This is a genomic window from Carboxylicivirga fragile, from assembly GCF_050589805.1.
GTDB lineage: Bacteria > Bacteroidota > Bacteroidia > Bacteroidales > Marinilabiliaceae > Carboxylicivirga > Carboxylicivirga fragile.
Genome location: NZ_JBNGOY010000016.1, coordinates 1 through 57,671, shown reverse-complemented (window position 1 = coordinate 57,671; position 57,671 = coordinate 1). Strand labels below are relative to the sequence as shown.

46 protein-coding genes, 1 tRNA gene and 1 riboswitch (1 of these 48 running past the window's edge) are annotated in these 57,671 nt (G+C 37.0%); of the genes, 24 read left to right on the top strand and 23 right to left on the bottom strand.

Annotated elements, in window-relative coordinates; all coding sequences use genetic code 11:
* From thiH to trxA (ACRD7B_RS08980), 9 genes are all read right to left on the bottom strand, one after another.
* Window positions 1–8: the 5' portion of a 2-iminoacetate synthase ThiH gene (gene thiH / locus ACRD7B_RS09020; RefSeq protein WP_430824197.1), read on the bottom strand. 1,114 nt of this gene lie to the left of the window's left edge; only the first 8 of its 1,122 coding nucleotides appear in the window; the start codon lies at window positions 6–8; its stop codon lies off the left edge, out of view.
* Window positions 9–46: 38 nt separating this feature from the next.
* Window positions 47–814 (bottom strand): thiazole synthase, encoded by a 768-nt coding sequence (locus ACRD7B_RS09015; protein WP_430824196.1) that lies wholly within the window; start codon window positions 812–814, stop codon window positions 47–49.
* 30 nt (window positions 815–844) lie between these two features.
* Complete coding sequence (locus ACRD7B_RS09010; RefSeq protein ID WP_430824194.1) at window positions 845–1,507, bottom strand: thiamine phosphate synthase; 663 nt, start codon at window positions 1,505–1,507, stop codon at window positions 845–847.
* Window positions 1,500–2,264, bottom strand: coding sequence for a hydroxymethylpyrimidine/phosphomethylpyrimidine kinase (locus tag ACRD7B_RS09005; RefSeq protein ID WP_430824193.1), 765 nt, complete (start codon window positions 2,262–2,264; stop codon window positions 1,500–1,502). The genes ACRD7B_RS09010 and ACRD7B_RS09005 overlap by 8 nt, the downstream gene beginning before the upstream one ends.
* A gap of 73 nt (window positions 2,265–2,337) precedes the next feature.
* Window positions 2,338–2,943: a thiamine phosphate synthase gene (locus tag ACRD7B_RS09000; protein WP_430824192.1), complete on the bottom strand. Its 606-nt coding sequence runs from the start codon at window positions 2,941–2,943 to the stop codon at window positions 2,338–2,340.
* Window positions 2,944–2,983: 40 nt separating this feature from the next.
* Window positions 2,984–4,801 carry a phosphomethylpyrimidine synthase ThiC gene (thiC, locus tag ACRD7B_RS08995; protein ID WP_430824191.1) on the bottom strand — a complete coding sequence of 606 codons (1,818 nt, stop codon included), beginning with the start codon at window positions 4,799–4,801 and terminating at the stop codon, window positions 2,984–2,986.
* A 15-nt stretch (window positions 4,802–4,816) separates the two neighbouring features.
* Window positions 4,817–5,020 carry a sulfur carrier protein ThiS gene (gene thiS, locus ACRD7B_RS08990; protein ID WP_430824190.1) on the bottom strand — a complete coding sequence of 68 codons (204 nt, stop codon included), beginning with the start codon at window positions 5,018–5,020 and terminating at the stop codon, window positions 4,817–4,819.
* A 29-nt stretch (window positions 5,021–5,049) separates the two neighbouring features.
* A riboswitch (TPP riboswitch) is annotated at window positions 5,050–5,146 on the bottom strand.
* An 87-nt stretch (window positions 5,147–5,233) separates the two neighbouring features.
* A complete protein-coding gene (trxA, locus tag ACRD7B_RS08985) occupies window positions 5,234–5,713 on the bottom strand; it encodes a thioredoxin (RefSeq protein WP_430824189.1) in 480 nt (159 codons plus the stop codon).
* A 31-nt stretch (window positions 5,714–5,744) separates the two neighbouring features.
* Window positions 5,745–6,104 (bottom strand): thioredoxin, encoded by a 360-nt coding sequence (trxA, locus tag ACRD7B_RS08980; RefSeq protein WP_430824188.1) that lies wholly within the window; start codon window positions 6,102–6,104, stop codon window positions 5,745–5,747.
* 39 nt (window positions 6,105–6,143) lie between these two features.
* Between trxA (ACRD7B_RS08980) and ACRD7B_RS08975 the strand changes: the two genes are divergently transcribed.
* Window positions 6,144–7,658: a CCA tRNA nucleotidyltransferase gene (locus ACRD7B_RS08975; RefSeq protein WP_430824187.1), complete on the top strand. Its 1,515-nt coding sequence runs from the start codon at window positions 6,144–6,146 to the stop codon at window positions 7,656–7,658.
* Between the two features lie 4 nt (window positions 7,659–7,662).
* Window positions 7,663–8,166 carry a TrmH family RNA methyltransferase gene (locus ACRD7B_RS08970; RefSeq protein ID WP_430824186.1) on the top strand — a complete coding sequence of 168 codons (504 nt, stop codon included), beginning with the start codon at window positions 7,663–7,665 and terminating at the stop codon, window positions 8,164–8,166.
* Between the two features lie 143 nt (window positions 8,167–8,309).
* Here the strand turns inward: ACRD7B_RS08970 and ACRD7B_RS08965 are convergent, their stop codons facing one another.
* Together ACRD7B_RS08965 and ACRD7B_RS08960 are read right to left on the bottom strand one after the other, a co-directional pair.
* Window positions 8,310–9,320, bottom strand: a complete 1,011-nt coding sequence (locus ACRD7B_RS08965) for an endonuclease/exonuclease/phosphatase family protein (RefSeq protein WP_430824185.1) — start codon at window positions 9,318–9,320, stop codon at window positions 8,310–8,312.
* Window positions 9,317–10,744 (bottom strand): hypothetical protein, encoded by a 1,428-nt coding sequence (locus ACRD7B_RS08960; RefSeq protein WP_430824184.1) that lies wholly within the window; start codon window positions 10,742–10,744, stop codon window positions 9,317–9,319. Before ACRD7B_RS08960 ends, ACRD7B_RS08965 begins: the two co-directional genes overlap by 4 nt.
* Window positions 10,745–11,077: 333 nt before the next feature.
* On the opposite strand from ACRD7B_RS08960, the gene ACRD7B_RS08955 reads away from it, so the two are divergent.
* Window positions 11,078–12,214, top strand: a complete 1,137-nt coding sequence (locus ACRD7B_RS08955) for an AI-2E family transporter (protein ID WP_430824183.1) — start codon at window positions 11,078–11,080, stop codon at window positions 12,212–12,214.
* A gap of 59 nt (window positions 12,215–12,273) precedes the next feature.
* Here the strand turns inward: ACRD7B_RS08955 and ACRD7B_RS08950 are convergent, their stop codons facing one another.
* Together ACRD7B_RS08950 and mdh are read right to left on the bottom strand one after the other, a co-directional pair.
* Entirely contained in the window at window positions 12,274–12,924 is a 651-nt protein-coding gene (locus tag ACRD7B_RS08950; protein ID WP_430824182.1) for a hypothetical protein, read from the bottom strand.
* Between the two features lie 210 nt (window positions 12,925–13,134).
* A complete protein-coding gene (mdh, locus tag ACRD7B_RS08945; protein ID WP_430824181.1) occupies window positions 13,135–14,064 on the bottom strand; it encodes a malate dehydrogenase in 930 nt (309 codons plus the stop codon).
* Between the two features lie 574 nt (window positions 14,065–14,638).
* Between mdh and ACRD7B_RS08940 the strand changes: the two genes are divergently transcribed.
* From ACRD7B_RS08940 to bglX, 6 genes are all read left to right on the top strand, one after another.
* A complete protein-coding gene (locus tag ACRD7B_RS08940; protein ID WP_430824180.1) occupies window positions 14,639–15,373 on the top strand; it encodes an NUDIX hydrolase in 735 nt (244 codons plus the stop codon).
* 4 nt (window positions 15,374–15,377) lie between these two features.
* Window positions 15,378–16,988 carry an MFS transporter gene (locus ACRD7B_RS08935; RefSeq protein WP_430824179.1) on the top strand — a complete coding sequence of 537 codons (1,611 nt, stop codon included), beginning with the start codon at window positions 15,378–15,380 and terminating at the stop codon, window positions 16,986–16,988.
* A gap of 89 nt (window positions 16,989–17,077) precedes the next feature.
* On the top strand, window positions 17,078–19,507 hold the full coding sequence (locus ACRD7B_RS08930; RefSeq protein ID WP_430824178.1) for a glycoside hydrolase family 94 protein: 2,430 nt from the start codon (window positions 17,078–17,080) through the stop codon (window positions 19,505–19,507).
* Between the two features lie 721 nt (window positions 19,508–20,228).
* The gene (locus ACRD7B_RS08925; protein ID WP_430824177.1) at window positions 20,229–23,294 is read left to right on the top strand and encodes a SusC/RagA family TonB-linked outer membrane protein; all 3,066 of its coding nucleotides are present in this window, start codon (window positions 20,229–20,231) and stop codon (window positions 23,292–23,294) included.
* A gap of 17 nt (window positions 23,295–23,311) precedes the next feature.
* Window positions 23,312–24,859: a RagB/SusD family nutrient uptake outer membrane protein gene (locus tag ACRD7B_RS08920; protein ID WP_430824176.1), complete on the top strand. Its 1,548-nt coding sequence runs from the start codon at window positions 23,312–23,314 to the stop codon at window positions 24,857–24,859.
* An 83-nt stretch (window positions 24,860–24,942) separates the two neighbouring features.
* Window positions 24,943–27,237 carry a beta-glucosidase BglX gene (gene bglX, locus ACRD7B_RS08915; protein ID WP_430824175.1) on the top strand — a complete coding sequence of 765 codons (2,295 nt, stop codon included), beginning with the start codon at window positions 24,943–24,945 and terminating at the stop codon, window positions 27,235–27,237.
* A 180-nt stretch (window positions 27,238–27,417) separates the two neighbouring features.
* Here the strand turns inward: bglX and ACRD7B_RS08910 are convergent, their stop codons facing one another.
* Both ACRD7B_RS08910 and ACRD7B_RS08905 read right to left on the bottom strand, forming a co-directional pair.
* Window positions 27,418–28,236 carry a UbiA prenyltransferase family protein gene (locus ACRD7B_RS08910; RefSeq protein WP_430824174.1) on the bottom strand — a complete coding sequence of 273 codons (819 nt, stop codon included), beginning with the start codon at window positions 28,234–28,236 and terminating at the stop codon, window positions 27,418–27,420.
* A 3-nt stretch (window positions 28,237–28,239) separates the two neighbouring features.
* Window positions 28,240–28,938 (bottom strand): Crp/Fnr family transcriptional regulator, encoded by a 699-nt coding sequence (locus tag ACRD7B_RS08905; protein WP_430824173.1) that lies wholly within the window; start codon window positions 28,936–28,938, stop codon window positions 28,240–28,242.
* A gap of 560 nt (window positions 28,939–29,498) precedes the next feature.
* On the opposite strand from ACRD7B_RS08905, the gene ACRD7B_RS08900 reads away from it, so the two are divergent.
* From ACRD7B_RS08900 to ACRD7B_RS08870, 7 genes are all read left to right on the top strand, one after another.
* Complete coding sequence (locus ACRD7B_RS08900; RefSeq protein WP_430824172.1) at window positions 29,499–30,623, top strand: hypothetical protein; 1,125 nt, start codon at window positions 29,499–29,501, stop codon at window positions 30,621–30,623.
* 97 nt (window positions 30,624–30,720) lie between these two features.
* A complete protein-coding gene (locus ACRD7B_RS08895; protein WP_430824171.1) occupies window positions 30,721–31,110 on the top strand; it encodes a hypothetical protein in 390 nt (129 codons plus the stop codon).
* An 11-nt stretch (window positions 31,111–31,121) separates the two neighbouring features.
* Window positions 31,122–32,003 carry a DUF5777 family beta-barrel protein gene (locus ACRD7B_RS08890; RefSeq protein WP_430824170.1) on the top strand — a complete coding sequence of 294 codons (882 nt, stop codon included), beginning with the start codon at window positions 31,122–31,124 and terminating at the stop codon, window positions 32,001–32,003.
* 39 nt (window positions 32,004–32,042) lie between these two features.
* A complete protein-coding gene (locus ACRD7B_RS08885) occupies window positions 32,043–32,459 on the top strand; it encodes a c-type cytochrome (protein WP_430824169.1) in 417 nt (138 codons plus the stop codon).
* A gap of 91 nt (window positions 32,460–32,550) precedes the next feature.
* The gene (locus ACRD7B_RS08880; RefSeq protein WP_430824168.1) at window positions 32,551–33,486 is read left to right on the top strand and encodes a cytochrome c3 family protein; all 936 of its coding nucleotides are present in this window, start codon (window positions 32,551–32,553) and stop codon (window positions 33,484–33,486) included.
* Between the two features lie 2 nt (window positions 33,487–33,488).
* Window positions 33,489–34,106 (top strand): cytochrome b/b6 domain-containing protein, encoded by a 618-nt coding sequence (locus tag ACRD7B_RS08875; RefSeq protein ID WP_430824167.1) that lies wholly within the window; start codon window positions 33,489–33,491, stop codon window positions 34,104–34,106.
* A gap of 45 nt (window positions 34,107–34,151) precedes the next feature.
* Complete coding sequence (locus ACRD7B_RS08870; RefSeq protein WP_430824166.1) at window positions 34,152–35,321, top strand: hypothetical protein; 1,170 nt, start codon at window positions 34,152–34,154, stop codon at window positions 35,319–35,321.
* Here ACRD7B_RS08870 and ACRD7B_RS08865 read toward each other — a convergent pair whose 3' ends face one another.
* Window positions 35,322–36,506, bottom strand: coding sequence for a DcaP family trimeric outer membrane transporter (locus tag ACRD7B_RS08865; protein ID WP_430824165.1), 1,185 nt, complete (start codon window positions 36,504–36,506; stop codon window positions 35,322–35,324).
* 237 nt (window positions 36,507–36,743) lie between these two features.
* On the opposite strand from ACRD7B_RS08865, the gene panB reads away from it, so the two are divergent.
* Window positions 36,744–37,562, top strand: coding sequence for a 3-methyl-2-oxobutanoate hydroxymethyltransferase (gene panB, locus ACRD7B_RS08860; protein ID WP_430824164.1), 819 nt, complete (start codon window positions 36,744–36,746; stop codon window positions 37,560–37,562).
* Between the two features lie 11 nt (window positions 37,563–37,573).
* The gene (locus ACRD7B_RS08855; RefSeq protein WP_430824163.1) at window positions 37,574–38,269 is read left to right on the top strand and encodes an RluA family pseudouridine synthase; all 696 of its coding nucleotides are present in this window, start codon (window positions 37,574–37,576) and stop codon (window positions 38,267–38,269) included.
* Between the two features lie 34 nt (window positions 38,270–38,303).
* Here ACRD7B_RS08855 and ACRD7B_RS08850 read toward each other — a convergent pair whose 3' ends face one another.
* Window positions 38,304–38,795 carry a cytidine deaminase gene (locus ACRD7B_RS08850; RefSeq protein ID WP_430824162.1) on the bottom strand — a complete coding sequence of 164 codons (492 nt, stop codon included), beginning with the start codon at window positions 38,793–38,795 and terminating at the stop codon, window positions 38,304–38,306.
* Between the two features lie 136 nt (window positions 38,796–38,931).
* Here ACRD7B_RS08850 and ACRD7B_RS08845 point away from each other — a divergent pair, with 136 nt between their 5' ends.
* Window positions 38,932–39,879: a glucosaminidase domain-containing protein gene (locus tag ACRD7B_RS08845; RefSeq protein ID WP_430824161.1), complete on the top strand. Its 948-nt coding sequence runs from the start codon at window positions 38,932–38,934 to the stop codon at window positions 39,877–39,879.
* 71 nt (window positions 39,880–39,950) lie between these two features.
* Here ACRD7B_RS08845 and fmt read toward each other — a convergent pair whose 3' ends face one another.
* From fmt to ACRD7B_RS08830, 3 genes are all read right to left on the bottom strand, one after another.
* A complete protein-coding gene (gene fmt / locus ACRD7B_RS08840; protein WP_430824160.1) occupies window positions 39,951–40,916 on the bottom strand; it encodes a methionyl-tRNA formyltransferase in 966 nt (321 codons plus the stop codon).
* A 21-nt stretch (window positions 40,917–40,937) separates the two neighbouring features.
* A complete protein-coding gene (locus ACRD7B_RS08835) occupies window positions 40,938–41,126 on the bottom strand; it encodes a C1orf53 family protein (RefSeq protein ID WP_430824159.1) in 189 nt (62 codons plus the stop codon).
* A 99-nt stretch (window positions 41,127–41,225) separates the two neighbouring features.
* A complete protein-coding gene (locus ACRD7B_RS08830; RefSeq protein WP_430824158.1) occupies window positions 41,226–42,212 on the bottom strand; it encodes a dihydroorotate dehydrogenase-like protein in 987 nt (328 codons plus the stop codon).
* A 48-nt stretch (window positions 42,213–42,260) separates the two neighbouring features.
* Here ACRD7B_RS08830 and ACRD7B_RS08825 point away from each other — a divergent pair, with 48 nt between their 5' ends.
* Entirely contained in the window at window positions 42,261–43,340 is a 1,080-nt protein-coding gene (locus tag ACRD7B_RS08825) for an anhydro-N-acetylmuramic acid kinase (RefSeq protein ID WP_430824157.1), read from the top strand.
* Between the two features lie 292 nt (window positions 43,341–43,632).
* Here the strand turns inward: ACRD7B_RS08825 and ACRD7B_RS08820 are convergent, their stop codons facing one another.
* The 3 genes from ACRD7B_RS08820 to ACRD7B_RS08810 form a co-directional block, all read right to left on the bottom strand.
* On the bottom strand, window positions 43,633–44,871 hold the full coding sequence (locus ACRD7B_RS08820) for a bifunctional 3,4-dihydroxy-2-butanone-4-phosphate synthase/GTP cyclohydrolase II (protein WP_430824156.1): 1,239 nt from the start codon (window positions 44,869–44,871) through the stop codon (window positions 43,633–43,635).
* Window positions 44,872–44,954: 83 nt separating this feature from the next.
* Complete coding sequence (locus tag ACRD7B_RS08815) at window positions 44,955–46,469, bottom strand: LptF/LptG family permease (protein ID WP_430824155.1); 1,515 nt, start codon at window positions 46,467–46,469, stop codon at window positions 44,955–44,957.
* A 202-nt stretch (window positions 46,470–46,671) separates the two neighbouring features.
* Window positions 46,672–47,061: an START-like domain-containing protein gene (locus ACRD7B_RS08810; RefSeq protein ID WP_430824154.1), complete on the bottom strand. Its 390-nt coding sequence runs from the start codon at window positions 47,059–47,061 to the stop codon at window positions 46,672–46,674.
* A 271-nt stretch (window positions 47,062–47,332) separates the two neighbouring features.
* Here ACRD7B_RS08810 and ACRD7B_RS08805 point away from each other — a divergent pair.
* The 4 genes from ACRD7B_RS08805 to ACRD7B_RS08790 all read left to right on the top strand — a co-directional run bounded on the left by ACRD7B_RS08805 (window position 47,333) and on the right by ACRD7B_RS08790 (window position 57,370).
* Window positions 47,333–47,406 (top strand) — tRNA-Met (locus tag ACRD7B_RS08805).
* A gap of 597 nt (window positions 47,407–48,003) precedes the next feature.
* The gene (locus ACRD7B_RS08800; protein WP_430824152.1) at window positions 48,004–52,008 is read left to right on the top strand and encodes a hybrid sensor histidine kinase/response regulator transcription factor; all 4,005 of its coding nucleotides are present in this window, start codon (window positions 48,004–48,006) and stop codon (window positions 52,006–52,008) included.
* 385 nt (window positions 52,009–52,393) lie between these two features.
* A complete protein-coding gene (locus ACRD7B_RS08795; RefSeq protein WP_430824150.1) occupies window positions 52,394–55,594 on the top strand; it encodes a SusC/RagA family TonB-linked outer membrane protein in 3,201 nt (1,066 codons plus the stop codon).
* A gap of 18 nt (window positions 55,595–55,612) precedes the next feature.
* Entirely contained in the window at window positions 55,613–57,370 is a 1,758-nt protein-coding gene (locus ACRD7B_RS08790; protein WP_430824148.1) for a RagB/SusD family nutrient uptake outer membrane protein, read from the top strand.
* Window positions 57,371–57,671 lie beyond the last annotated feature (301 nt).

Here is a 57,671-nt window from a genome sequence, read left to right as displayed (position 1 = left end):
TTAGTCATGACTGGTTTGCTAGCTTGTAAGGTAATTTGTGCTTGGTTTAATTTAAAAAGGCCGTTAAGGGACTAGATGCTTCAGCACCCCTGCTTTTTTCGGCCAATTTGGCTTCATAGGCCATGCGCCCTGCTTCTACCGCCATTTTAAAGGCCTGTGCCATTTGAACCGGATTAGGAGAAACAGCGATTGCCGTATTAACCAGCACTGCATCAGCTCCCATCTCCATGGCATCAGCCGCATGCGATGGCGCTCCAATGCCAGCATCTACCACAACAGGTACCTTACTTTGTTCGATTATTATTCGAAGCATCTCTTTGGTTTGCAGACCTTGGTTTGAACCAATGGGTGCACCCAAAGGCATTACAGCCGCTGTTCCAACTTCTTCAAGGCGTTTGCAAAGTACAGGATCGGCCTGAACATACGGTAGCACTACAAACCCTAATTTTACAAGCTCTTCTGCGGCCTGAAGTGTTTCGATGGGATCGGGTAATAAATATTTAGGATCGGGATGTATTTCCAGCTTAAGTAAATTTGTGCCCAAAGCTTCGCGTGCTAACTGTGCAGCGAAAATAGCTTCTTTGGCCGTTCTTACACCTGAGGTATTTGGCAGTAACTTTATGCGTGGATGTTTTAAATGTTGCAAAATATCGTCGGCAGCATTGTTAACTTCAACTCTGCGAAGTGCCACGGTAACCAATTCTGATTCGCTTTGGTTAATGGCTTCTTCCATTAAGGCATTCGATGCAAATTTACCAGTGCCGGTAAATAACCTTGAGTTGAATATGTATTCACCTACTTTAAGTTCAGACATGATTTGGGATTATTAATATTGCGGTTAATGTTATTTTTTTATCCAGTTGGCCGAGCTGTATTTACCAGTGCTTGTTAGTAGCTCTATGGTTTGTGCTCCTGGTTGTTCTTTTTTTGTGAGGTACGATGAAATGGCAATGCCATGCACACCAGCATCAAATAAACCTTTAAGGTCTTCCGGTACTAGTCCACCAATGGCAATAACAGGTATGTTAATCTTATTCTCGCGGCATTGGCTTATAATGTTTTGGTAGCCTTCAAGGCCAAGTACAGGGCTTAATTTCTTTTTTGTTTCGGTAAAACGAAAGGGGCCAAGGCCTATGTAGTCAACGCCTTGAGCAACCAGCTGTTTTATGTCTTCAAAGGTATTTGCCGTTCCACCTATTATCATATGGTCACCTAAGATACGCCTTGCTTCAGAGGGTGACATGTCATTCTTTCCTAAATGAACACCATCAGCTCCAATTTTAGCAGCAAGTTGTACATTGTCATTTATGATTAACTTGGCATCATTATCCATACAGAAACTCAAAGCTTGAAGCGCTGTTTGTTCAAATTCTTTGCTATCTGCTTCCTTCATGCGAAGTTGCACCCAGTTACATCCGCCAAGTACTACTTGCTTAATCTGATCCATGGTGCTGTGCTGATCAGATGGCGATGTGATAAAGTGTAATTTGGCTATACTTTTATTCATGGTCATATAGATTGTAAGAGTGATGGCCTAATAAGTTGTGGTTGCTGGCAATGAATGATTTAACGTAGAAATGAGAATTGTAACAAGCTTTCTGTAAATCTTCTCCCTTGGCAAGTTCAGCACTTATGGCTGATGATAAAACACAGCCAGTTCCATGCTTTTGCCAATCGCCCTTCACCTTGTCTGATGTTATTTTATAGCTTGTTTTGTTAGGTGAATACAATTCATCACAAACCCTGGATTCTTGAGTATGACCTCCTTTTAATAAAAGATGGCACTCTAATTCATCAACAATTAGTTGTGGATTTTCCTTGCCGAATAATTGTGTGTATTCCGGAATGTTCGGTGTGATGAGGTCGACTCTGCCGCTTATCAAACTTTTAATAGAAGGAGCTAAGTTAGCATGAAAAGAAAAGCCGGCTGAAGCTTTTAGTATGGGATCCCATATGATAAAAGCTTCAGGCCATGTTTCTTTTAGCCAGTCTAATAATTCTGAGAGGCAATCTTCGGATTGAATCAAGCCAATTTTTATGCAAGCCGGCGTATATTTTACAGCCAATGCCTGTAATTGTTGTTTTATTTTTTCGATCGAAAGCCAATCTAAGCCAATAAATTCACTTTCGTTCTGGTAAGTAACACTAGTAACGACGCCCAGGCCATAAACCTTGTTCTGTTCCAGGGTTTTAATGTCACTCGAAATGCCTGCTCCGCTGCTGGGATCAAAGCCGGCAATACTAAGTACATAAGGTCGTTTCATTCTTTTAATAATGTTTAAGCGACCTCTATGTATTCATTAAGAATCAGTGATTCTTAAAATTAAAGGTTGCTAATTACCATTTTGTGGTGACTTCCTTGAAACGCTCAATTAAAGCATTCACATCACCATCTTTTTCAAATTCAGCCCAAAGGTGTCCGTGCAACACAACACCATCAAAACCTAATTTTTTGGCTACATCAACATTGTTCGATTCAATACCTCCCAATGCCAATACAGGTACTTCATGTTTAGCAGATAGATACTCTTTAAGTACATCTTGGCTAATTGCCGGACCGTATCCCTCTTTAGTGATACTCTCAAATACCGGACTCAAAAGCGCATAATTAAAGGCATCGCTCAAATTGATCAATTCACTCATCGAATGAACCGAAATGCTTTTAGGACTTGTACTTGCACTGTAATCATCAATTAAATGACGATTGTATGATGTGAAATGTACACCCCTAAGTTTCATTTTACCAACCAATGACAAATGGCTATGAATGGTCATTTGTTTATGGTATTTGGCGTCAATTGAATCAATCCACTGTTGCATTTCCTCTTCCGAAAAGGCTGGCTTTCGAACATGAAGAACCTCTAGTCCATTTTCAAACAATGCTGTAATAGCTTCAACTTCGTTTTTGAGGTTCTTTGGATAACAAATTACTACTGGCTTCATAAAGTTTAGTTTTAATCTGCCACAAAAATAGTGTAAAAGATTACAAATACAGCTCTCCGCCCGATTCTTTAAACAAATCTGTTTTTTCTTTTAGCTTTTCTGCCAGATCCCGAACTTCTTGCGTCGATTTCATAGAGCAAAATTTTTCTCCACACATCGAACAGAAATGCGAAGATTTATAGCCTTCATCCGGTAATTCTTTGTCGTGATACTTCATAGCTGTTTCAGGATCAAGTGCTAAGGCGAATTGATCTTTCCAACGAAACTCAAAACGTGCTTTACTCATGGCATAATCTCTAAACTGTGCTCCAGGAAATCCTTTAGCAATATCTGCGGCATGTGCAGCTAGCTTATAAGTGATTACTCCTGTTTTAACATCGTGCTTATCTGGAAGTCCCAAATGTTCCTTTGGTGTAACATAACACAACATGGCTGTTCCTTGCCAGGCAATCATAGCGCCACCAATAGCGGACGTTATGTGATCGTAACCTGGAGAAATATCAGTAGTTAAAGGGCCTAATGTATAGAAAGGTGCTTCATCACATTGTTCCAATTGGCGATCCATGTTCTCTTTGATGGCTTGCATTGGTACATGACCTGGGCCTTCAATAATCACCTGTACATATTTGGCCCGCGCTTTTTTATTTAGTTCGCCCAATATGTCTAATTCTCCAAACTGGGCCCTGTCATTGGCATCGGCTATTGATCCAGGGCGTAATCCATCTCCCAAGGAAACACCAACATCGTAGGCTGCTAATATGTCACAGATTTCGTCGTAATGCGTGTATAAAAAGTTTTCTTTGTGTTTATACAACATCCATTTGGCCATGATGGCACCACCACGTGATACTATACCTGTCACACGTTTAACCGTCGATGGAATATGACGTAAAAGCAATCCTGCATGAATAGTAAAATAGTCAACGCCTTGCTCAGCTTGTTCTATTAGAGTGTCGCGATAGATTTCCCAAGTTAATTTTTCAACGTCACCACCTACTTTTTCTAAAGCTTGGTATAAGGGCACGGTGCCTACTGGAACCGGAGAGTTACGAACGATCCACTCACGTGTTTCATGGATGTTTTCACCAGTTGATAAATCCATAATGGTATCGGCTCCCCAACGTACTGCCCAAACGGCTTTTTCAACTTCCTCTTCGATACTTGATGAGGTTGGCGAGTTACCAATGTTGGCATTTATTTTAACCAGGAAGTTACGACCAATAATCATTGGTTCTGCCTCTGGGTGATTGATGTTGGCTGGTATAATGGCACGTCCGGCAGCAAGCTCTTGACGTACAAATTCGGCTGTAACTTCTTTTTCAGGAATATTGGCACCATAGCATTCGCCACGATGTTGACGATAGTTTTCTTTTACCTGTTGTAGTTGCTGGTTCTCACGTATGGCAACGTACTCCATTTCAGGTGTAATAATGCCCTGGCATGCATAATAATACTGCGTTACGCAATTGCCTTTAATGGCACGTAATGGCGTATGGTTAACATGATCGAAACGTAGCTTGTCGAGCTCTTTGTTATTTAGGCGTTGATTGCCATATTCCGAGCTTAAGTTTGTCAGCTTTTCAACATCGGCACGCTCCTCAATCCATTGTTGACGAATTTTAGGAAGCCCTTTCTCCAAATCAACCACATAAGATGGATCGGTATACGGACCACTGGTATCGTAAACAGTAATTGGAGGATTTGAAATTAATTCATCCTCAGTTGTTCTTGTGTCGCTTAATTCAATACTTCGATGCGCTACTTTAATATTATGAATGGTTCCATTTTCGTATATCTTTTTCGAACTTGGAAACGGACCTGTTGTTATGCCCTGTTGCGAAATCTTTCCTTTTGTCATGGCTTGTTGATTGATTTAACCTCCTTGGCTGGCTTTAATTATTAAAACTTTATCTCCATCAGATATTTGAGCACTATTCCATTTGCTTTTTGGAACAACCATATCATTAATAGCAATGGCAATGCCACCAGTGTCTGCTTGTTTAATCTGATTTAGTACGTCAAAAATTGTACTTGAAGGGGGCATGTTTTGCTCCTGTCCATTTACACTTATCTTCATTCGATCTGAAAATTAAATAGAGGAGCCTTATTGGAGAAGAATTCATTTCCCTGCGACAGCATTACCTGCATCAGGTTCAATGGGTGTAATCTCAGCCTGTTATTTAAGGCACCCCTGTAATTCGGCTTCAAAGGTAATTGAATTTAGATGCGGGCAACAAAAAAGCCGAAGAAATTTTTCTTCGGCTTTTAAATCGTAATTATATGTAAGGTTTTACTTTTCTACTTTAAGAATTTCTTTGATCATTGTTTCCATATCGTTTTTTGGTCGAAATCCCATGGCTGCTTGTGGTTCGCCATCCAGTGGAACAAATACAATGGTTGGCAAACTGCGAATGCCAAATGTGCCAGCTAGTTCTTTTTCCTTATCAGTGTTGATTTTATAAATCTGAATTTTATCGCCGTATTCTTTTTGTAACTGTTTTAGAACCGGAGACAATTGTTTGCATGGGCCACACCAATCAGCATAAAAATCAAGAATGGCTGGTACCTCACCTTTATAATCCCATGTTTGACTTGCTTCGTAATCAAATACTTTTTCTTTAAAAGTCGTTTTATCCAGATAGATTACTTCACTGCCCTGGCTCTCGTCTGAATCAATCGCATTGTCTGTTTTGTTGGTGTTAGCAAAACTCAAAGCAATGCCTGATATAAGAGCAAGTCCAATTATTAAGGGGAATTTTAATTTCTTCATGATATACAATTTGATTAGACTTTATTATAGCTTATTTCTCAACCTTTAATACGTCTTTAAACGCTTTCTCAAAAGTATCTTTTGGTAAGGCGCCTTGTGCCATTTGTGGTTGACCATCTTTGGGAATAAATAGTATCGAAGGAATACTCTGGATACCAAATGCTCCGGCTAATTCACGCTCTACTTCCGTATCAACTTTATAAATGTCAATTTTACCATCGTACTCAGTTGCTAGTTCTTCAAGCACTGGAGCCACAGCTTTACACGGTCCACACCAGTCCGCATAAAAATCGATTATACAAGGTTTGTCACCTTCAAATTTCCACTCTTTACTATCTGTGTAGTTAAAAACTTTAGCTTTAAATGTATCGTTATTTAATTTTTCTAACATGATATAATGTTTTAAATTTAATTATCTAATAATGTCGATATGTCAATATCAATATTTGTGCCAAAACTCAAATCGGTATTTGAAGGCCAAATTGCCATAAAAAATTGTAATTTTGTCAGCATTATGACAATAAATGGCAGTGAAGATATTGAAAAGTATTTGAAACATCCTGTTTTTCATGCTATTCGAGATGTGAGTGATGATATGAGCTTGCAATCATTTGTGATAGGAGGTTTCGTTCGGGATATTTTTTTAAACCGCCCATCGAAGGATATTGATGTGGTTGTAATTGGCAGTGGTATTGAATTGGCAGAGCGTGTTGCTAAAAAACTAGGTGGATTACGTTTATCAGTTTTTAAGAATTTTGGTACTGCCATGTTAAAGTATCGCGATTTAGAGGTTGAGTTTGTTGGAGCGCGTAAAGAGTCGTATCAACGCCACTCGCGAAAGCCAATAGTAGAGGATGGAACGCTTGAAGATGATCAGAATAGACGCGATTTCTCAATTAATGCTTTGGCCTTATCTTTAAATAGAACTACCTACGGTGATTTGCTTGACCCCTTTGATGGGATTAAGGATATGCAAGATGGAGTAATTCGTACACCTCAGGATCCTTTAATTACTTTTTCGGATGACCCGCTAAGGATGATGCGTGCCATTCGCTTTGCAACGCAATTGGAGTTTCAAATTGATGAAGCAACTTTTGAGGGTATTAAAAAGAGTAAGGATAGAATTGATATTATTTCCGCCGAGCGAATTTCGGATGAGTTAAATAAAATTGTGATGGCTGATCAACCATCTATTGGCTTTAAGCTTCTGGAAGAAACGGGTTTGTTAGGAATTATCTTTCCAGAGATGCAAGCTTTAAAAGGTGTTGATAAGGTCAAAGGTCGTGCTCATAAGGATAATTTTTATCACACCTTAGAAGTGTTGGATCGAATTGTACCCAATACCGATGATTTGTGGTTACGCTGGTCGGCTATTCTGCACGACATTGCAAAACCAGTTACAAAGCGTTACGATAAAAATACCGGATGGACATTTCATAATCATAATTTCATAGGAGTGAAGATGGTGCCTAAAATATTTAAGCGCATCAAATTACCTTTGAATGAGAAGATGAAATTTGTTCAGAAGATGGTGGGACTTCATATGCGTCCAATTGTGTTGAGTGAAGATGTTGTGACAGATTCGGCTGTTCGTCGTTTACTGTTCGAAGCAGGTGATGATATTGATAAATTAATGACTCTTTGCGAGGCAGATATAACATCTAAGAATCCTGAAAAGGTGAAGCGATACATGCGTAACTTTAAACAGGTTCGCCGTAAGCTAAAGGAAATTGAAGAGAAGGATCATGTTCGTAATTTTCAACCACCCGTGAGTGGAGAGGAAATAATGGAGACTTTTGGTCTTTCGCCATGCAAGGAAATTGGTGATTTAAAGTCTGTGATTAAAGAAGCTATTCTAGAGGGCGATATAGCCAATGATCACGATGAGGCATATCAGCTAATGCTCAAAACAGGAATTGAAATGGGATTAAAACCTGTAAAGTAAATTTATGGAAACCCATTCTAAATACTTTTTTGAGAAGCAAAAAGATAAAACTATTGATGTAGGCCCTATTTTGATTGCCGATTCGTTTTCGACACCAGAAAACGTAGGTAGTATTATTCGCTTAGCGGCCAATGTTGGTGCAAAAAAAGTAATCGTATTAAATGGTGAACATTTGCGTGATACTAAGGTGAAAAAAACAGCTGGAGCGGCTTTAAATCATGTTGAGGTTATTTTTACTGACAGTAATTCATTCAAGGAGCAATTGCCTAATGACTATCAGATATGTGCTTTAGAAACAGTTGAAGGGGCTCAAAGTATTTATAATTGTTGTATACCTAGTAAGTTAGCTTTGGTTCTTGGCAATGAGAAGTATGGTGTTTCGGATGAGATGCTTGCTGAATGTGTTTCAAGTTATTATGTGCCAATGCCAGGTGCTATCAAATCGATGAATGTTTCGCATGCAGCAACCGTTTGTTTATTTGAATGGTACCGTCAGCAATTAATTTAATAAGCGAAATTTGATGCATCTAAAAACAATTGTTTATATTTGACGCATCAAATTGAAGTAAGTAAAACAAAATATTTAGGATTAAACAGGTCGGTTTACCAACTTGTTTTTAGGGTTAGTTTTTTAAGGGTTATAGGGGGGCATTAGTTCCCCTTCCTTTTTTTTACTTTCAGAATAACTGGTAAATGATCGCTTACTCCTCCGATGTAACGCGGCCCTGCATAAGTTCTACGCGGTTTAAATCCACTATACGACTTATCTTCTTCAAGTAAATAGTTGAATTGAATTATTTCGTGTTCAAATTTTAAAGATTGACTATTCGCTAATCCTTCAGAAATAAGAATGTGGTCAATTAGCGACCATTCTCCTTGGTATTTATGCGATCCGGCAATTGGCTTATTCGAAATTGATTTTACCTGTAAAATAGAGCATAGGTTTTGATGAGTAATTAATGAGTGAAGCGATTCAGCATTCATAGTGGCGTTGAAATCTCCCATTACGATAATTTTAGCTTTTATGTCTGTGTGATAGATGGAATCTACCTTTTCTGCTATGCGCTCAGCAACCACTATTCTTTTCTTCTCCGAGGCTAATTCTCCGCCTCTTTTTGAAGGCCAATGGTTGACAAAAATATGCAAGGTGTCTGATTGCAACATTACCCCTTTGCAATAAAGAATGTCACGTGTATAATATGAAGACTCTGTGTTAGAGCAATTGATCGGATAAGATTCTATTGGTGCAAAATATTTACTTCTGTATAATAAAGCTACGTCAATGCCTCTTTTGTCGGGTGAATCAAAATGTATGTATCGATAGGATTGGTTATTCAAGCCACTGTGGTAGATGAGCTGTTTGAGTGCATAAGTATTTTCTATTTCGCATAAGCCAATTATCTGAGGAGGATTCCAAGCATTTGCGCTTAGAATGACTTTGCTTATACCATTCACTTTTTGATAGAAGCGATAAGGTGTCCAATGTTTATAGTCAGTTGGGGTAAATTCGTCATCGTTGGTTAAACTATCGTTGTCGCAATCGAAAAGGTTTTCGACATTATAGAACAGAATGGAATAATCCTTTTCGTGCTTGTTTTGTGAGCTTAGTAAGAAGGGGATTAATAATAAATTAAAGAGAAAACGAGTTCTATTTATTATCATTTTGATTTTTCAACGCGCTCATAGGCTCCCAAATCAGGGCCATCATCTTCGAGGCGACTAATGTTTAGAATGTCGAAAGGAAAGCTTTCTCCTACCGAGATTTTACCTATGTCTTTGGCTGCGGAAAGCGTATCTAGTTGGTAGTTGTATTCATTGTAATCAATGAAACTAGGATCCTTATCGGTGATTATGTTTTTGTACTTGGTTTCATCAGATGTGTCAAAGTCTTCGACTAATCTTATTAGGCAATGATCAAACAAATACTTCGCATCGGCTTCAGGAATTTCACTATCTTCAAATTTAAGATCAAAACCTAATTCATTACGATTTTTACCATAGATAATACAATTGTAGAAGTTCGCTTTCTTGAGTGGTACTATCTGTTGGTTGTCATTTTCGTCTAAAAAGTAATTATTCAGAAAAATACTTGGGTTTGTTCTGAAAGTCCAATCAAAGTAATTGGCAAACGTACAATGGTTAAATTCGTATGAACCGCCTACTGTTAGAGCCAATGAATTATTGCCACTGTCGCCAAATATACAATTGCTTACATTTAGCGATGCGCTTTGTGCTAATAAACCAAAGGAGCTTATGTGTTCAATGCGTGTATTGTGTATTTCAATAGGATTATCATCCAGACCAACAGAGTCGGCAAGTATTCCCATCATACCATTTTTAATAATGGCATTATTAAAGGTGCTTTTTCCTGATTCTGGTAAAAGATGAATGTAGCCCCATTGTCCTGGTTTATCCTCGTACCATTCTTCCTGGCGATGACCGGTAAAGAGAACGGGTTCCTCCTTTGTGCCATTAACCTCTAACGTACCTAGTACAAGTAAACTAGCATCCTTATAAAAGTAAAGCCTTGCGCCAGGATCAATCGATACGGTCTCAGCCGAATCTACAACAACATAGTCATAGATTAGATAAGGTTTATCTTTTGTTAAGGTTTGAGTTTTTAGCCATTCTTGTCGCATCAGCACTACGTCTTGCCCGTACGCAACTAGTTTAACCGACTGTAAGTGTTTACTTGTTTGAAAAATGATAGAGTCATTTACAACAAATGGCTTGTTACTTCCCATTGGATCAATGGTAATTTCAACAAAAATGAATAAACTATCTCTAGCCCCTATCTGTACGTCAGTTAAGGCGTTCTCCGAATAGCCATTGACATTAATTCGAAACCCTGTACTTTCTCCACCTGCCAGTTCAATAGATTTAATTAATAAATCTTCATCGTATGGATTATAGACTTTAAAGTTTTGAGTAGTGGATCCAATGGAAGTAAAAATTGTATCGAACATTACTGTGTCCATCGAGAAATACAATCCTTCTTCGCCGCCTCTATATGTGAATTCGCGTTCGCAAGACCATAAGCATGTGATGCTTATTGCTATTAGTATGGTCTTTAAAACGTTCTTCATGTTTTGCTTGTATTTAAATTTTGTATTGGCTAATGAGTTATTAGCCAATAGGTAATGCCACGTGGTTTAGATAATGCTCTTGGTCGAAAACAATTTTTGATACCAGACTACAAAGTACCTTTTTTGATCCTATCTGCAAAATAATAAAATATGCAGGAAAAAGCAATACATATTTTCACATTTATTCCATTTTTTTTCACATTTATTAACAATGATGTAACGTATTAAAATGAAAAAAGATTCATTAATATAATAAAACGTGCGTAAGGTTTTTTTATTTTGCATTTAGGTTTAAAGTACATTGTTTATTGTGCTGGCCTCAATTCTTTATTTATGCAATCAAATTTACATCGTCCATATACATTCGACCGAGTTGTACGTATGGTAATTGCAACACTATTGATAGTTGGTGTTTTATATGCAGTAAACCATCTTAAACATGTGCTAGGTCCCTTTGTTATCGCTCTTTTTATTGCTTATCTCTTAGATCCGTTTGTGAATTTTATTCAAACAAAATTAAGAGTTAAGTATAGGGGAGTTTCGGTAATTCTCGCAGTTGCAATTGTAATGTCGCTTATTTCTCTGGTAATAGTTTATCTGGTGCCAGCCTTTATTCAAGAAATGAATAAAATGGGAAGCCTAATAAAACAATACTTGCAATCGGTTAATGTACAAAATGTACTGCCGTTTGAAATGGATAAGAGTTTAAGGGAGATGATCAGAGAAGCTGATTTGGTATCTTATTTAAATTTGGATAATATTTCACAGGCTACTAAAAAGATTATGCCCGGTTTCTGGAATTTGTTTTCGGGTTCCATGCAAATATTGGCTTGGTTTATTGGTCTTTTGGTAATTGTACTTTACACCATCTTTATTCTTCTTGATTTTAAAAAGATGGGAGAGTTTTGGTTTCAGTTAATACCCAAACAATACCAGGAAGTTAGTGTAGGTGTGGTTGATGATTTGGCTGGAGCAATGGATTTGTATTTCAGATCACAAGGTTTGATTGCTTTGATTGTTGGAATATTACTGGCAATCGGCTTTAAAATTATAGGTTTGCCAATGGCGATAATTATGGGACTTTTTATTGGGGCGTTAAATATAATTCCTTACCTGCAAATTGTTGGAATCATTCCTGCCTTGCTACTAGCACTGCTTAAGGCAATGGAAACACAGCAAAGTTTCTGGCATGTCGCTTTAATGGTGATTATTGTGATTGCTATTGTACAGCTTATTCAGGAAACCATATTAACACCGCGAATATTAGGGAAAGCTTATGGGATGAACCCTGCTATTGTTTTACTTTCATTGTCGATATGGGGTAGCTTAATGGGACTTTTAGGTATGTTATTGGCATTGCCACTTACAGCATTAATAATGTCGTATTATAAACGATTTGCTTTGAAACAAGAAGTAGTTGTTGAAAGTGTGGCGGAAGATGATTCTTTAAAGAAGAAAGAGGCGAAATGATGTATATTAAAAAAGGTCGCCTTGAGCGACCTTTTATGAGTATATAGTAATGAGTTAAGTTATTGTTTTGCTAGTGTATGGTCGTTTAATACTTCCCATTCGTTAATGTTAACCATCCAACTTTCCAAAGGAATGTCCTCTTCAACAAAATTTGCGTCGATGATATTCCAAGAATCCAATGATAACATCCAAGGCTCAATGGCAATGTGCTCCTCGGCATAATCAGTGCTAAGCAATTGCTCTAGTTGCATCGTTGGCCAGGCATTTGTGTTAAACATCCAATTTTCAAGTGGGATACTTTCTTCGGTGAAAGTACTATTGGTTTCGATAACCGACCATTCGCTAAGCGAAACCATCCATGTTTGAAGTTCTAAAGCCGGCTCTTCAACAGGTGTGTTAAAGTATTCAATGTTTGTAGCAGTGTATGAATTATCAAGCGGTTTTGTCATCCAGCTTTCTATTGTTATTGGGGCTTCTACATTCTCCACCAAAAGTTCTTTAAGGTCTATGGGTGCTAATTCCGTTACATGCTCCAATACTGGTTGGTAAGTTTGTTTATTCATTAATGCTGAAACATCGGCAGATTTAAGGATCGGGCTACTTTGATTAAATGAAAAGTAAATGCTCAAAGTAAAAATGCTAACAGTAATTCCAAAAAATAGGTAATTAATTGTTGTGTTCTTGTGGCTGTGGTTAATTTGTGTTTTCATCACTATATCCTCCATTTGTTTTATTGCTAGGAGTATATCATACTTTGTGCCATGCTTTGTAAGTGTAAGATATGTAGTTGGTTGAGGTGGGTTGGTGGGTGAAGGCTTATTTTAAAATGACCGATATCAGAACAAAAGCGTGTTCAAAATCGCACACAAAAAAACCCGTCCTTTTAAGACGGGTTTATATTGTATATGGTGAAAGGTTTTTTATTTCAAGTTCTCAAGAACTGCCATAACTTCTTTCACATGTGTTCTACTGCTTTGTAACAAGGCTTTTTCGTCCTCGTTCAAGTCTAATTCGATCACTTTTTCAATACCGTTTTTCCCTAGTATTACTGGTACTCCAAGGTAGCAGTCATCAATTCCGTACTCACCGTCAAGTTTAATACATACCGGGAATACACGTTTTTGATCACGAACAATAGCTTCAACCATCTGAGCAGCTGCAGAACCAGGTGCATACCAAGCTGAGGTACCCATTAGTTTTACTAATTCTCCTCCACCAAACTTAGTACGTTCGATAATAGCATCTAATGTTTCTTCGTCAATTAATTCAGTTACTGGTATACCACCAACAGTTGTATATCTAGGAAGTGGAACCATTGTATCACCATGGCCGCCCATCAATACTGCTTGAATATCTTTCGGAGATACATTTAAAGCTTCGGCTAAAAAGGCGCGGTAACGTGCTGTGTCCAGAATACCTGCCATACCCATAACTTTTGTTCTTGGCAATTTTGAAGATAAGTGAGCCTGGTAAGTCATTACATCCAATGGATTTGAAACAACAATAATAATAGCTTCAGGCGAATGTTCAATAACTTGTTCTGTAACAATTTTAACGATGCCAGCGTTGGTTTGAATTAAATCATCGCGAGTCATTCCCGGTTTGCGCGGAAGACCAGATGTAATTACAACAACATCAGAACCAGCTGTTTTTGTGTAATCATTCGTTACGCCAACAGTTCTTGTGTCATATAGGTTTATTGGGGCTTTTTGCCATATATCAAGTGCTTTTCCTTCAGCAACTCCTTCTTTTATATCAACTAAAACAACCTCATTGGCAATCTCTCGGTATGCCAATACATCTGCACAAGTGGCTCCAACATTTCCGGCTCCTACAACTGTTACTTTCATAATTTGAACGTATTATTTAATGTTAAATACAATTTATGTTTGCTTATGGTTTTGTCGTATATGTACTGTATATGTGGACAAATCATAAGCAGAACTTCTATATTATGTCGTAAATATATAGAAATATTTACATTAACGATTTTTTTCTGTAATGTTTAACATTCTTTTAGAAATCTACCGTTAACACTTCTCTTAACAAGTAAATTGTAGCATTGTTCAATATCAGTTGTTTGCCGAAATATTAATAGCATTTGTGTGCTTTAATTAGTTAAAAAGTATGAATCCCTTGAATTGATTTTATAATTTGAGAGTGTTGTATTTGCATAGTATCCCAAATTAGTAATATCATATTATGTAGATTGGTTATAAATAAGGTTGAGTGAAGTGCTAATAAAAAAAAGCTCTATTTAAGTTGCTATAGGCTCTAAGGTGTAATATAGACACTAAGTAATTTTTATATGCGTAAGCATTTGATTTAATAAATCTTGTCAAATGTAAAAATGTGTTATATATTGCCACTGAATTTTTAAGTGTAAAATGTACACTATGTAATGGATTGTAATGCCAGTGTTAAATGAATAAGGATCTAATAAAGTATTTGTCTGTTGATTGCGTTGTGTTCGGATTTGATTTCGATAAGCTGAATGTGCTTTTGGTTGATCGTGTGTTAGAAAATATGGAGCAGGGGTTAATTTTTTCTGACATGACTTTAACAGGTAATCATGTTTATGAAGATGAGACAATGGATGCAGCTGCTCAGCGCATTTTATTTGATTTAACAGGTTTAAAAGACGTTTATCTTGAGCAGTTCAAGACATTCGCACACCCTGATCGTTTAAATAAAGAAAATGATCGTCAATGGTTAATTAGTGATAAGCGCAATCCAGAACAACGAATTGTCTCGGTTGGTTTTTTTGCATTGCTGGCAACCCCAAAGGTAACACTCGAATGGAAAGGTCGAAATGTGATGTGGGTGCCAGTGGCTGAGGTTGCTGAATTGGCGTTTGATCATAACCTTATTTTACAAGAGGCTTTAAAAGCAATGAGAAGTAAATTGCTTCATGAACCAATTGCGTTTGAGTTGTTACCAGAGAAATTTACGCTTTCTCAATTACAGAAAGTGTATGAAATAATATTGGACACCACTTTTGATAAGCGAAATTTCAGGAAGAAGGTTGCACGAATGAAGTATATGGTGCCACTTGATGAAAAGCAAAAGGATGTTTCCCATAAGCCAGCACGCTTGTATATGTTTAGTCGTGATATTTACGAAAGAACGCGCAAAGAATTATTAAACTTTATAGTGTAAAAGAATGAATGTAGATCTCAAGAATAAAGTCTCGATTTGGGAAAAGATAGGGTATGGACTAGGTGATGGTGCTGCTAATATAGCTTGGCGAGGTGTGTCAACCTTTTTATTGTTCTTTTATACTGATGTGTTTGGTATAACAGCGGCAGCGGCAGGTTTATTGTTATTAGTTGCACGCTTTAGTGATGGAATTAGTGATGTTGCCATGGGAATAATAGGTGATCGCACTAAATCGAAATATGGGAAGTTTAGACCATGGATATTGTGGACAGCATTGCCATTAGCAGGAATTTTATCTTTGTTGTTTACGAGCCCTAATCTTGGAATGACAGGTAAAATTATTTATGCTTATACAACCTACATTCTTTTTACTTTAATTTATACAGCAAACAATATTCCATACGGTGCCTTAATGGCTGTTATGACTGGCGATAATAAAGAGCGCACTAGTTTGGGATCTTTCAGAATGGTTGGTGCTTTTGCAGGTGGGATGATCGTCCAAGGCGCGTTATTGTTTTTGGTTGCATATTTTGGAAATGTTAATCCAACCATTGAGATTGATAAGTTAAATGAATCGCGATACGAAGTGAGTGTTTCATCATCTCAGTTTGTCGAAAATGCAAATATTAAAACGAAGGATGGACTTGCTACTTTTGTGTGGCAAAACCCTAGCGTTGAGCAGAAAAAAGAGCCTGCTCCATATATTAGTTTTTCAATGAATCCTGATCAGGTCTATCGTTTTATTGTAGAAGGAGAATTGGATCTAGAAGTTGAAAAAATACGTTTGATTAATCAGAAAAAAGGATATAGTAATTCAATTTATTTGATGTCTGTTTTCTTAGCTTTATTCATGTTTCTGACTTTTGTTTCTACAAAAGAGAGGGTGTCGCCACCTAAAACTCAAAAGGCAAACCTTAAACGTGACTTATCGGATCTAATTAACAATAAGCCCTGGCTTGTTCTTTTAGTTGTTGGACTATTATGGACCATCTATAATTCCATTAAGCAAGGTATGGTTATGTATTACTTTACGGCCTATCTTAATAATCAATTATTGGCAGCTTCTTTTCTTATTGCTTTGATGATTGCCTCTATTTTAGGTGCAATGGCAACAGCGCCGTTAGGTAAAAGATTCGGTAAGCGTAAGCTTTTTATATATGCCCTTTTATTTTCAGGTGGTGTAAATGCCTTGTTTTTGTTTTGTGGTCCACAGGATATTGGCGCCATTTTTACCATCGGAATTATATCTGAATTTGGTGCAGCTATTTTCCCAACACTATTTTTTGCAATGCTTGGTGATGCTGCTGATTATTCAGAATATAAAAATGGAAGAAGAGCCACCGGACTTATATATTCAGCTGGTTCATTTGTGACGAAATTTGGTGGAGGACTTGCTGCTGCAATAATAGGTGCTGTGATGGCCGCCTACCATTATGATGGTATGGACTCAAGTACAATACAGGGCGCAATACCTGCAATCAAAATGTTAATGAGTTGGATACCTGCATTAGTAGCATTATTAGCTGCAATATTAATGACTATTTATCCACTTACACAATCAAAACTGGATGACATTACAAAAACGTTGCTTGAGCGAAGAGCTTTGGAAGAATAGGGTGATTTGATTGTTGATTTTGACGAGGCTGATTTATGAGCAAAGAGAGATAAAATAAAAAGTATAGTAGTAGAATTAAAAGAGAAGAGATGAAGTTTGGATTTTTTGATGATGTAGCGAAGGAGTATGTGATTACAACGCCGGAAACCCCTTTCCCGTGGATTAATTATTTGGGCAATAAAGATTTTTTTGGGCTTGTGTCAAATACAGGAGGAGGATATAGTTTTTATAAAGATGCTAAGTTTCGACGCTTAACCAGGTATCGTTACAATAATGTGCCAATGGATAATGGTGGTCGTTATTATTATATTAAAGAAGGTGATGCTGTTTGGAATCCAGGTTTCAAGCCTACGCAAACTAAGTTGGATAAATACGAGTGTCATCACGGTTTGGGTTATACCCGGTTTGTGAGTGAAAAGAATGGTTTAAGTTCTGATTTGCTTTGTTTTATACCGCTCGATTATTTAGGAGAGGTTCATTTGCTTAAACTGAAGAATAATACTGATGCTGTCAAAAAGATAAAGCTATTTTCGTTTCTTGAGTGGTGCTTGTGGAATGCTGAAGATGATATGACCAATTTTCAGCGTAACTTCTCAACAGGAGAGGTTGAAGTAGAAGGATCAGCCATCTATCACAAAACAGAGTATAAGGAGCGTCGCGATCACTATGCTTACTTCTCAGTTAATAAAGAAATTCAGGGTTACGATACGGATAGAGAATCGTTTATTGGTATGCACAATGGATTTAATAATCCCAAAGCAGTGCTTGAAGGAAAAGCTACCAATAGCGAGGCGCACGGATGGTCACCTATAGCATCGCATTATTTTGAAATTGAATTGCAGCCAGGTGAAGAAATTGAATATGTTTTCAACCTTGGTTATGTTGAAAATAAAAAGGAGGAGAAATGGGAGTCGAAAAATGTAATCAATAAGACGATTGCAAAAAACATGATTGCTCAGTTTGACACTACTGAAAAAGTACAAAAAGCTTTTGATGAGCTTTCAAGTTATTGGAATGGCTTATTAAATACCATGCAATTAGATAGTGATGAGAAGCCATTAAATCGCATGGTTAATATCTGGAATCAGTATCAGTGCATGGTGACTTTTAATATGTCACGCAGTGCTAGCTTCTTCGAAAGTGGTATAGGGCGTGGCATGGGCTTCCGCGATTCTAATCAGGATTTAATTGGATTTGTGCATCAGGTGCCTGAAAAAGCAAGAGAACGAATTCTGGACATTGCTGCTACACAATTTGAAGATGGAGGTTGTTATCACCAATATCAACCATTAACGAAAAAAGGAAATCATGCCCTAGGTGGAGATTTTAACGATGATCCATTGTGGTTGATTCTATCGGTCACCACATATATTAAAGAAACAGGTGATTTTTCTATTCTTGATGAACAGGTGCCGTTTGATAACGATGAAACTAAAGCGCAATCATTGTTTCATCACTTGAAAGTGTCATTTTATCATGTGGTTAATAATTTAGGCCCACATAACTTGCCGCTTATTGGTCGTGCCGATTGGAACGATTGCTTAAATCTTAATTGTTTCTCAACCGATCCAAATGAATCTTTCCAAACAACAGGAAATAAAAAAGGACGTACCGCTGAATCATTGATGATAGCTGGTTTGTTTGTGGTGTATGGTAAAGAGTTTGTGAAACTTTGTCAGCGAATTGATAAAAGCGAAGAGGGAGCAAACGCACAGGTTCATATTGATGTAATGGTTGAAGCCATTAAGCAACATGGTTGGGATGGAGATTGGTATCTACGAGCATACGATTACTATGGCAATAAAGTAGGTTCGGATGAAAACGAAGAAGGAAAAATCTTTATTGAATCGCAAGGATGGTGTGCCATGGCTGAGGTAGGTCTCGAGGATGGTATGGTAGAAAAGGCATTAAACAGTGTGAAAGAGCGCTTGGATTCACCTTATGGTATTGTGTTAAATAATCCCGCTTTTACCAAATATTACATTGAGTATGGCGAGATATCAACTTACCCGGCAGGTTATAAGGAGAATGCAGGTATTTTCTGCCATAATAATCCTTGGGTGATTATTGGTGAAACTATTTTAGGTAGAGGAAATCAAGCCTGGGAATATTTCCGTAAAATATGTCCTGCTTATCTTGAAGATATTAGTGAGTTGCACAAGGTTGAGCCATATGTATACTGTCAGATGATCGCAGGTAAAGATGCCTTTAAGCCAGGAGAAGGTAAGAATAGTTGGTTAACAGGAACGGCTTCGTGGAATTTCTACACCTTGGTTCAATATATATTAGGTATTCAACCTCAGTACGATGGTTTGTTAATCGATCCTTGTATTCCTTCGGATTGGAAAGGGTATAATTTTAAACGCATTTTTAGAGGTACTACTTACAATATCGAAGTTAAAAATCCGAATGGCAATCAGAAAGGTGTGAAGAAAATTATGGTTGACGGAAAAGTGATTGACGGCCAGTTAATTCCTTTAATGGAGCAAGGAGAATATAAAGTTATAGTTGAGATGTAATAGCTTAATTGTATTAAAGAAATAAGTGAAATAAACCCAGAAAAATATATGTGCCTATGAGATGAAATAATCGAAAGGAAACGAAAGAATCCGGAAAATAAATTGGACTCTATTACCGGATTCTTAGGAATCAACCCCAATAATTAAAGGAATTGAAATAATCAAAGTTTTGCAAAGTTATGAAAAAGTTTATAATAATGAGGCTGCAAATGTCATGCGCCTCTGTAATTATAGCATTGATCTATTTTCTGAATAGATTTTTACCACCATTTCAACTTATCGCATCTACTTTTTTTAAGAAGAGAAATGTCTTTAATATGCTTTAAACTAGCGTATATTAAATGAGATGTGCTCTTTTGTATCCACTTTTTAATTACTACGGGATTAAGTGCTTTGTTAAATAGTGTTTATTTGTTAGTAACATCTTTAACATTGGTATAGAAGATAATCCACACGCCAAAGGATAAATATTCAATCGATCTGAATTGAAATTATTCGTAGCGATAAGCTTCCTTTTATTTGCGAGGATTGTATTCTGAAATTTTAAAAAGAATATTTAGCTGAACCAAAATATTAATTAAAACAAGTTGTGCTTATGACATAATTTATCGAGACGGAAAACGAAAGAATTCGGAAAATAAATTGGACTCTATTGCCGGATTCTTAGGAGTTAATACCCAATAATTAAATGGAATTGAATTAATTAAAGTTTGCAAATTTTATGAAAAAGTCTAGACTTAAGACGCAGCATTTTCTATGTGTGCGCGACAAAAAGACTAACGGCCATTGGCTGTTTAAATCAGCAATTATTTTATTGCTAGCTATTTTTAATATTTCACAAGTAAGTGCCCAATCTAAAATGATATCGGGTACGGTAAACGATGCAAGTGGAATCTCTTTACCAGGTGTAACCATCGCCATTAAAGGCACAACCCAGGGAACCATCACGGATGTAGATGGTCAATTTTCTTTGGAGGTGTCACCTGAGAATACTCTAATTTTTAGTTTTGTTGGTTACAATGAACAGGAAGTTTTGGTTGGTGACCAAACAACTTTTAATATCACTTTAGAAGAGGAAGCCATTGACATGGATGAGGTGGTAGTAGTAGGTTATGGCGTGCAACGAAAAAGCGTTGTAACAGCAGCTATCGGATCGGTTAAAGGCGAAGAGTTAGAAAAAGTATCCAACGGACGTGTTGAAAGTGCATTGCAGGGGCGAACTGCTGGTGTGGCTGTTATGCCAACATCGGGAGCACCTGGTGCAGGTGTTAAGATTCGTATTCGTGGTACAGGATCCAATGGAAGCAGTAACCCACTCTACATTGTTGATGGTATGAAAACGGGCGGTATTGATGACCTTGATCCGAACGATATTGAATCGATGGAAGTACTTAAGGATGCTGCATCTGCTGCTATTTACGGTACTGAAGGTGCCAATGGTGTTGTAATGATAACGACTAAAAGTGGTAAAAAGGGAACAACACAAGTAAGTTATAATTTTCAGTACGGTATTCAGAACCTTTCAACAAATGCTGAAATGATGAATGCAGCAGAGTATTCACAATTTATGTCTGAGGCAGGAGAAACTGTAACTCCTCCGGCTGGCGAGAATTATGATACTGACTGGTTAGATGCTATTAGTACAGCAGCTCCAATGCAGCGTCATAGCTTAAGTTTTTCGGGAGGTTCTGAGAAATCAACTTATCTAATGTCGGGTTCTTTTTTGAGACAAGATGGAGCAATTGGTGGTGAAGATGCACGTTTTGAACGTTATACATTCCGTATAAATACTAAAAGCGAAATGAAGCCATGGTTGGAAGTTGGTAATAATCTTAACTTTTCTCACTCAAGTCGCAATGTGTTACCTGAGGATGATGAGTATCGTTCAATCGTAAATAGTGCTTTGTTGATGGATCCTTATACGCCGATTATTGAGTCGGATATGAGTAGAATTGATGCGATTTATGCTGGTGGTAATACTCCACTTCAAAATGGAAGTGGGCAGTACTATGGACTTAATCGTTTTGTAACTGGTGAAACTGCCAATCCTGTTGCCTTTATGGAAAATACCCACGATAAGCAGATAACAGATAAGTTACTAGCTTCTTTCTATGGAACTTTAAAACCGTTAAAAGGTTTAAGTATCACTTCTCGTATTGGTTTAGAATTGACTTATGTGACTCAGAAAGCTTGGTCACCAAAATATTATTTTTCATCAGAACGTTCGAATAATACTAACATTGTTGAAGATTGGTCAGACAAGTATTATAAGGCACTTTGGGAAAACTTTGCGTCTTATAATAAGAAATTTGGGGATCATGATTTCACGGGATTGATTGGTATGTCTTTTGAAGATTATACGCACCCTAACTATTACCTGAAGTCACAAATGCCAAAGGAAGGATCGCAATATGCTTACCATGATTTTTCGGTTGAAAAGACAACTAACCGTGTTGGTGGAACATTAGAAGAATCTTCACTAGTATCATATTTTGGACGATTGAGTTATAACTATAAAGCCAAATACATGGTGGAGGCTTCTTTAAGAAGGGATGGAGCCAGTGTATTACCAAAGGATAATCGTTGGAATTCATTTGCTGCCATATCTGGTGGATGGGTTATTTCACAGGAAGATTTCTGGGGAGTTGATGCTATAGATTATTTGAAGCTTAGAGCCAGTTGGGGTGAAAATGGTAGTATCGCTAATGTTATTCCATTTGCCGATCGTGAATTTTGGACTTCAGAAGGGATAATGTACCCTAATGAGGATGAAACTTTGGCTCAAGGTTCAAGAGTTGACAGCCCAATTAATCCAGATTTGTTATGGGAAAAATCTGATCAAACAAACGTTGGTGTTGATTTAAGAGCTTTTGCCAGTCGTTTTAGTTTTTCAATGGACTATTATAAGAAAAGTACAGAAGGTTTAATTAAAACACTTACTTTACCAGGTAGTTATGGTAACTATAATAGCCCATCAGCCAACTTAGGTACGGTTGAAAACTCTGGTTTTGAATTTGAAATGGGATGGCGCAATACAACTTCATTTGGTTTAAAGTATTCTGTTAATTTGAATTTGAGTACACTTAAAAATGAAGTAACACAAGTATTAGACGATACACCACAACCGGGAGCAAATGTTCGTGGATATGATATGACTTGGTTTGAACAGGGACAACCGATTTGGTATTTTAAAGGCTATAAGACTAATGGCATTAACCCAGAAACAGGTGAGCCTAATGTGGTTGATGTGAGTGGTGATGGCGAAATTACTGCAGCTGACCAAACCTATATTGGTGATCCACACCCTGATCTATTATATGGTGCTACTATTAATTTAGAGTATAAAAACTTTGATTTCAGTATGTTCATGCAAGGTATGTCAGGAAATGATGTATTTATGGCTTGGTTCCGTACTGATCGTAAAATGACCAATAAACCTAAGTTTTTCTTTGATGATAGATGGACTCCAGGAAATACAGGTGCATCAATGCCAAAACCAAATAATGAAAGTGATTATTTGTATAGAAGTGATTTAGTGGTTCAGGATGCATCGTATATGCGTATCAAACAGCTACAGTTAGGCTACACGATTCCTACAAATCTAGTTTCTTCAATTGGTTTAAGTAGAGTTCGCGCTTTTATTTCTTTGGATGATTATTTTACATTCACTAAGTATAAAGGTATGGATCCCGAAGCTGGTTCAGGTGATGACAATCGCCAAGGTATTGACAAAGGGCTTTATCCTACAACTAAGAAGTTTATGTTCGGTTTGTCCGTTAATTTCTAATTCAAAATCAGAGAACAATGAAAAATTTAAGATATAATATATTTGTGTTGTTTCTAATACTGATTGGTGCTGCATGTTCTGATTCTGTATTAGATAAAGACCCAGTAGGGAAGTTTTCAAGTGATGATTATTTAACAACAGAAGAGGAAGCTGAATCCGCCATTATTGGTGTATATGATTTTCTACAGGTAGGTTATAATAACTACGGTGATTGGTCAAGTATCTTTTTCGCTAAAGTTTTACCTGGTGATGATGTAAATGCTGGAGGAGGTTCTTCTTCAGACCAACCTAAATTACAACAGTTAAATAACTTTACACATGAGTATGATAATCCGGCATTAATGGATGTGTGGCATTCATTTTACCGTATTGTAAATTCATCAAATGGCATTTTAGCTATTATTTCACCTGATTTAGCAAATTATGACCAAGTTTCGGGAGAAGCGAAATTTTTTAGAGCTTATGCGTATTTTGAGTTAGTTACAATGTGGGGTGAAGTCCCTTTTTATACAGCGAATCCAACATCTCTACAAGTGGATTGGCCTAGAACGGATAAAACAACCATTTATAATCAAATTGCAAAAGACTTAACGGAAGCAATTACTCAATTGCCCTTAAAAGAAGATTTAGGTTCAGGCTTTGAATTTAGAATTTCAAAAGGTGCTGCGCGTGCTTTACTTGGCAAGATGCATTTATATAAACAAGAGTATGCCTTGGCACATGCAGCTTTTCAAGATGTTATTGATGATGATTATAGTTTGGTCGAAGATTATGGAACTATTTGGATGAAGGCGGAGAGAGCCGGATCTGAGTCCATTTTTGAAGTTCTGTATTCTAGTCAAAATTCGCACGACTGGGGCGGACCATGGGATGGTACTGCTGAATCTAATTTTGTGGTTCAATTAATGGGGCCTCGCGGCGATGGTTCATTTAATAACCTTGATGTTATCGGATATGTAAATGGTTGGGGATTTAATGTTCCTACTGAAAAGTTTGGTGATTTAATCAGAAATGAAGCCGGAACTGAAAGATATGAGGCTTCAACTATTTCAGATGCTGACTTTAAAGCCCTGGGTGGAGATGTGGATAAATCAGGGAACAATAATTGGGAAGCCTATGAAGATTATATTCGTTTGAAGTATTCAACAATACCGTCGGAAACAGCGGGTCCTGTTAATGAAGTTAACTGGAATACGCCTTTCAAACTTATTCGTTTGGCTGATGTGTTATTAATGGCAGCCGAAGCTTATAACAGAGATGGTAAAGATGCACAAGCTGTACCTTTAATCAGAGAAGTACGCCGTCGTGCTGGTTTTACCGATCATAGTGCTTGGGAGAATCTTACTGGCGATGCTTTGTTTGCTGTTATTAAAAAGGAGCGTTCTTTAGAATTGGCATTTGAGGGACATCGATTCTGGGATCTAGTTCGATGGGGTGATGCTTCTGCTGAGCTTAGTTCAAGAGGCTTTGTATCAGGCAAGAATGAAGTTTATCCTATTCCTAAGAGAGAAATTGATTTGAACCCAGGGATTTCTGTTGAGGATCAAAACCCAGGTTACAATTAAAATATTTAAGTTTTTTTATGAAAGACTGCCATTTTGTGGCAGTCTTTTTGTTTTTTTAATACCATAAACTTTAAATAAACCTTATGAAGTATTTTATTGTATTAACAGTTTTCGCATTAGTTGCCCTTTCGGGCTGCTCTTCTGGAGGAAATCAGAATTCAGAAGAGGATCGTTTTATTGAAGATCTATTGAGTAAAATGACGCTCGATGAAAAAATCGGGCAGTTAAATCAACATACCAGTCGATGGGAAATGACTGGGCCTGCACCAAAGGCAGATAACACTCAGGAATTATTTGAGAATATAAAAGCAGGTAAAGTTGGCTCCATGTTAAATGTGATTGGAGCCGAGGCAACTCGCGAAGCGCAAAAGCTTGCTGTTGAGAATAGCCGTTTGGGCATACCAATGATATTTGGTTACGATGTTATTCATGGTCAAAAAACAATGTTTCCAATTCCTTTAGCGGAAGCAGCTGCATGGGATCCTGAATTGGCTAAGCTTTCGGCATCAATTGCGGCGAAAGAGGCATCTGCTCAAGGATTGCACTGGACATTTGGACCAATGGTTGATGTTGGTCGTGATGCCAGATGGGGAAGAGTGATGGAAGGCGCAGGAGAAGATCCGTACCTGGCATCTATTATTTCTGTGGCTCGTATTAATGGTTTCCAGGGAGATAATTTAGATGACGTTGCAACCATTGCTGCTTGTGCGAAGCATTTTGCAGGTTATGGTTTTTCTGAAGCTGGACGTGATTATAACGCTGTTGATCTAAGTCGTGAATCTCTATATAATTTAGTGTTGCCAACTTTCAAAGCTTCCACTGAAGCTGGTGTTGCAACCTTTATGAATGCTTTCAATACCATCGATGGAGAACCATGTACTGCAAGTGATGCTTTAATGCGCGATCTATTGAAAGGAGAATGGGGATTTGATGGTTTTGTTGTCTCAGATTGGAATAGTATTGGTGAGATGATGGAACATGGTGCTGCGGCAGATTTGAAGGAGTCCGCATTACGTGCCATTCAAGGTGGTTGTGATATGGATATGGAGGCCTTGGCTTATATCACTCATTTGCAAGAATTGGTTGAAGAGGGTAAGGTTGATGAGAAGTTGATTGATGATGCTGTCCGTCGTATTTTAAGAATTAAATATCGTCTTGGTCTATTCGACGATCCTTACAAATATTCGGATGTAGAACGTGAGAAAAATTCTATCTACACGGAAGAGCATCGTGAGGCTTCAAGAAAGGTAGCACGCGAATCCATTGTTTTGCTTAAGAATGATGAGGCTGTTTTACCAATATCGGATAAGGTTAAATCCATTGCTGTAATTGGGCCATTAGCCGACGATAAGGATTCGCCATTGGGAAATTGGCGTGCACAGGCTGTTGCAAACACTGCTGTTTCTTTGCTTGAAGGAGTTGAGGCAAGTGTCGCCCCTTCGGTGAAGGTTAATTATGCCAAGGGCTGCGATTTGTCTATTGGTAAACGCACCTTTCCTGATTTCATGACCTTTAATGAAACAGACCGCTCTGGATTTAAAGCAGCAGTTAAGGCAGCAAAAAAATCAGATCTTGTTTTATTGGCAATAGGTGAAGATTGTTTTCAATCTGGAGAAGGGCGTAGTCAGACCGATATTGGTTTGCGTGGCCTTCAGAAAGAATTATTTGATGCAGTTTATGCCGTGAATAAGAATATTGTAGTGGTGCTAATGAATGGTCGTCCTTTGGCAATTCCTGATGTTGCTGTAAAGGCTCAAGCTATTGTAGAAGCTTGGCATGGAGGAACTGAGGCTGGACACGCTATTGCTGATGTTTTGTTTGGTCGCTATAATCCATCGGGTAAGTTGCCAATGACTTTTCCACGTAATGTTGGTCAGGTGCCAATTTATTACAATTATAAAAGTACTGGTCGGCCAACAGCAGAGCAGCCCGGACAGGCTTTGTGGTCGTGTTATACCGATTCGCCAAATACGCCCTTGTATCCATTTGGTTATGGTTTGAGTTATACCAATTTTCATTATTCTGATTTTAAATTGGATAAAAGTAGCATGTCGGTGAATGACGAGTTGATGTGCTCAGTAACAATTTCTAATAATGGAAGTGTAGATGGTAAAGAAGTCGTTCAGTTATATATTCAGGACCTTGCAGCTAAATATGCTCGTCCTGTAAAAGAACTTAAGGGTTTTGAAAAGATTGAACTGGCAGTTGGTGAAAGTAAAGAGCTACACTTTAGCTTGACCCAGAAAGAACTTGGTTACTATATGCCTAATGGGCAATACGTAGTTGAGCCTGGTAAATTCAAGGTTTTTGTAGGAGGTAACTCTGTTGAAACGCAAGAACTGGAATTTGAAATTAATCCGCATTATTCATCACATTAGTTAAGCACATAAGATTTAATGCGGATTAACCCCGACTTAGTTGCACCCAATTTTGAGTATCAAAATTGTTGGTAAAACTTTGTCGCAATACACTATATTATCATTTTGGTAAATAATTAGGGTTAAATAAAGGTATTTGCTGAGAGATTAGAATTAAGCTGGCTTCTAAGTCAGCTTTTTTTATTGTAGAAACTCGAGTAGCAAGAGAGAAAATCCCCAAAGTATTGGTAAACCATCAAAGATGATAGCGTAGTTATGATATGGTATATATTTGAGTCGAATAATAGCCAAAATGTACAGACATAAAATAGCAAATGAAATAAGTTGATGTAAGTTGTTGTTTAGGTTTAGAATAAGCAAAATAAAGGCTAGGACAATAAAAGCTAGCGAAATGAATTTGGTAGTGCTAAATCCCAATTTTTGTGGCCATGTTTTAATGGATGCTAAATCTTTAGAATAATCCCTGAGATCGAATATTAGTATCCATGCGAGGAGGAATGGAATGGCAAAGTAAATTGTATTTGCCTCAACTTGTGAAAATTGAGATTCAATTTGTGGTAAAATAGTGGTTACAACCAGCCAAGTAATTAAAATGCTTGGTGTTTTTAAGTAAGGAATCCACCTTAGCCCATGTTTCGTTTTATTTGGAAAAACATAAAGAAGGGACAATAGCCCTGCTATAAATAATAGTGTTTTTTGAATAATGTTTAGCCCAATGAAAAGATACAAACATACAAATAATGAAAGGCTTGAACTAATGATAAGTCCTGTTTTATATCTCTTTAGCCATTGCAAATGATCTTGATTCATTCTCTTAGAATGGATAAGTGAACTTGCAAGGTAAATGTAGTTGTAAATTGTATAAGTCCCCAGGAAAATTAGCGCAATAAGGTTAGCTCTAAGTTTATATTCAAACAAATAGGCTTGAATCCAAGCTACTGAGACTGCAGACAGAGAAATCCAAATGTTTGAAAATATTAACTTTCTTAAGAGCTTCATTAGTTAGCCTACTTTGCTAATGTTTTGCAAAGTATTTAGAGCTTGTATTTTAAACTGATTGCCTTCAACAACAACAATGCCACTGTCTTTGAAGTCCTTTAAAATTCGTATCAGGCTTTCCTTTGAGACGCTGGAAAGATCAGCCATATCCTGACGAGAGAGTGTTGTGTAGAAAGTATTTGATTCATACACTTCTTTAGATAAGTAAAGCAAGGTGTCAGCAACCCGCCCAGTCATCTTTTTGTGCGATAAATTAATTAATTGATGATACAGCGTTTGCATTAATTGGTGATTGTGCTTCAATACACTTTCAGCAAAATTATCATTGTCGTGAAATACTTTCCTAAAGGCTTCAATACTAATTAGGCATGTGTTCACATCCGTTATTGCAGAGGCTGAAAAATGATTCTTATTATCATCAAAAATACCGGGGCTAATTATAAAATCGCCTGGCTTTAGTACCTTAACAATAACACTCTTTCCTCCAAGCCCTTCAACGTGCATTTTTACATAGCCTGATTTTATACAAACCAAATTACTACAGCGCGCACCTTGTTTGATTATTGTTTCTCCTTTACGGTACTCAACTTTACAATGCGAATCTTTAAAAGTGTTGAGTTGTAACTCACTGAGCGTATCAAAGCCGTTAAACTTCATATTGCAATCATGGCAACCATTTAGATGGTTTGATGTGTGAGTCATGTGGTAATAAATTACTTGTTTGCTACAATGAATATAGCTTGATTTATTGGTTGTAACAAATGATTCGAAATATTTGTAGGTTAATGTTTTATTAGGGATGTAAACTTAGTTTGGTATCGTGTTGAGTTTCATTATTTAATACCGTAGCTGTAAAATGCAATTTTATTCAAATAATTTAATAGTTATGATAACTTTTTATCATGTTGGGCTTAATGGGTGTACTAGGTAGATGGTCTTTTTTGTTCCTTGATGATTATTCTTATTAGTCAATCAGTTAGTCTGTTTGTTTTGTTTAGCTAATGTTAATGTTGGTTAAACTGTGGTGTAATAGGTTAGTAATTAGTGCATAAGGGAGTATTGTTAGTTGTAATGATTATAAATAAGGAATTAAATCTACATTAAATCAGCAGTATTAAGTTCTACGTTAACAGTAGGTTAGTGAGTTTGTGTTGATTTTTGTCAATGGGGGTTCGTATTATTTACACCGTGCTACTTATTAAAAAAATGTTTAAAATTGTTAACGCTGAAATTAAATAGAGGTTAACAATAATTCAAATAGTATGAAAGAGCTGAAACAATTTTTTTATCTGGTACTTGTGGTATTAGCCACAGCAACCATGAGCTGTACTAAAGAAGGTCCACAAGGTGAGGCTGGAAAAGATGGAAAAGATGGTATTGATGGCACCAATGGCACCGATGGGGCTAATGGTAACTCTACATGTATGGAGTGTCATAACGATGAAAGTGATTTGTTTTTGAAACAAACTCAGTTTGAGCATTCAACGCACTTTGTTGATGGCCCAAGTCATGTTGGTTATGCTAATTATGCAGGAGGTTCATGTTCAATGTGTCATTCAAATGAAGGTTTTTTAACTGCCGTTGCTAATGATAATAATTCAGGAGGTTCACATCCGGAAGCTACTCCGATGAGTTGTGGTACCTGTCACCAAATACATAAAACCTATACAACAGATGATTATAAAATGCATTATACCAAAGCGGTTGATATGTATTTAAATGAGAATGATGTGTTTACAGGCTTAGAGGTAGATGCTACAAGTCAATATAGTGATCCAAATGGCATGAGTAATACATGTATTAAATGTCACCAGCCACGCCACAGAGGTGATACACAACCAGATCCAACAGTTGATGGAACCTTAGAAATTTCTGCTGGTGCAGCTGCTCATTGGGGACCACATTATGGAGCGCAAGGCGCTATTTTTGGTGGTGTTGGTGGATATGTAGGAACAACAGATCCAACTGCTCCATCTGGAACCAAAGGGCATCATAGCTGTAAAAGTTGTCACATGTCGTTTATTGCTTCAACAGGAAATTATGGCGAATACTTGGGAGGCCACGCAATGGGGCTTCGTAAAGGCGATGATACGGTTGAATTTGGAGCTTGTAATACTTGTCATACCGACCGTGGAGCTACAATTGATTTAGAAGGTATTATGGCTTCTACCAAAGCGCTTCATGCCTTATTAGGACAAGACCTAATGGATGCTGGTATTATGGATGCTGAAGGACATCTTATTGGCGGTACATGGACTAATAAAGAGCTTGCAGCCTACTGGAATTATGCGTTGGTTAAGAATGATCACAGTTATGGCATTCATAATAAGGAGTACAGTGAGTCATTGATTACTGCAGGAAGAGCATATTTAGGTACAAATAACTAAAACATATCTTCAACTGCTTTCTTTATCCTAAGAAAGCAGTTGTTGTATACTTACATCTATTACCTGTTATTTAGCGTAATAGAAAACGTATCGGCTTATGAAAAAAATAAAACATCTGATAATATCCTCATTACTGCTGCTGTTAATTGGCTTTGTAGGTTGTGAGTACAAAACAATAGTTCCAGATAAAGGAGACCCAGTTGATCCAGAAGTGCCAATTAGTTTTTCTGCTGAGGTAGAGCCTATTTGGACAAGTCAGGGTTGTGTTAGCTGTCATCCTAGTGCAGGAGGACTTGATTTAACAGTGGGCAATGCTCATGCTAGTTTAATGAGTCATCCAAGGGCAATAAATAAAGATAATTCTTCTGAAAGTACAATTCTTACTTTTAAAACGGTTCAACCTGGTCCTCATGGAAGTGTTGATTATGTTGGTAACCAAAGTGAAATAATAAAGGTGTGGATTGACCAAGGCGCATTAGATAACTAAAACCTATAAACATGAAAAAATATTTATATACATTGGTTTTAGCTCTACTATCGAGCGCTATGTTATTTGCTCAAGAGGAAACCGAAACCGTAGAAAAAGTTGTTGACAAGCCAGTTCGTTCACCATGGGAATCGGGAACAATAGTTAACCATCATACTAGTGTAACACAACAAAAGAATACTTTAGAAATGGTGATTAATCACCGTTTTGGAGTTGTTGAGAATGGCATTAGTGATGTGTTTGGTATTATGGCTCCTGGTGCTAATATTCGTATTGGCTTTAATTATTCAATTTTAGATAATTTGAATGTTGGTTTTGGTACCAATAGTCAAAAGAAATATCAAGATTTTCAAGCTAAGTATACACCTTTTAGGCAAACACGTCAGAATACGATGCCCGTGAGTGTTACCTTGTATGGAAATGCTGCTATTGACGCTAGAGAAGAAACTGTTTTTGGCACGGATTATGCTTTTAGTGATCGTATGTCGTACTTTAGTGAGTTAATAGTAGATCGTAAATTTACAGATTGGATTACCTTAAAGGCCAGTGTTAACTTCACACATTATAATGCTGTGGATAGTTTAATGGACAATGACAAAATAGGTGTTGGATTTGGAGGACGCGTTAAGTTTAGTCCACAATCATCTTTAACATTTGAGTTAGGTATACCTTTGCAAATTTCAAGCATATCTCAATATTCCACTTTTACGAAACCGCCAAAGGCTCATATGGCCATTGGATATGAGGTTTCAACAAGTACGCATGCTTTCCAAATCTTTTTAACCAATGGTTTGGGTATTCTTAATCAAGAATTATACATGCACAATCAGGCCGAAATGGATTTAAGAAGTTTCCGTTTTGGATTTAATATTACACGTTTGTGGAATTTTTAGTATATTGAATTTTTTCAATACGAATTTAAAGAAAGGGATATGAAGAAAATTAAAGTTAGAATTTTATCAGGTAGTTTACTTGTTTTGTTTGGCTTGCTTTTAATGTCGTTTGTACAGGAAAAAAAGCCTTGGGATGTACCGGCTAAATATCAAAGTATGAAGAATCCTCAGTCAGTTGATGATGCTTCAATGGTGAAGTTAGGTAAAATGATGTATTCAAAGCATTGTAAATCATGTCACGGTAATTTTGGTGAAGGCAATGGACCAAAGGCCAGAAGTATTGATGCTGATTTAGGTGATTTTACTTCAGCTGAGTTTAAAGCTCAAAAGGATGGGGTTATCTATTACCAATCATTTGTTGGGCGTGATGAGATGCCTAATTTCGAAAAGAAAATTACGGATGAGGAAGAGCGTTGGGCAATTGTGACCTATATGCATACTTTAAAGAAAAAATAGGCTAATAAAGCTAAAAAAATACTGCCTGCTTAAAGAAGAGGATTCTTTCTGTGGGCAGTTTTTATATCGTCAATATTATATACATGCTATCATGAAAAAATTAAAGCGATCGTTGTTTCTAAGTGTTTTCTGCTTAGCTATTTTGCCTTATTCGCTTTTGGCACAACAAAATGAGAAGTGCCTAAGTTGCCATGGTGAGGTTTTTTATCAATATGAAAATGAGTGGACAGGACAAATGGACAAACGTCCGATGAATCCTTTTTATCATGTTGATAGCACAAAAATGCACTTATCAGTTCACAAATCATTTGCGTGCATCGATTGCCATTCGCCTGAATATGAAACATTCCCTCATTCAGGAGAATTGCGTATGGAAGAAAAATACGCTTGTATTGATTGTCATGGGGGAGATGATGACTATGCGAAGTATAATTTTGAGGGTATAGAAGCTGAATTTCAAGAGAGTGTTCATTATAAGGCAAATGATGAGAAGTTTAATTGTTGGATGTGTCACGACCCACATGGCTATCAATTGGCGTTGCGCGAAAATGGCCCAATTAAAGATGTGGTTAGTTTAAGCAACGATATGTGTTTGAGTTGCCATGCTAATAAATTTCAATATGGTTTATTGAGCGATGATGACCCTAAAGCAATTGAAGATATTCATGCCTGGTTGCCAAATCAAAGAAATCACTTTAATAAGGTGAGGTGTATCGATTGCCATACCAAGGTTCAGGATGATATATTAGTGTCGCATAAGATTTTGCCAAAAGCTGAAGCTTTGCGCAGTTGTGTGGATTGTCACAGTGCCAACTCTGTTTTAATGGAGTCACTATACGCACATAGGGTCGAAGAGAGTCGTGCACAGTCAGGCTTTTTTAATGCCACCATACTTAATGAAGGTTATATGATTGGTGCCAACCGAAATAAAACGCTTAATGTTGTGAGTATAGTTTTATTTGGCTTGATGATTTTTGGCTTGATGATTCACTTTATTCTTCGTTTAATTCTACTAAAAAAGAAATAAAAATGAGCGCGAAATTATATTTATATCCATTGTGGTTGAGGGTTTGGCATGCATTTAACGCTTTGTTTTTCTTGGTTTTATTAATCACAGGTATCAGCATGCAATATTCAAGTCCTGATTTACCTATTGTTCCTTTTGAATTAGCGGTAGCCAGTCATAATATTGCAGGAATTGGTATTGTTATTGCCTATGTTCTTTTCTTGTTGGCGATGATGTTCTCACCTAATAAGAAACATTACAAAATACAGTTTAAAGGTTTGATTGGTCGATTGACAAAACAAATTCAGTATTACGTTTTTGGTGTGTTTAAGAAGCAAGAACCACCTTTTCCTACTACAGAAGCAATGAAGTTTAATCCATTGCAACAAGTAACCTATGTGGCTGTATTGTTTGTTTTATTCCCAATATTAGCGATAACGGGCATTGCGCTGTTTTTTCCGGAATTAATTGTTAACAATGTTTTTGGGGTTGGAGGAACTTTATTGACAGCATTGTTACATGCAAGTGCAGGATTCGTGGTAAGCATGTTCTTATTTATTCATCTATATTTTGCAACAATGGGTGCTACTTTTACGTCTAATTTCAAGAGTATCGTGAGTGGATTTCATGAAGCACACTAAACTTGTTGATTGCATTTTTTTTAGTTCAAACTTTAAATAATTTACATGGTTGATGTTAATAAAGGCAAAGAGTTTTTGTCGGGCTTGGGTATTACTATCGTTTTACTTTTTCTTGGTTATATTTCAAATCCGGTTTTAGGACAATTTTCTTGGTTTAAGTTAATGTGGCCAAGTAATGCCTATTTTGTATCAATTATTTTTGCCTTAGGTATCGTAATTGGATTACTTAGTAGTAGTACTTTCCTTAGGCAATTAGCGTCGTTTTGGACCATGTTAGCTAGTATTGTTGTCCTGTTTTTAGGGGCGATATATTTGTATGTATTCCCATTAAAGGATGGTTTATCTATCTATCATTATATCGACGGAGTTGGTATACAGCTATTGATGGTGTATGTGTTTTTTGGAATTGGTTTTGCCATAATTCAGGGCTTATCAGCAAAGGGAGGTAGGACTTGGTTTACTGCCTTATCATACGTTGGACTTCTCCTTTTTATTTTCTCAACTGTTGGAGGGCAGCATGATTATTACAAAATGAAGATGCTTACGGGTACTGATCGTGCTATTTTCAATGGCGTGAATTACGACAAAGCAATTTATCGTACCCCATTTGCTATAAAGTTTCTGAATATTGTAATGCAGGATGAGCCGGCTAAATTAATTGTTGTAGCGGATGATGGTTCAATGGTTAGTGATTCTCTTTTAGGACCTAGTTTGGGTGAGTCATTATTGTTTTCTATAAACAATTGGAAGGTGGAAGTTGAATCTTATTTACCCAAGGCTATATTGACTGATAGTGGTTATGTTGAATCAAGTAAATTAAATACGATTCAGGCTGCACTGATTAATGTTTCTGATGCCTCAGGGGATTCATTGGTAAATGGCTGGCTTAGTTCTGGTATGAATGACCATAGACCCCGTTTGTTAAATGTAGATGGTAGAAATTCCTTGGGATTAAACTTGCCATTAACCACTAATTACATTGCAAAGATACGCGTGTTTGAAACGGTGACTAATTATACCGATTATGAAATAAAGCAAGATGAAGTCTTAAAACTTAAAGGTTGGTCAATTGCGGTTGCTGGTATAGATGAACGCTATGGAAGTCAAACTCCAGTTGTTGATTTATTACTCATTTTTGATCGCTGGATTGAGTTGAAATATATCGGATTTGCCCTTCTTTTAATAGGTTTGTTTTTTCGTATAAAGCGCAAATGATTAAAAATTAAACAGAAGCATGAATTGAATTCTTGCTGCATCGCCACTTTGGCCGCTAAAATCATTAACACTACCATACTGACCTTCTAATCCAAGGGTAAGGTTCTCATCCATTAACCAAAATAGGTTGGCGGATGAATAATGGCCGTTAAAGGTATCATCAATGGTATATCCTATTTCGGTTTCTAAATGCATGTAACCATAAACCAATGTGGATTTGAATTGGTCGCTCCACCATTTTTCATAGGCACAATAGCCGCCAAGCGATTTAATGTTAGACAGTTCTTTGCCACCCTTTGTTACCGCATCGTAGCCGCCACCTTCAAAGGATACAAGGTAACTGCCTATGCCTGAGCCACCATTTGCTTGGTATAGAAACTTATCTTTTTTACCAAGCATAAAGTGGCCCGATAATGATAGTCCACCAGCGTTATTAGCTAAGGTTTTCTCTTCTACCAGAAAATTAATTCTACGAAGTACCATGGCTAACTGTATATGTCCCCAATCACCTTTGTAATTTAAATGAGACGTAAGATCGGGTGCGCCTTGGAAAGTTGATGTTAAGGTCGAATCTACCACAGGAACTTCTGTAATACTTGCCCTAGGTGACTCAAATGCTACAGCAAAATGACCAAAATTTTCAATTTGCTTAGTGTATTTAACTTGTGCCGAACGTGCCCATGCTCCTGTCGGAGGTCCATCAAAATCAATGACATCTGGCCAGACATCCATGTCGCAAAAGGCTGACCAATCCTGCCCAACACGAAATGATTTAATGCCAATCCAAAAATGACGCAGCCTAAAATCTAATGGACCATCACCTAAGAAATCGCCTTCAAAAAAAGTGTATATGTTACCAAATTTTTCGGATTTGTAACCAGCATCGAGACTGATGCGTGATTGTCGTACGCTTAAAGCAAAGCGTGGAGATGTATTACTAGCTCCTGTCGGAATATTTGTAATATTAAACGACTCAGAATTCTGTAAGGCATTAAAATCGTAGAATCCATTTAGTCGCATCTGTCCTCCAATCGAAACTTTAAACTTAGAAGTGACAATGGTGTCTTTAAAAAAAGAATCAGAAGCGCTTAATGAGCTCTGCGCATAAAGCATTGATCCGATTAGAATGAAAATAATTGATAGGATAGATCTTAGAGAAGGATTCATTGTGTAATTTTGGCTCATATCAATTTTTAGTGCTTGGTTTAATTCAAATTTAGTCAATTGTATCGTGAATAAATACATATGTGATTTGAAAAATCAAGCTGATATTAGCAAAATAACAAAGGATACGGACAATAATGCTGTAGGCTTATATCAATTTGCTACCTTTGTGGCTTGTTACTTAATTAATACTTACCATTTTTGGTGAATGTCTAACAAATTAATACTGCCGAATAAAGGCCGTTAAATACTTTAATTATGTCTGTTGCACAAGAACGTCGTAAAAAAGTGACAACCCACGTATTAAGTGAACTTAAGATGAAGGGTGAGAAGATTGCCATGTTAACCTCATATGACTATTCATTGGCAAAGATTGTTGATAATGCCGGAGTTGATGTGATTCTGGTTGGCGATTCTGCATCGAATGTGATGGCAGGTTGGGAAACAACTTTACCAATCACATTGGATCAAATGATTTATCATGGTGCTTCGGTTGTGAGGGCTGTAAACAGATCTTTGGTTGTGGTTGATATGCCTTTTGGTACCTATCAGGGAAATTCAAAAGAAGCATTAACATCTGCCATTCGAATAATGAAAGAAACGGCAGCCGATGCTGTGAAGTTGGAAGGTGGTAGCGAGGTTTTAGAATCGGTTCAGCGTATTTTGTCAGCAGGTATTCCTGTTATGGGACATTTGGGTTTAACGCCACAATCGATACATAAATTTGGTACCTATACCGTACGTGCTAAACGTGAAGAGGAAGCCAAGAAATTAATCGAAGATGCGCATTTGTTAGAGGAAGCGGGTTGCTTTGGTATTGTATTAGAGAAGATTCCTGCTGATCTGGCTGGTCAGGTATCTAAGGAATTACACATTCCAATAATAGGTATTGGTGCCGGAAATCAAGTAGATGGTCAGGTGTTGGTTCTGCATGATATGTTAGGTATCAATCAGGAATTTTCGCCACGTTTTTTGAGGCGTTATCATAATTTATTTGCTGAAATAAGTGGAGCTGTGGGTAATTACATTAGCGATGTTAAGAGCCTTGAGTTTCCTAATGAAAGAGAACAATATTAGATTTTAATTGAATGGGTAAGTTAGATATATTATTTGAAGACAATCATATAATTGCCGTTAACAAGTCAACATCTGACATTGTACAAGGTGATAAAACTGGTGATGAGACTTTAAGCGATAAGGTTAAAAAGTACATTAAGAAAAAGTACAATAAACCTGGTGAAGTATTCCTGGGCGTGGTTCATCGTTTGGATAGGCCTGTGAGTGGCGTTGTGTTGTTTGCGCGTACAAGTAAGGCATTAACACGTTTGAATAAAATGTTTGAAGAGCGGAAAGTCAAAAAGAGTTATTTTGCCATTGTAGGTGAATTACCCGAAAATGATTCAGCCCAGTTGCGTCACTTTATCCTTAAGAATTCGGAAAAGAACAAATCATATGCCTTCCCGAAAACACGTCTTGGAGCTAAAGAGGCTATTTTGAATTATAAAATGGTATCTGGTTTGAAGAACTATTACCTTCTTGAAGTTGATTTGCAAACAGGAAGGCATCATCAAATCCGTTGCCAGTTGGCAAAGATCGGTTGCCCAATTCGTGGGGATTTAAAATATGGTTTCCCTCGTTCCAATAAAAGTGGAGGAATTTCTCTTCATGCCCGTAAGATTGAATTCATACATCCGGTTAGCAAAGAGCCAATTTGTTTAATTGCTAAAACGCCTGAAGAAGAGAATCTTTGGAAAGAATTTAAGAACGTTATTAATGACAAATAAAGACAGTGAAGGAGGCATTTAATAATGCCTCTTTTTATTTCTTTTTACGAACGCCCTCACCTGTAAAAGTCAGTGGTAATAAGTCTTTTGTATTCTCAATTCGATGTATTTCGCTTGCGCCAATCAGTAGGGTGTAAAAAGCTTGTTTCATTCGCAATTCGGTTTCCAGCATTACTTGACGACATGCACCACAAGGCGCAACCGGATCTTTTAATACTCCGTTTTCATTGCTTGCAATAACGGCAATAGCTTCAACAGCTACATCCGGAAATTTTGAATTGGCATAAAACAAGGCCACTCGTTCGGCACATAGTCCTGATGGGTATGCGGCATTTTCTTGATTATTCCCTTGAATAATTTCACCATTGCTCAGGCGTACAGCTGCTCCAACATTAAATCCTGAGTAGGGTGCATAGGCTCTTTCACAAGCTTGTTTGGCCGATTCAACCAAGTGTTGATCTTTATCGCTTAATTCATTCGGTGTTTCAAAAACCGTTATACTTGTTGATATAATAAAATTCTTCATACAAACGTTTAGAATGATAATGTCTATTATTTGACCAAATTTACAATATTGTTTTTAACTCTATCATATATTGTCGCTTTTCTAATTTTTTATCTTTGTTGCATTAATTAAAATTCATTTCTTAAAATAAAGATGTATGAAACAGGTACTATCGTTGTTAATTGTATTAGTGTTGTTGGTGAATTTGGATGTAAACGGGCAATCTAATCGAAAATATAGCACCTCAGAATACATTGAATTGTATAAGGATTTAGCCGTAAAGGAAATGAATCGAGTTGCCATTCCAGCCAGTATTACTATGGCTCAAGGTATTCTTGAATCGGGCAATGGTAATAGTACTTTAGCACGAAAGTCAAATAATCATTTTGGAATCAAGTGTCATAGCGATTGGAAAGGCAAGCGTGTTTATCACGATGATGACGAGGATAATGAGTGTTTTAGAAAGTACAAGACAGTTTATGAATCATACATTGATCATTCCGACTTCTTAACAGGAAAGAAAAGGTATGCATCGTTATTTGATTTGAAAACTACAGATTATAAAGGATGGGCTAAGGGATTAAAGAAAGCAGGTTATGCTACTGACCCTAAATATGCGCATCGTTTAATTGATATCATTGAGAAGAATCAATTATACCTTTTGGATGAAAACAAGAACTGGAAGCCAAAGTCAGGTTCATCAAGAAGCGGTAAATCAGGCAATGATAATTTTGTTATAAGTACCTACAATACCCATGTGATTGATTATAATAATGGCGTAAAGTTTATTCGACTTGAAAGCGATGATAGTTTTGGAGCAATTGCCGAAGAGTTTGGTTTAAGAGACTGGGAGTTATATCACTATAATGATCTGACTAAGGGAGCCAACTTGTCGAAATATCGCTATTTATATATTCAGGGGAAAAAGGGTAAAGCGCATAAATCGCACGAATATCATGTGGTAAAACAAGGCGAAACCTTACACTATATTTCGCAGAAATACGGTGTGAAACTGAAAAAGCTATTGCGATTTAATCGCTTGGAAGAAGGCGCTAAAGTTAAAGCTGGTGATCGATTGAATTTAAGAAGAAAGAAAAAGAAGTAATTGATATTTGAAAATTGGTTGATTTGAAGATTTGTTATTTTCAAATCTTCAAATCAACTAATTAGTGAATGTTAAGAATTTATTTTCGTTATCTGCGAAGCATCAAATCCCCTTAACAGGTCTTCGGTGCGCATCTTTTTCTTACCAGCCAATTGAAGTTCGTGTATTAATAAAGCATGATCTTTGGTGCCAATAGCAATGTAAGTTTTGTTATCAGATTTCACCTCGCCAGGTTTAAGTTTGTGATCAGCACTTATTTCACTTTTGTAGATTTTTGCACTAATTGTTTTGCCATTGGCCAGTTCCAATTCTGTCCAGGCTGATGGGTAAGGTGAGAGCCCACGAATAAAGTTGTGGATCACTTGCGCTTCTTGTTGCCAGTTGATTTTACAATCAGCTTTAAATATTTTAGGAGCCGGTTTTAATACGGTTTCATCCGAATACTCATCTTGAGGGATGGCCTTAATATTGCCTTCTTCAATTCTTTTGACTGTTTTAAGGATAACTTCAGCCCCAAGTTCCATCATCTTATCATGCACGCTTCCAGCTGTATCATTATCCTCAATCGGCAAAGCTTCCTGCATGATAATATTACCGGTATCAATTTCGTGTTGCAAAAAGAAGGTAGTAACACCCGTTTTTTTATCACCATTTATCACAGCCCAATTTATTGGAGCAGCACCTCTATAATGAGGAAGTAACGATCCATGCAGATTTAAAGAGCCCAATGGAGGCATGTTCCAAACCATCTCAGGTAACATTCTGAAAGCTACTATAATCTGAAGATCGGCCTCTAAGGCTTTTAGCTCTTCAATGAATTCCGGTTTTTTTAGTTTTTCGGGTTGCAAAACAGGTAAACCAACCGAAAGCGCATATTCCTTAACTGGCGATTGCTTAAGTTTTTGGCCCCGACCTGCCGGACGATCCGGGGCAGTAATAACACCAACAACCTGATAGTTATTCTCAACCAAGGCTTTTAGACTTTCAACAGCAAAGTCGGGTGTGCCCATAAATACAATGCGAAGCTTCTTATTCATATCAATAATTGTTGGTTTAGCTTATTCTTTTAATTCTCGATTTCCTTTTTGATGAGGTGGAAAATAAGGACAGTGCTTGCATCCATTTCCACAGCAGTAGCCCCTTTTAGTGAGGTAACTATGCGACATTACTCGGAACCCTTTGGGATTCATGTAATAATCCTCGCCTTCAACTAATGGGTCGGACATATAAAAATCATCGAAATCCATCTTTCTTAAGTATTGCTTTTAACTGCGAAAGTATTGAATTAAGGGCATTAAAAAAAGGCCTCGTAGTGAGACCTTTTATAAAAAGTTTATGAATGGCGCTTATTTATTACTGAAATGTTTCATAAATTGAACACGAAGGTAGCCTGCTGGATTTTTTACGTTTGATTGGCTTAAGGTTCCTCTGAAGTCATCAATTTTATCAAAGTTTTTGCGCTCCATCCATTTATCTATTTCATGATTGTAACGCTCAATGGTCTCAATTCCATTTTTGTAAAGCGAGCTGGCTACCTGTACTGTTTGAGCACCGGCAAGCAACATTTTTATCACGGTTTTTGATTCGTGGATTCCGGTTGTTGCCGATAGGTCACAATCAACTTTGCTGGATGTGATGGCTATCCAACGCAGTGGCATTACATATTCTTTATCTTCACTAAAAATATGTGTTGGAATTACTTCAAGGTTTTCAATATCAATGTCAGGAGAATAAAAACGATTAAAAAGCACTAATCCCGCTATGCCGGTTTGCGATAGTTTCGATATCATGCCAGCAAGGTTTGAGAAGTAATGACTTATTTTTATCGAAACGGGAATACTAACTTCTTTTAGAACTGTTTCAATAATGTCAAAATAAGTTTTCTCTTGTTCTGCGCTTTCTCGTTCAAAATCGGATGGGAGGGCGAAGATGTTTAATTCAAGTGCATCGGCTCCTGCATCTTCTAATGATTTAGCGAAATAGGGCCAGTTATGAGATGAAATACAATTGATACTGGCGATGATAGGAATTTTTGTTTCTTTTTTTGCATCAGCAATAAGTTTAAGATAACTGGTTAAGGTATCTTCAACATCGTACTGCTCATAAAAATCCATCGTTTCCGGATAAAGGTAGTTTTGCGAATGCATCTGGTGCATTTGGCGTTCCATCTCAGTTACAATTTCTTCTTCGAATAATGATTTTAATACAACAGCACCAGCACCTGCTGTTTCAATTTTTTTTAAGTCTTCTATTGAATTGGTTAAGCCAGAACTTGCTGCAATAATCGGGCTTTTTAGTTTTAATCCAAGGTAAGTAGTTGAAATGTCAGCCATAATTCAGATTTTTGTTGATATAAGGTTTTGTAATTTTATTCCTCTGGTATGATAAAACAAATAAGCAATTCGTATTGTTGCGTGGGTTTAATGTCGGGTACATCTTTAGATGGTCTGGATTTGGTTCTCTGTCAATTAGATTTTAGCAACAATACTTGGGAATACAAGCTTATTAAAACAAGAACAAAGCCCTACTCAGAGTATTGGTTAAAGGCCTTGAAAAACGCTTTGGAGCTTGGAGGTGAAGATTTGATGCGATTAAATCGTGAGTACGGAAAATGGCTTGGAGAGCAGGTGAAGGATTTTATTGAAGGTGAAGAGAAAGTGCCAGACTTTGTTGCCTCACATGGACATACCTTATTCCATGATCCAGAGAATCAATTTAACTTTCAGTTGGGCGATGGTGCTGCGCTTGCTGCTGCATGTGGCCTGACTACCGTTTGTGACTTTCGTTCAATGGATGTTTGTTTAAAGGGGCAAGGTGCACCCTTGGTACCCATTGGTGATGCCTATTTGTTCAGTGAATATGATGCTTGCGTTAATTTAGGTGGCTTTGCCAATGTTTCGGTAAAGCTTAATGACAAACGAAGAGCATGGGATATTTGCCCGGTTAATACAGTGCTTAACAAATTAACGAACTATCTGTGTTTACCCTTTGATTACAATGGCGAAATTGGGCGAAAAGGTGAAGTTTTGCCAGGTTTATTAAAGCAACTCAATATTCTTCCTTATTATCAGGAAACCTGCCCTAAATCGCTTGCTAACGAATGGCTTATAGAGCAGTTTTATCCTTGTGTAAATTCTTTCATAAATGAAAGTGTTCCAGATCTCCTTAGAACCTGTTATGAGCATTTTTCCTTACAAATAGCATCAGATATCAATAAGGTGACCAATGGAAAAATTCTATTTACAGGTGGAGGTGCTTATAATACTTTTTTAATTGAACTTATTCAATCAAAATTGAGTGGGGAATTAATTATACCTAGCTCTGATTTAGTTGAATATAAAGAAGCTTTAATATTTGCCTTTCTGGGTGCTTTACGAATTTCTAATCAAATGAATTGTTTGCAGGAAGTTACAGGAGCAGATAACGATAGTTGTTCGGGTGCAGTGTATAGTGGAAAGTAAAAAAAACAAAGTACTGGTGGATTCCGCATTGTTTCTATCGCTTCATCTTTTCACCCAATCTAACTCCAAAGAATAAAAACAATATTTACCTGACCGCAAAATAAGGATTGGTATCCACCAGTGCTTCTAATCAATAAACAGATTTTATATAAATATGTTCTCAAATAAAGAGATTGTTTATTAAAGAAAATGGAAGTTCGAGTAATCAGTGTTGAGCGCTAGTTTGTTAGTGTAAAAAAAAAGGAGGCTAAAGCCTCCTTAAATATTATACCAATTGTATTTTAAATCGGTATTATTTCTTTGTGAAGTTAAAAAACTGCAGATCATGTCCCATTCGCTCTTGCTTGGTTTTCATGTAAAACTCGTTGTGAGGATTTGGGTTTATTTCTATCGCTACGTTTTCAACCACTTCCAGGCCGTATCCTTCAAGTCCAATGCGTTTGATCGGATTGTTTGACATTAGGCGCATTTTTCCAACGCCAAGTTCTCGCAATATCTGAGCACCAACTCCGTAGTCGCGTTCATCAGCGTCAAAACCGAGCTCTACGTTGGCATCTACGGTATCCATACCTTCTTCCTGAAGCTTATAGGCTTTGATTTTATTCATTAAACCAATACCGCGTCCTTCCTGATTCATGTATACAATGGCACCTTTTCCTTCTTTATTTATGGTTTCCATTGCTTTATGAAGCTGGTCTCCACATTCGCAACGTAATGATCCAAAAATATCACCGGTTGCACATGATGAATGCACTCTAACTAAAATAGGATCGTTTTCGTCCCATTCCCCCTTGATAAGTGCCATGTGTTCCAGTCCATTTGATTTTTGTTTAAATGGAATAAAACGGAAATCACCGTGAGCCGTTGGTAGGTTTACTTCAACTCCTTTTACTATTAGGCTTTCATGCTTTAAGCGATAAGCTATAAGATCTTTGATGGTTACAATTTTTAGATCAAATTTCTCTGCGATCTTAACCAATTCAGGCATACGTGCCATGGTTCCATCTTCATTAAGTATCTCAACTAATACGCCGACGGGAGAGAGACCCGCTAAGCGCGCTAGGTCAACCCCAGCTTCGGTATGTCCTGCTCTTCGAAGAACACCTCTGTTTTTAGCTTTTAATGGAAAAATATGTCCTGGTCTACCTAGTTCTTCAGGCGATGTATTTGGATTGGTAAGCGCAAGTATCGTTTTTGCTCTGTCGGATGCTGAAATTCCTGTTGTACATCCCTGACCTATTAGGTCGACAGATACTGTGAAGGGTGTAGCATGGCTCGATGTATTTTTGCCAACCATTAACTCCAACTCTAACTCTTCACAACGTTCTTCGGTTAATGGCGTACAGATTAATCCACGACCATGTGTTGCCATAAAGTTGACTTTTTCAGGCGTCATTAGTTCCGCAGCGGCAATAAAGTCACCTTCGTTTTCACGATCTTCATCATCAACAACAATAATCAACTCACCATTTTTAATAGCATCAATAGCTTCTTCTATGGTGTTGAGTTTAAAACCTTGATTTTCTGGCATTTGTTACGATTTTAGTCGGATCTATCCGAATTCAAGGTGCAAAATTAATCATTAATTGGTCCAAAACAATGAAATAGCTCACCTTAGTTTTTATTACTTGCTTCTTCTTCCTTGTCCAATTGATTGGTAAGATCAAATTTCTCACGTTTAAATAATTTACGAAAGAAAATGAGGTAGGCATCAGCATTTAATAAAGCAGAATCTGTAGCTGACTTATAGGTTAAGAATACACCCAATGGTAAAAGTACCGCGGAAGATAGCCACATGCCCTGATACACTGGCCATAAGCCTTCGTTGGCAAATTTAACGCCCAGGGTATCGATGATGTAATATACTATAAAGAAAAGAACCGAAATAACTACCGGCATTCCAAGTCCTCCTTTTCGTATGATGGCACCCAATGGAGCACCAATAAAGAAAAAGATAAAGCAGGCGAATGAAAGTGTAAATTTACGATGCACCTCCATGAAATGGCGTGTCTTCTTATGCTCTTTATCGCGAATGAGTCGCATTTGCTCACCCATCTGGTTCTTATTATCAGTGGCATTTCGAAGAGCGGTTTCAACCATCATCTTTTTCTGATGAACCGATAAGGATGCAATGAGTGTGTCGACATTAAGGATTTGAACAGAATCAATATAAGCCATGTCTTTATTTAGCTTTTTCTTTCTCGCAGAGTAACGGGCCTGTTGAAAATAAAATCCTTGTGTATTCTTAGAAAGATGATCGATGTGTTTGTCAATTTGTATGTTGAAGGTATCGATGTCGCTATTTAATTGGTTTAGATTCTTCATGCGATCGTAACTGGCAAACAGCTGTTCGTCAGTACGTGTAAAATCCATTCCGTGCATTTCAATAAGGGCAACCTGTTCTTTGAAGTGATCAATTCTGAATTGTTGCTGTTCTTTATCGCGAATTCTTTTTTTACTTTCAAGACCCACTTTTTCATCAAAACGAACGCCGTCCATAAGGGTTAATACCATGTGGCGTTTATCCTCTGAAATTTGTAGGCGACCAGAATCAGCAATCGTTACATTACTATTTTTGTTGAGTCGATCGCGGTGATCATATATCATGATGTCATACAACAAGTTAGTTTCGTTGTCTTTTTCATCAATTTTTATTCGAAAATCATCGATACCATCATAAAATACCTGCTCCTTTATATCCAGCTCGGGTCGAGCTTTCTTAACGTCATATAATAACGAATACAGTTTTAAATTGGCATAGGGCATTACATTGTTCGAAAACCAAAATGCTGATACCGAAATTGTAATGGTGATAATGATTAGCGGCATCATTGTGCGAGGAAGAGAAACACCGGCAGCTTTTATGGCTGTTAATTCGTAGTTCTCACCTAGGTTACCAAAGGTCATTAAAGACGCTAATAAGATAGCTAAAGGCAAAGCCATTGGAACAACTTGTAGCGTTGCATAAAATAATAACCTGGATAAATCAGCAAATTCAAGTCCTTTGCCCACCATGTCGTCAACATATTTCCAAAGAAACTGCATTACCAGAATGAACAATGAAATAAAAAATGTCATTGCTAAAGGTCCCAAGTAGCTTTTTAATATAAACAGGTGTAATTTCTTCATCCTTTTTATTTACATCAATGAGATTGAATATGGTGCAAAGTTAGTGAAACGCTTAAAAATGTAATGGTAAGATTCAGATTTCTTCAATAATTATGCCTAACAACTTTGCTCAATTATCCAAAATGAATGACTTAAGTTTATGAGTTGGTGTAAACAAAGACACCCGGCTTAACCGGGTGCTTACAATGAATTAATAATGTTTTTAAACAGAGCCGAGACCGTGCTTGAGCTCATCTATTTGCTGATTCCATAGTTCAATGGAATCTTCTTTTTCATCTTCTTCCGCATGATCAACAACAATAAGAGCTGTTTCACCCGTTAAATCATCTACATTAATGCGAAATTCAAAGTATGATTTCTCATCTTCATCATCAAGCCAATGGTAACGTACCATTTTATTTTCCTTCTTCAATACTTGTTCGGCTTGCTGTTCTGAACCATCCCAAACAAAAGTGTAAACTTTTCCTTTGAGGTTAACATCGTCAGCAAACCATTCAGAAAGACCACTAGGGTTACTAAGGCGAGCAAACAATATTGCCGGAGATGTTTTAATAATATATTCTAATTCAAACTTTTCCTTTTGAATTGACATGTCTAGTCTGTTTTGATTAAATGTATGAGCTCACAATATAACAGAATTCTTCGGGAAATAAAATCAAATAAGCGATGCAATTTGGCGTATTTCAACAAAGATTAAATTTAGTGTCAAACGAATGAGTTTTTTATGAGTCTATAATTCAGTTAGTTTATAAAAAGTAGAAAAATATTTTGTGTTTTTGTTGGTGTATTAGGGGTATTTCTCTTACATTTGCAACCGCAAAAAAGGAGAGACACAAGGGTGTCACAACAATCTCCAAGCAAATGCCGAGGTAGCTCAGCTGGTTAGAGCGCAGGATTCATAATCCTGAGGTCGGCGGTTCAAGCCCGCCTCTCGGTACAAAACCTTTCAGATTAGTCTGAGAGGTTTTTTGTTTTTATGGCAAAGTATAGGCAGAAAGTAATAGTTCTTCTTAATATACCTCACCACATTTTGGAATAGCGATTTCTGCTCCCATTCTTGAATTGAATCCACAATTAGTATTATTGAATTTTGTATTAGTCTTAATTTGTTAACAATAAGATTGTGGATAGCAGCTATGGTTTAATTATCAAGGCTTTTGATTTAATTAATTATGATTTTATTTTAAAATGTGCTCGTGCACAATTATAATTTGTTATATTTGTTCACATATCAACTTAGATTTAGTTTATTTAAATTCAGGTACGTATACCTTTATGAGTTATATTGCATTTATAGATTTTGTAGCCTAAATAAAGATTACTTCTTTAAACGAACAGCATAAGCAAGGTATTGAGTTATAAATCGGACATGTATATTAGTTTCTTTCACTTAATATTCTCTAAACGAGGTTGTATGGTGATCATTGAGAGAAAATATAATCATATGAAACGAGCCATGAGAATAATTTTCTCACACAGGACGATGACTATTGAGGCGAGTTCCATGTGACATTAAAAAGTATAATATAGACACATGAAAAGGTCAATCATATCAATATTAGTAATCATTTTATTATTCTGTCATTCCAATTCTGTATGTCAGGATTATAACATCAAGCAAATTAGTGGCCTAACCGGTTTATCGCAAAGTTCGATCAATGGTATCTGTGTTGATAAAGTTGGTAATATTTGGCTTGGTACTGATTTTGGTTTAAACAGATACGATGGTAGAGATATAGAGCGATACTATAGCGATATTAATGATGTTTCTTCTTTGTCAAGTGATTATATCGTTAATATTTATGAGGATGCTCTAGAAAACTTATGGGTATGCACTTCACGAGGATTATGCTTGTATGACCGGGTAAAGAATACATTTGTAAGAAACCCATTTCAACTAGAAAAGGATATACGTGTTGAAACAATTTTTGAGAATGAAACCCATGTAGTGTTTCCCGATAGTCGGCTTAATATCCATTTTTACGATAAAAGAGATGATACTGTTTTCACTATAGAATTAAAAACAAGTATTGAATTTCAGTCATCAAGAATCAGGATATTAAATTGTGTCGAATACGATGAAAACTCATTCTTAATTTTAATAGATGAGGAAGGAGTTTTTAAACTTGATGTGCAGACAGGTGCATTGCACAAATTTATAAACCTGGACTCTAAACACTATTCGACTCTACAAAAAATAGGGATGTTTTATTACCTGACCACCTACGATGATGTCATGAAGATATCAAAAGAAGGTGTTGTTTTGGAAAGAATATCTTTGGCTAATTCAATTTTCAAATCGCAGATATATCTTGATTTGAAAGAAAATAAATATGATAATACAATATGGGTGACATCTGATTATGGTGGAATTTTTATTGTTGACCATAACCTTAAGATACTGAATAGGCTAGTAGCTGGACAGAGAGCAAATGACATTTTACCTGAAAACTCTGTTAAAAAGATTCATTTTATCAATGAGAAAACAGCGGTTATCGGTACCGTACGTTGTGGTGCTTTAATATTATATAATTCAGGAATTAATTATTACCGCTACAATAGAATGCTGACGACCGGGCCTTCTGATAAATCGATACTTTGTTTTGAAGAGGAGAATAAAAACAAATTATGGATTGGAACTGATGGAGGTGGACTTAATCTTCTCAATAGAAAATTGAATTCGTTTGAGTATTATTCATCTGAAGATGTCCTCATTGTGACATCTATTTTGGATTATTCCGAAAGAGATTTGCTTGTGGCTTCCTATCAAAAGGGATTGTATTTTTTTAACAAAACAACTAAGCAGTTCAGAAGTGCTGATGAAAACCATTTATTCAGGAATATTAGAAAAGATGTAAGACACAAAATTTTTAAGGATACTAAAGGGAACATATGGATCTCGGATGGTAGTTTGGTTAAAATTAATATTGCGAAAAATACCTTTGAACGTTTTGGTCATGAATCTTTTTTTGATGGAATATTTCCGATTTATTACACCGCCTATGAAAGTTCTGCTGACTTAATCTGGTTTACCAGCGTTGGTGGAATGTTTGCTTATTCATTAAAGGAAAATAGGTTTGTTGATAAGGTCATGTTAACAGAGGATCGTGAGGTTAATGGGATTGAAATTTATTCAGTTGTAGAAGATAAATTTGGCAATTTGATATTTGGTACAGACAAGGCTCTGCTTTATTATAATACTGATTCAAAAAGTATAAGCGAATATGTTGAAGGTTCCAGCAAGATGAATAAACTGTATTCTTCTTTATATATGGATCTGAGAAATCAGTTGTGGGTGGGGACAAACGATGAACTGTTAAAAGTAGATAAGAGTGGTCTTATTACTGAACTAGCTTCATTCAGAACCTTAAGTGAAGATGGAAGTATTGAATATCGACATGGTGCTGTTTTGAGATCCTTGGATGAACGACTTTATATGGGAAGTAATAACGGCATTACTTTTTTTATACCTGAAAATATTGAAGCTGATAGTATAGCTAACCGACCTGTAATTACATCTTTATCTTTATTAAATACAAAAGATAGAAGTATTCTTGATACCAGTATTGTTATCGACGTTAAGGAAGATGCGTCAATAATTATGAATTACACCTCAGGTATTTACAAGTTTGAGTTTAATAACTTTAATTATCCCTTTGAAGAATATACCGAATACGCCTACACCTTACAGAATTTCGAAAATCTGTGGCACACCGGTACAGCAAATTCGGCAACATATACAAATCTTCCACCAGGAGAATATGTTTTTAAAGTTAAGTCTACCAATAAAACAGGGCAATGGAACACCGAAGTTGCCCGTATTAATATCCAGATTCTACCACCATGGTACCAAACAACATGGTTTTTTATAGTGTTGGTAATTATAATTGGCTTTATAGTTGTGCTGATATGGCGAGAAAGCCTTGTGCGTTTAAAACTAAAGCACAAGTTGGATTTAGAGACATCAAAACAGGAACAGTTGGAAGCCATTAACCAACAGAAACTAAGTTTTTTTACTAATATTTCGCATGAAATAAAAACACCCTTAACGTTAATATACAGTCCATTAAAGCATCTTATTACTAAAGAGGCGTCGGATGAAGAAGTGCGTAAGGCTTTGCCGTCTTTGTATCGTAATGTTCGACGAATGATTGATTTAATTGAGCAATTACTTGAATTTAGAAAGACAGAAACCTCCACTTTGAAATTGAACTTGTCGCGTTTCGATTGTATTTTTGTGTGCAAAGAAATAATTAATTATTTCGATTATTATACAAAGCTACAAGGGGTTAGTGTTGAACTTAGTGCTGATCAAACTGAGTTGTGGATAGAATTGGATAAGGATAAATTCATTAAAATATTAACAAACTTAATTTCTAACGCAATTAAGTTTTCTCAATCAGGAGATATCGTTACTGTTAATATACAATCATCTACTAATCTCCTATCATTAGAAATTAGCGATTGCGGAATAGGAATATCTGATGAGGAGGTTAATCGAATTTTTGATCGCTATTATCAGGTAGAAACAGGCATAAAAGGTACAGGCATTGGATTATCATTGTCAAAACACCTTACCGAATTGCATGGTGGTTCAATAGGCGTAAGCAGTGAACTTGGAAAGGGTACTTCTTTTAAGCTTCAGTTTCCCATTAAGCAAGAGAATAGTTCTGCTACAGAGCTAGCTGTTGAAGCTAATAATATTGTGCCATCCGATGAAAAAGTGGTTGATGCTGTTCAGCTCAACAGGATTGAGCTAAATAATAAAGAGAAAGTTTTAATTGTTGAGGATGAACATGAACTAAGAGAGTATTTAAGTAATGCTCTATCAGAAAGCTATCATGTGCTAGAGGCGAGTGATGGCAAGGATGGTTTCACTTTGGCCCATAAAGAATTGCCAGATTTAATTATTTCTGATGTTATGATGCCCGAAGTTAATGGCTTTGAATTATGCCGGCAGTTGAAAAATGATATTAGAACAAGTCATATACCAGTGATATTATTAACGGCCAAAAGTATGTTTGAAGATAAGGCTGAGGGTTACCAGAGCGGTGCCGATGCCTATGTGTCTAAACCGTTCGATTTATCCTTGTTAAAGTTGCAGTTGGCTTCACTTATTCGTAACCGACAATTATTACAAAAGCGCTTTGAGAGCGATCCGGAGTTGTTGCCACAGGAATTAACAAGTACCGATTTGGATAATCAGTTTTTAGAGCAAGCCATTGCTATTGTTGAGCGCCATATTGATAATGCAGACTTTAAGGTTTCACACTTTGTGGAAGAAATGGGGATGAGCCGTACCTTGGTGTACAATAAAATTAGTGCCATTGCTGGTAAACCTGTTAAAGATTTTATATTGAATATTCGCTTACAGAAGGCAGCTAAGATTATTGTATCAAGCCCAATAAATGTATCAGAGATTGCCTACGAGTGTGGTTTCTCCGACCCGTCCTATTTTAGTACTGTTTTTAAGCGATACTATAAAATGTCGCCTCTACAATATCGTAAACATTATGAAGATAGGTGTTATAATAGTTAGTGACACTTCCTTCAAATGATGCTATAGTTTGTTGTTATACCGATTACAAACCAAAACGATTGATAAAAAATCAATCTGTGGTTTTGTATCGGTATTAACCATTGTAATTAGCAAAATGATTTATCAATTATTTTGGAATACAATTGGTATTAGCTCTCATTTTGTAATAGATATTTAATTAATAGCAGAAAGTAAACGTGATGAGTTTTAAACTTTGTACGACTTACTTTTGAATTTATCCATTTTTTGCAATTGTGTACAAAATCAAATTTTAAGTAGATAAAAATGGATTGATCAATGTTTTCTCATACAGATATTTACGCTTTGAGGTATGCCTTTGAAAGAGGGCAGCTTTATAAAATATTAACGAAAAATATCTATTTGTATGAAAAAAAATCGAACAGGTTTTTCATTAAAGCAAAAACTGTTGCCGCCAAATTTAATTAGGCGGATTAGAGCATTTTTATTAATGTTTATTGTGTGTTCAAGTATGTTTGCCCAGCAAGCTAGAACTGTTACGGGAGAAGTGCTTGATGCAACAGGTGCAACTCTACCAGGTGTATCTGTAATTCTTAAAGGTACAAGTGAAGGTACTATAACCGATTTGGATGGGAAGTTTATGCTATCCGTGCCTGCAGAAATTAATTCACTTGTATTTTCCTTCATTGGAATGATGACACAGGAGATTGATGTAAGTAATCAAACAATTATTTCTGTTGTGTTGAAGGATGACGTGCAGGGGCTTGAAGAAGTAGTAGTTGTTGGTTATGGTACCCAAAAGAAAGTTAATTTAACGGGTGGTGTTGATGTAGTATCAGCCAAAGATTTGGAAAATCGACCAGTGGCTAATGTAGCGCAAGCTATTCAAGGTGTAGCACCTAGTCTGAATATTTCCACTACTGATGCAGGTGGAGAGCCCGGAGCAGGTTCATCGTGGAACATTCGTGGGGTTGGAAGTATTAATGGTAACGATAGTCCTTATATTTTGGTGGATGGAGTGCCAATGGATATTCAAAATTTGAATCCTGATGATATTGAGAGTATTTCGATATTAAAGGATGCAGCAGCTTCGGCTATCTATGGAGCACGAGCACCTTATGGAGTTGTTTTAATCACCACAAAGAAAGGTAAAAAAGGCACTAAGCCATCGGTTACCTACTCAAACAATTTTGCTTGGGCAGCACCAACAAATCTTCCCAAGGGAGCCAATTCGATGGATGCGGCATTGGCAATGAATAAGGCTGCTGAGAATTCTGGCTTAGGACCTGTAATTGATGATGAAACATTGGGGCGAATACAAGCCTACCTGGATGGTTCTATGACAGATGAAACCATTCCTGATCCTGCCGACCCTACCAGTTGGGGTACGTGGACAAAGGGTAATGCCAATAATGATTGGATGGACATCTATTATAAAGATTGGAGTGCTCGCCAAAAACATGATATTAGTTTAAGTGGCGCAGGCGATAAGGTTTCGTATTATACATCAGCAGGGTTTTATTCACAAGATGGACAACTTGATTTTGGTAATGATAACTATTCGAGGTATAACATGTCAGCCAGAATTGATGCTCAGGTAACTGATTGGTTTAATTTTGGAGTAAACACCAAGTATACACGTACAAAAAATGTGTGGCCAAACGCATGGGGTGGATATAATCGTGATATTATTCATCATCAGTTTTCTCGTAACTGGCCAATGAATCCGCTTTATTTACCTAATGGTGAGCGTTCGTCAGATAACAATATACAATTAATTGATGAATCAGGTGATCGTGAGCGTTTTTCAGATGATTTTTGGGTGACATTCAGTGGCGAATTGGAGCCGATTGAAGGGTGGAAGACTAGAGTGAATTATAGTTGGAATAACTCTAGTTATAAGCAAAAAAGTCATTTAGCCACTACCTATGGAACAAACGTGGTTGGAGAAACATATACAACTTTTAATAATCCGAATTCCTTCGAAGCCAGTTTTCAAAGCGACGATTACCATATGTTAAATGTTGTGTCATCTTATTTTAAGGAAATCAATGAGCACACCTTTAATGTGTTGGTAGGTTATGAAGAGGAGTTGAAAGAATACAGTAGAGGCAACCTGAAACGTGCTGAATTGGTTACCGATAAAGTACCTTCTATAAGCACTGCTACAGGGCAACTTACAGGAGGAGATCAATGGACACACTGGGCAACGCAAGGTGTTTTTGGACGATTTACTTATAATTTCAAGGAGAAATATTTGGTCGAGTTTAATGCGCGCTACGATGGTTCATCTCTGTTTGGTAATGCTGATACACAATGGGGTTTCTTTCCATCTGGATCCATTGGATATAATATCTCAAAAGAAGATTTTTGGGAGCCAATTGAGCTTTATGTTAATAGTTTGAAATTCAGAGGATCATATGGATCCTTAGGAAATCATGATTATTCAAAAGGTACGGTTGGCGATTATTTCCGTTACTATGAGACATTACCTGTTAGTACCAACTTACCATGGATAGTTGCGGGAGAGCGTCCTGTTTACACTGGAGCTCCTGGATTGATTAGTCCTGCATTAACATGGGAGACATCAACCACATTAAATATTGGATTAGATGCTGCCTTTTTAAATCATAGGTTGGGATTAAATTTTGACTGGTATAAGCGAACTACAAGCGATATGATAGGGCCTTCACAGTCTCTGCCAGATGTGCTTGGTGCCAGCCCTCCATTAATAAACAATGCTACACTTGAAACCAAAGGTTTTGAATTAGTGTTGACATGGAAAGATCGCATTGGCAACTTGTCATACAATGTACGAGGTGTATTAGGTGATAATAAAACGGTGATAAGCGATTACAGTAATCCAACTAAAACTTTGAATAATTGGTACTCGGGACAGGAGCATGGTGAGATATGGGGTTATGAAACGGCCGGTTTCTTTAAAGAAGGAGAAACAGGTGATGATTGGCACGATCAAACAGCTTTTCATAGTCGCTGGCAAGGAGGAGATATAAAGTTTCAGGATTTAAATGGAGATGGTGTTATTAATTGGGGAGATGATACCGTTGATAATCCAGGTGATAAAAAAGTTATTGGTAATACAACGCCTCGCTTAAATTATGGCTTATCCATTGGATTGAACTATAAGGGGTTTGATTTTAATATGTTTTGGCAAGGTGTTGCTAAGCGCGACTGGATTTTCTCACGTTATACCAATGTATTTTATGGATTTAGAGGTAGCATGTGGCAAAACAGTTATTTCGAGGATCACATGGATTACTGGACTCCTGAAAACACAGATGCTTATTACCCAAGACCTTATTTGCAAGGTGAACACTTGAAAAACACCAGAGAGCAAACCAAGTATCTGCAAAATGCAGCTTATTTGCGCTTGAAAAATATTCAATTGGGTTATACGCTTCGTGGCAACTGGACAAGTAAAGTCAAGCTTTCGAAGGTGCGCTTATATGTATCGGGAGAAAACCTATTGACATTTACCAAGTTGAGTAAACTATTTGATCCGGAAGCACTTGGTGGTAGATATGGTAGTGGAAAAATATATCCACTTTCTAAGGTAGTATCTATGGGAGTTAACGTAACATTTTAATCACTTAACGAAGATATTATGAATTTTAAAAATATAAGCTTGCTAAGCATTGTGCTGGTGTTTATCATGCTTGGATGTAGCGATGATTACTTGAAAAAGCTACCATTAGATAAGATTTCAGCAGATGATTACTGGAATTCGCCAAATGATTTAAAGCTATATACCAATCAATTTTATCCTCGATTCTCTGATGGAGGTTCTTGGAGTGGTGGTATTACATGGTTCGATACAGGTACCGATAATATGCTGCACAATAGTTACGATGACCGCATTGCTGGTTATCGAACTGTGCCGGCACGAGGCGGATTCGAGTATAACGACAACGACGAAAAAATAGGATATGACGATATACGTGCAGTCAATTATTTTCTCGAAAACTATTCACGCGTTTCGGCTTCAGCCGATGCAGTTGGTCAATATGTGGGCGAGGCTTATTTTTTTAGAGCGTACTTTTATTTCAATTTAGTACGAAAATACGGCGATGTGCCTTGGATTGATAAAACTCTTTCTCCTGAGTCGGAAGAATTGTTTGGTAAAAGAACATCTCGTAAAGTTGTTGTTGAGAACATTCTAAAGGATTTAGATGAAGCGATAAAAAACCTTAGTGCAGGGCCGATAGAAGATGGTAATCGTCTATGTAAAGAAGTTGCTCAATTGTACAAATCACGTGTGGCTTTATATGAAGGTACTTGGGAGAAATACCACGCCGGTACTATATTTGGTGTTGAAGGTTCAGATGGTGCAGCATTTTTGCAAGCGGCTGCCGATGCTGCTGAGGCGTTAATTGATGGCGGAACCTTTAATGTTTTTACCACGGGAGATACTAAATGGGATTATTGGCACCTGTTTAATCAACCATATAGCTTTGCTGGTAATTCGGAGGTGATGTTATGGAAAGCCTATGATTTAGGACTTAGTCTAACGCATAATCACCAGCGCTATTTACCACGAATTGGTGGTGGACGTGGAGTGACACAAACATTTATTAACGACTATTTGTGTGTAGATGGTAACCCTATTGCAGGCAATGCTTTGTATCAAGGCGATGCAACAATAGAAGATGTAATTACTAACCGTGATCCACGTATTTTTCAAACCATTTATACGCCGGGATGGCCAATGGAGATAGTAGGTTCTGATACTTTAAAAAGATACGAGCGAAGCCATTTATATGCTACTGGAGATAGTAAATGTCCAACAGCTTATCAGGTCAATAAGGGTGCTTTGCCTGATCCTGAACAATATAGATCAAGTGGTTTGGGTGTAAATCCATCTATTATTTTCAGATATGGTGAAGCCTTATTGAATTTTGCCGAGGCCAAAGCGGAATTAGGATCACTTACACAAGCAGATGTGAATAAGAGTATCAAACTATTGCGCGATAGAATTGGGATGCCCAATTTAGACCTTAACAACATCCAGAATGATCCGAATTGGTTGTATCCTGATGTTAGTCCTGTGATTAATGAGGTGCGTCGCGAGCGTAACATTGAATTAGCTGTTGAAGGATTTAGATGGGATGATATTGCGCGTTGGAGAGCTCACCATATTTTTATGAATAAGCGTCCTTTAGGTGCAATTTACGAAGCTGAATTATATCCAGAATTAACGCTTGGAGTAGATGTGTTTGTTGATGAAAATGGTTACATCGACCCATACCAGAAATCATTACCGAATGGTTACGAGTTTGATCCTAATAGAGATTACCTGGCTCCTTTATCAACCGAGGAATTAACCTTGAATGATAATTTAGATCAGAATCCAGGTTGGAAATAGAAACACCCTTTCCTAATTCATGTCGAGTAATATGTTGCTATTGCGCATATTACTCGACTATAATGAAATTGTTTTGATTAGATTACAGTTAAGTAAGAGGTCCATAGTGTTTATTATTAAGTAAATGTAATGTTGTTACAGATTATTGTGCATTTTATAGTAATAAGTAGGACGAAAGAGGCTGTCTCAAAAGAGAATTTAAAATTCAGACAACTTATAGATTAAAACTTAACCTTTATTTCTACCCCTCCAAACCTCCCCTAAAGTGGAGGCTTAAGTCCCCTTCAGGGGATTTAGGGGT

What these genes read in the sequence shown, in the direction of transcription:
- fmt (WP_430824160.1), bottom strand. Translation starts at nt 40,916, where the DNA reads ATGAATAAGAAGCTTCGCATTGTATTTATGGGCACACCCGACTTTGCT.
- ACRD7B_RS09015 (WP_430824196.1), bottom strand. Translation starts at nt 814, where the DNA reads ATGTCTGAACTTAAAGTAGGTGAATACATATTCAACTCAAGGTTATTT.
- ACRD7B_RS08825 (WP_430824157.1), top strand. Translation starts at nt 42,261, where the DNA reads ATGATAAAACAAATAAGCAATTCGTATTGTTGCGTGGGTTTAATGTCG.
- trxA (WP_430824189.1), bottom strand. Translation starts at nt 5,713, where the DNA reads ATGAAGAAATTAAAATTCCCCTTAATAATTGGACTTGCTCTTATATCA.
- ACRD7B_RS08885 (WP_430824169.1), top strand. Translation starts at nt 32,043, where the DNA reads ATGAAGAAAATTAAAGTTAGAATTTTATCAGGTAGTTTACTTGTTTTG.
- ACRD7B_RS08965 (WP_430824185.1), bottom strand. Translation starts at nt 9,320, where the DNA reads ATGATAATAAATAGAACTCGTTTTCTCTTTAATTTATTATTAATCCCC.
- ACRD7B_RS08850 (WP_430824162.1), bottom strand. Translation starts at nt 38,795, where the DNA reads ATGAAGAATTTTATTATATCAACAAGTATAACGGTTTTTGAAACACCG.
- ACRD7B_RS08940 (WP_430824180.1), top strand. Translation starts at nt 14,639, where the DNA reads ATGAATAAGGATCTAATAAAGTATTTGTCTGTTGATTGCGTTGTGTTC.
- ACRD7B_RS08830 (WP_430824158.1), bottom strand. Translation starts at nt 42,212, where the DNA reads ATGGCTGACATTTCAACTACTTACCTTGGATTAAAACTAAAAAGCCCG.
- ACRD7B_RS08810 (WP_430824154.1), bottom strand. Translation starts at nt 47,061, where the DNA reads ATGTCAATTCAAAAGGAAAAGTTTGAATTAGAATATATTATTAAAACA.
- panB (WP_430824164.1), top strand. Translation starts at nt 36,744, where the DNA reads ATGTCTGTTGCACAAGAACGTCGTAAAAAAGTGACAACCCACGTATTA.
- ACRD7B_RS08970 (WP_430824186.1), top strand. Translation starts at nt 7,663, where the DNA reads ATGGAAACCCATTCTAAATACTTTTTTGAGAAGCAAAAAGATAAAACT.
- ACRD7B_RS08800 (WP_430824152.1), top strand. Translation starts at nt 48,004, where the DNA reads ATGAAAAGGTCAATCATATCAATATTAGTAATCATTTTATTATTCTGT.
- ACRD7B_RS08790 (WP_430824148.1), top strand. Translation starts at nt 55,613, where the DNA reads ATGAATTTTAAAAATATAAGCTTGCTAAGCATTGTGCTGGTGTTTATC.
- bglX (WP_430824175.1), top strand. Translation starts at nt 24,943, where the DNA reads ATGAAGTATTTTATTGTATTAACAGTTTTCGCATTAGTTGCCCTTTCG.
- ACRD7B_RS08905 (WP_430824173.1), bottom strand. Translation starts at nt 28,938, where the DNA reads ATGACTCACACATCAAACCATCTAAATGGTTGCCATGATTGCAATATG.
- thiS (WP_430824190.1), bottom strand. Translation starts at nt 5,020, where the DNA reads ATGAAGATAAGTGTAAATGGACAGGAGCAAAACATGCCCCCTTCAAGT.
- ACRD7B_RS08935 (WP_430824179.1), top strand. Translation starts at nt 15,378, where the DNA reads ATGAATGTAGATCTCAAGAATAAAGTCTCGATTTGGGAAAAGATAGGG.
- ACRD7B_RS09010 (WP_430824194.1), bottom strand. Translation starts at nt 1,507, where the DNA reads ATGAATAAAAGTATAGCCAAATTACACTTTATCACATCGCCATCTGAT.
- ACRD7B_RS08890 (WP_430824170.1), top strand. Translation starts at nt 31,122, where the DNA reads ATGAAAAAATATTTATATACATTGGTTTTAGCTCTACTATCGAGCGCT.
- ACRD7B_RS08900 (WP_430824172.1), top strand. Translation starts at nt 29,499, where the DNA reads ATGAAAGAGCTGAAACAATTTTTTTATCTGGTACTTGTGGTATTAGCC.
- ACRD7B_RS08815 (WP_430824155.1), bottom strand. Translation starts at nt 46,469, where the DNA reads ATGAAGAAATTACACCTGTTTATATTAAAAAGCTACTTGGGACCTTTA.
- ACRD7B_RS08950 (WP_430824182.1), bottom strand. Translation starts at nt 12,924, where the DNA reads ATGAAAACACAAATTAACCACAGCCACAAGAACACAACAATTAATTAC.
- ACRD7B_RS08875 (WP_430824167.1), top strand. Translation starts at nt 33,489, where the DNA reads ATGAGCGCGAAATTATATTTATATCCATTGTGGTTGAGGGTTTGGCAT.
- ACRD7B_RS08835 (WP_430824159.1), bottom strand. Translation starts at nt 41,126, where the DNA reads ATGGATTTCGATGATTTTTATATGTCCGACCCATTAGTTGAAGGCGAG.
- ACRD7B_RS08925 (WP_430824177.1), top strand. Translation starts at nt 20,229, where the DNA reads ATGAAAAAGTCTAGACTTAAGACGCAGCATTTTCTATGTGTGCGCGAC.
- ACRD7B_RS09000 (WP_430824192.1), bottom strand. Translation starts at nt 2,943, where the DNA reads ATGAAGCCAGTAGTAATTTGTTATCCAAAGAACCTCAAAAACGAAGTT.
- ACRD7B_RS08960 (WP_430824184.1), bottom strand. Translation starts at nt 10,744, where the DNA reads ATGAAGAACGTTTTAAAGACCATACTAATAGCAATAAGCATCACATGC.
- ACRD7B_RS08975 (WP_430824187.1), top strand. Translation starts at nt 6,144, where the DNA reads ATGTCAATATCAATATTTGTGCCAAAACTCAAATCGGTATTTGAAGGC.
- ACRD7B_RS08880 (WP_430824168.1), top strand. Translation starts at nt 32,551, where the DNA reads ATGAAAAAATTAAAGCGATCGTTGTTTCTAAGTGTTTTCTGCTTAGCT.
- ACRD7B_RS08920 (WP_430824176.1), top strand. Translation starts at nt 23,312, where the DNA reads ATGAAAAATTTAAGATATAATATATTTGTGTTGTTTCTAATACTGATT.
- ACRD7B_RS08820 (WP_430824156.1), bottom strand. Translation starts at nt 44,871, where the DNA reads ATGCCAGAAAATCAAGGTTTTAAACTCAACACCATAGAAGAAGCTATT.
- ACRD7B_RS08795 (WP_430824150.1), top strand. Translation starts at nt 52,394, where the DNA reads ATGAAAAAAAATCGAACAGGTTTTTCATTAAAGCAAAAACTGTTGCCG.
- ACRD7B_RS08930 (WP_430824178.1), top strand. Translation starts at nt 17,078, where the DNA reads ATGAAGTTTGGATTTTTTGATGATGTAGCGAAGGAGTATGTGATTACA.
- mdh (WP_430824181.1), bottom strand. Translation starts at nt 14,064, where the DNA reads ATGAAAGTAACAGTTGTAGGAGCCGGAAATGTTGGAGCCACTTGTGCA.
- ACRD7B_RS08845 (WP_430824161.1), top strand. Translation starts at nt 38,932, where the DNA reads ATGAAACAGGTACTATCGTTGTTAATTGTATTAGTGTTGTTGGTGAAT.
- thiC (WP_430824191.1), bottom strand. Translation starts at nt 4,801, where the DNA reads ATGACAAAAGGAAAGATTTCGCAACAGGGCATAACAACAGGTCCGTTT.
- ACRD7B_RS08910 (WP_430824174.1), bottom strand. Translation starts at nt 28,236, where the DNA reads ATGAAGCTCTTAAGAAAGTTAATATTTTCAAACATTTGGATTTCTCTG.
- ACRD7B_RS08855 (WP_430824163.1), top strand. Translation starts at nt 37,574, where the DNA reads ATGGGTAAGTTAGATATATTATTTGAAGACAATCATATAATTGCCGTT.
- ACRD7B_RS08865 (WP_430824165.1), bottom strand. Translation starts at nt 36,506, where the DNA reads ATGAGCCAAAATTACACAATGAATCCTTCTCTAAGATCTATCCTATCA.
- ACRD7B_RS08955 (WP_430824183.1), top strand. Translation starts at nt 11,078, where the DNA reads ATGCAATCAAATTTACATCGTCCATATACATTCGACCGAGTTGTACGT.
- ACRD7B_RS08870 (WP_430824166.1), top strand. Translation starts at nt 34,152, where the DNA reads ATGGTTGATGTTAATAAAGGCAAAGAGTTTTTGTCGGGCTTGGGTATT.
- ACRD7B_RS08895 (WP_430824171.1), top strand. Translation starts at nt 30,721, where the DNA reads ATGAAAAAAATAAAACATCTGATAATATCCTCATTACTGCTGCTGTTA.
- trxA (WP_430824188.1), bottom strand. Translation starts at nt 6,104, where the DNA reads ATGTTAGAAAAATTAAATAACGATACATTTAAAGCTAAAGTTTTTAAC.
- ACRD7B_RS09005 (WP_430824193.1), bottom strand. Translation starts at nt 2,264, where the DNA reads ATGAAACGACCTTATGTACTTAGTATTGCCGGCTTTGATCCCAGCAGC.